The 55,870-nt window shown below is 62.5% G+C and carries 55 protein-coding genes and 1 tRNA gene (2 of these 56 running past the window's edge); 31 read left to right on the top strand and 25 right to left on the bottom strand.

The window, feature by feature from the left end:
- On the top strand, positions 1 to 466 hold the 3' portion of the coding sequence (locus ABNU55_RS05015) for an enoyl-CoA hydratase/isomerase family protein (protein WP_290753460.1). The gene continues 272 nt to the left of window position 1, outside the view; the window shows 466 of its 738 coding nt (coding positions 273–738); its start codon lies off the left edge, out of view; it ends in the stop codon at positions 464 to 466.
- 2 nt (positions 467 to 468) lie between these two features.
- Here ABNU55_RS05015 and ABNU55_RS05010 read toward each other — a convergent pair whose 3' ends face one another.
- From ABNU55_RS05010 to ABNU55_RS05000, 3 genes are all read right to left on the bottom strand, one after another.
- The gene (locus ABNU55_RS05010; protein WP_290753458.1) at positions 469 to 1,203 is read right to left on the bottom strand and encodes a DMT family transporter; all 735 of its coding nucleotides are present in this window, start codon (positions 1,201 to 1,203) and stop codon (positions 469 to 471) included.
- A gap of 204 nt (positions 1,204 to 1,407) precedes the next feature.
- Positions 1,408 to 1,770: a DUF202 domain-containing protein gene (locus tag ABNU55_RS05005; RefSeq protein WP_290753455.1), complete on the bottom strand. Its 363-nt coding sequence runs from the start codon at positions 1,768 to 1,770 to the stop codon at positions 1,408 to 1,410.
- A gap of 31 nt (positions 1,771 to 1,801) precedes the next feature.
- Positions 1,802 to 2,698 (bottom strand): tyrosine recombinase XerC, encoded by an 897-nt coding sequence (locus ABNU55_RS05000; RefSeq protein ID WP_290753452.1) that lies wholly within the window; start codon positions 2,696 to 2,698, stop codon positions 1,802 to 1,804.
- 176 nt (positions 2,699 to 2,874) lie between these two features.
- Here ABNU55_RS05000 and ABNU55_RS04995 point away from each other — a divergent pair, with 176 nt between their 5' ends.
- From ABNU55_RS04995 to ABNU55_RS04965, 7 genes are all read left to right on the top strand, one after another.
- Positions 2,875 to 5,043: a primosomal protein N' gene (locus ABNU55_RS04995; RefSeq protein WP_290753449.1), complete on the top strand. Its 2,169-nt coding sequence runs from the start codon at positions 2,875 to 2,877 to the stop codon at positions 5,041 to 5,043.
- Positions 5,044 to 5,404: 361 nt separating this feature from the next.
- Positions 5,405 to 5,965: an ATP synthase F1 subunit delta gene (gene atpH, locus ABNU55_RS04990; RefSeq protein ID WP_290753446.1), complete on the top strand. Its 561-nt coding sequence runs from the start codon at positions 5,405 to 5,407 to the stop codon at positions 5,963 to 5,965.
- A 7-nt stretch (positions 5,966 to 5,972) separates the two neighbouring features.
- Positions 5,973 to 7,508, top strand: a complete 1,536-nt coding sequence (atpA, locus tag ABNU55_RS04985) for a F0F1 ATP synthase subunit alpha (RefSeq protein WP_290753443.1) — start codon at positions 5,973 to 5,975, stop codon at positions 7,506 to 7,508.
- Positions 7,509 to 7,534: 26 nt separating this feature from the next.
- The gene (locus ABNU55_RS04980) at positions 7,535 to 8,419 is read left to right on the top strand and encodes a F0F1 ATP synthase subunit gamma (protein WP_290753441.1); all 885 of its coding nucleotides are present in this window, start codon (positions 7,535 to 7,537) and stop codon (positions 8,417 to 8,419) included.
- Positions 8,420 to 8,799: 380 nt separating this feature from the next.
- Entirely contained in the window at positions 8,800 to 10,227 is a 1,428-nt protein-coding gene (atpD, locus tag ABNU55_RS04975; RefSeq protein WP_348764262.1) for a F0F1 ATP synthase subunit beta, read from the top strand.
- A 122-nt stretch (positions 10,228 to 10,349) separates the two neighbouring features.
- Positions 10,350 to 10,757, top strand: coding sequence for a F0F1 ATP synthase subunit epsilon (locus ABNU55_RS04970; RefSeq protein WP_290753435.1), 408 nt, complete (start codon positions 10,350 to 10,352; stop codon positions 10,755 to 10,757).
- Between the two features lie 112 nt (positions 10,758 to 10,869).
- On the top strand, positions 10,870 to 11,433 hold the full coding sequence (locus ABNU55_RS04965; protein WP_290753432.1) for a hypothetical protein: 564 nt from the start codon (positions 10,870 to 10,872) through the stop codon (positions 11,431 to 11,433).
- A 10-nt stretch (positions 11,434 to 11,443) separates the two neighbouring features.
- On the opposite strand, the gene ABNU55_RS04960 is transcribed toward ABNU55_RS04965, so the two are convergent.
- From ABNU55_RS04960 to ABNU55_RS04945, 4 genes are all read right to left on the bottom strand, one after another.
- Positions 11,444 to 12,349, bottom strand: a complete 906-nt coding sequence (locus ABNU55_RS04960; RefSeq protein ID WP_290753430.1) for an SDR family oxidoreductase — start codon at positions 12,347 to 12,349, stop codon at positions 11,444 to 11,446.
- Between the two features lie 122 nt (positions 12,350 to 12,471).
- A complete protein-coding gene (locus ABNU55_RS04955; RefSeq protein ID WP_290753427.1) occupies positions 12,472 to 13,257 on the bottom strand; it encodes a thioesterase family protein in 786 nt (261 codons plus the stop codon).
- A 10-nt stretch (positions 13,258 to 13,267) separates the two neighbouring features.
- Positions 13,268 to 13,588, bottom strand: a complete 321-nt coding sequence (locus ABNU55_RS04950) for a 2Fe-2S iron-sulfur cluster-binding protein (protein WP_290753424.1) — start codon at positions 13,586 to 13,588, stop codon at positions 13,268 to 13,270.
- A 17-nt stretch (positions 13,589 to 13,605) separates the two neighbouring features.
- A complete protein-coding gene (locus ABNU55_RS04945; RefSeq protein ID WP_290753421.1) occupies positions 13,606 to 14,847 on the bottom strand; it encodes an FAD-dependent oxidoreductase in 1,242 nt (413 codons plus the stop codon).
- Positions 14,848 to 15,044: 197 nt separating this feature from the next.
- Between ABNU55_RS04945 and ABNU55_RS04940 the strand changes: the two genes are divergently transcribed.
- The 7 genes from ABNU55_RS04940 to trxA are packed head-to-tail and all read left to right on the top strand — an operon-like array spanning position 15,045 to position 25,378.
- Positions 15,045 to 16,163, top strand: a complete 1,119-nt coding sequence (locus ABNU55_RS04940; RefSeq protein WP_290753418.1) for a cystathionine gamma-lyase — start codon at positions 15,045 to 15,047, stop codon at positions 16,161 to 16,163.
- Positions 16,163 to 16,618: a tRNA (adenosine(37)-N6)-threonylcarbamoyltransferase complex ATPase subunit type 1 TsaE gene (gene tsaE / locus ABNU55_RS04935; protein ID WP_290753415.1), complete on the top strand. Its 456-nt coding sequence runs from the start codon at positions 16,163 to 16,165 to the stop codon at positions 16,616 to 16,618. Before ABNU55_RS04940 ends, tsaE begins: the two co-directional genes overlap by 1 nt.
- A complete protein-coding gene (locus ABNU55_RS04930; protein WP_290753412.1) occupies positions 16,608 to 17,705 on the top strand; it encodes a phosphotransferase in 1,098 nt (365 codons plus the stop codon). Before tsaE ends, ABNU55_RS04930 begins: the two co-directional genes overlap by 11 nt.
- Position 17,706: 1 nt before the next feature.
- Entirely contained in the window at positions 17,707 to 18,426 is a 720-nt protein-coding gene (locus tag ABNU55_RS04925; RefSeq protein WP_290753409.1) for a nucleotidyltransferase family protein, read from the top strand.
- On the top strand, positions 18,402 to 21,503 hold the full coding sequence (gene addB, locus ABNU55_RS04920; RefSeq protein WP_290753407.1) for a double-strand break repair protein AddB: 3,102 nt from the start codon (positions 18,402 to 18,404) through the stop codon (positions 21,501 to 21,503). Before ABNU55_RS04925 ends, addB begins: the two co-directional genes overlap by 25 nt.
- Positions 21,496 to 25,005, top strand: coding sequence for a double-strand break repair helicase AddA (gene addA, locus ABNU55_RS04915; protein WP_348764247.1), 3,510 nt, complete (start codon positions 21,496 to 21,498; stop codon positions 25,003 to 25,005). The genes addB and addA overlap by 8 nt, the downstream gene beginning before the upstream one ends.
- Before the next feature lie 55 nt (positions 25,006 to 25,060).
- Positions 25,061 to 25,378, top strand: a complete 318-nt coding sequence (trxA, locus tag ABNU55_RS04910) for a thioredoxin (RefSeq protein ID WP_290760537.1) — start codon at positions 25,061 to 25,063, stop codon at positions 25,376 to 25,378.
- A gap of 212 nt (positions 25,379 to 25,590) precedes the next feature.
- Here the strand turns inward: trxA and ABNU55_RS04905 are convergent, their stop codons facing one another.
- Positions 25,591 to 25,722: a hypothetical protein gene (locus ABNU55_RS04905; protein ID WP_290760540.1), complete on the bottom strand. Its 132-nt coding sequence runs from the start codon at positions 25,720 to 25,722 to the stop codon at positions 25,591 to 25,593.
- A gap of 103 nt (positions 25,723 to 25,825) precedes the next feature.
- On the opposite strand from ABNU55_RS04905, the gene ABNU55_RS04900 reads away from it, so the two are divergent.
- The 4 genes from ABNU55_RS04900 (at position 25,826) to ABNU55_RS04885 (ending at position 28,507) form a co-directional block, all read left to right on the top strand.
- Positions 25,826 to 26,617 carry an SDR family NAD(P)-dependent oxidoreductase gene (locus tag ABNU55_RS04900; protein ID WP_290753157.1) on the top strand — a complete coding sequence of 264 codons (792 nt, stop codon included), beginning with the start codon at positions 25,826 to 25,828 and terminating at the stop codon, positions 26,615 to 26,617.
- A gap of 189 nt (positions 26,618 to 26,806) precedes the next feature.
- On the top strand, positions 26,807 to 27,271 hold the full coding sequence (locus ABNU55_RS04895; protein WP_290753159.1) for a helix-turn-helix domain-containing protein: 465 nt from the start codon (positions 26,807 to 26,809) through the stop codon (positions 27,269 to 27,271).
- Positions 27,271 to 27,867, top strand: a complete 597-nt coding sequence (locus ABNU55_RS04890) for a PIN domain-containing protein (protein WP_290753162.1) — start codon at positions 27,271 to 27,273, stop codon at positions 27,865 to 27,867. Before ABNU55_RS04895 ends, ABNU55_RS04890 begins: the two co-directional genes overlap by 1 nt.
- 40 nt (positions 27,868 to 27,907) lie before the next feature.
- A complete protein-coding gene (locus tag ABNU55_RS04885; protein ID WP_290753163.1) occupies positions 27,908 to 28,507 on the top strand; it encodes a hypothetical protein in 600 nt (199 codons plus the stop codon).
- Positions 28,508 to 28,623: 116 nt separating this feature from the next.
- On the opposite strand, the gene ABNU55_RS04880 is transcribed toward ABNU55_RS04885, so the two are convergent.
- Genes ABNU55_RS04880 through ABNU55_RS04845 form a run of 8 tightly spaced genes read right to left on the bottom strand, consistent with a single transcriptional unit; the run spans position 28,624 to position 36,070 of the window.
- Positions 28,624 to 29,892 (bottom strand): folylpolyglutamate synthase/dihydrofolate synthase family protein, encoded by a 1,269-nt coding sequence (locus ABNU55_RS04880; protein WP_290753166.1) that lies wholly within the window; start codon positions 29,890 to 29,892, stop codon positions 28,624 to 28,626.
- Complete coding sequence (locus tag ABNU55_RS04875; RefSeq protein WP_290753168.1) at positions 29,889 to 30,878, bottom strand: acetyl-CoA carboxylase carboxyltransferase subunit beta; 990 nt, start codon at positions 30,876 to 30,878, stop codon at positions 29,889 to 29,891. Before ABNU55_RS04875 ends, ABNU55_RS04880 begins: the two co-directional genes overlap by 4 nt.
- 37 nt (positions 30,879 to 30,915) lie before the next feature.
- The gene (trpA, locus tag ABNU55_RS04870) at positions 30,916 to 31,737 is read right to left on the bottom strand and encodes a tryptophan synthase subunit alpha (protein WP_290753170.1); all 822 of its coding nucleotides are present in this window, start codon (positions 31,735 to 31,737) and stop codon (positions 30,916 to 30,918) included.
- On the bottom strand, positions 31,737 to 32,066 hold the full coding sequence (gene cutA / locus ABNU55_RS04865; protein WP_290753171.1) for a divalent-cation tolerance protein CutA: 330 nt from the start codon (positions 32,064 to 32,066) through the stop codon (positions 31,737 to 31,739). The genes trpA and cutA overlap by 1 nt, the downstream gene beginning before the upstream one ends.
- 1 nt (position 32,067) lies before the next feature.
- Complete coding sequence (locus ABNU55_RS04860) at positions 32,068 to 32,466, bottom strand: VOC family protein (RefSeq protein WP_290753174.1); 399 nt, start codon at positions 32,464 to 32,466, stop codon at positions 32,068 to 32,070.
- A gap of 5 nt (positions 32,467 to 32,471) precedes the next feature.
- Complete coding sequence (trpB, locus tag ABNU55_RS04855; protein WP_290753176.1) at positions 32,472 to 33,683, bottom strand: tryptophan synthase subunit beta; 1,212 nt, start codon at positions 33,681 to 33,683, stop codon at positions 32,472 to 32,474.
- Positions 33,604 to 34,359: a phosphoribosylanthranilate isomerase gene (locus tag ABNU55_RS04850; protein ID WP_290753178.1), complete on the bottom strand. Its 756-nt coding sequence runs from the start codon at positions 34,357 to 34,359 to the stop codon at positions 33,604 to 33,606. Before ABNU55_RS04850 ends, trpB begins: the two co-directional genes overlap by 80 nt.
- Positions 34,360 to 34,402: 43 nt before the next feature.
- Positions 34,403 to 36,070, bottom strand: coding sequence for an EAL domain-containing protein (locus tag ABNU55_RS04845; protein ID WP_290753181.1), 1,668 nt, complete (start codon positions 36,068 to 36,070; stop codon positions 34,403 to 34,405).
- A 181-nt stretch (positions 36,071 to 36,251) separates the two neighbouring features.
- Between ABNU55_RS04845 and ABNU55_RS04840 the strand changes: the two genes are divergently transcribed.
- The 4 genes from ABNU55_RS04840 to ABNU55_RS04825 all read left to right on the top strand — a co-directional run bounded on the left by ABNU55_RS04840 (position 36,252) and on the right by ABNU55_RS04825 (position 41,062).
- Positions 36,252 to 37,433: a CoA transferase gene (locus ABNU55_RS04840; protein WP_290753182.1), complete on the top strand. Its 1,182-nt coding sequence runs from the start codon at positions 36,252 to 36,254 to the stop codon at positions 37,431 to 37,433.
- Positions 37,434 to 37,841: 408 nt separating this feature from the next.
- Entirely contained in the window at positions 37,842 to 38,672 is an 831-nt protein-coding gene (locus ABNU55_RS04835) for a class I SAM-dependent methyltransferase (RefSeq protein ID WP_290753184.1), read from the top strand.
- Positions 38,662 to 39,504, top strand: a complete 843-nt coding sequence (locus ABNU55_RS04830; RefSeq protein WP_290753187.1) for a class I SAM-dependent methyltransferase — start codon at positions 38,662 to 38,664, stop codon at positions 39,502 to 39,504. The genes ABNU55_RS04835 and ABNU55_RS04830 overlap by 11 nt, the downstream gene beginning before the upstream one ends.
- A gap of 133 nt (positions 39,505 to 39,637) precedes the next feature.
- Positions 39,638 to 41,062, top strand: a complete 1,425-nt coding sequence (locus ABNU55_RS04825) for a PAS domain S-box protein (RefSeq protein ID WP_290753190.1) — start codon at positions 39,638 to 39,640, stop codon at positions 41,060 to 41,062.
- Here ABNU55_RS04825 and ABNU55_RS04820 read toward each other — a convergent pair.
- From ABNU55_RS04820 to ABNU55_RS04805, 4 genes are all read right to left on the bottom strand, one after another.
- Positions 41,059 to 41,661, bottom strand: coding sequence for a hypothetical protein (locus ABNU55_RS04820; protein WP_290753192.1), 603 nt, complete (start codon positions 41,659 to 41,661; stop codon positions 41,059 to 41,061). The genes ABNU55_RS04825 and ABNU55_RS04820 overlap by 4 nt on opposite strands.
- 63 nt (positions 41,662 to 41,724) lie before the next feature.
- Positions 41,725 to 43,497 (bottom strand): EAL domain-containing protein, encoded by a 1,773-nt coding sequence (locus ABNU55_RS04815; RefSeq protein WP_290753194.1) that lies wholly within the window; start codon positions 43,495 to 43,497, stop codon positions 41,725 to 41,727.
- Positions 43,498 to 43,501: 4 nt separating this feature from the next.
- Entirely contained in the window at positions 43,502 to 44,029 is a 528-nt protein-coding gene (locus ABNU55_RS04810) for a GAF domain-containing protein (protein ID WP_348764246.1), read from the bottom strand.
- Positions 44,030 to 44,203: 174 nt separating this feature from the next.
- Positions 44,204 to 44,294 (bottom strand) — tRNA-Ser (locus ABNU55_RS04805).
- A gap of 108 nt (positions 44,295 to 44,402) precedes the next feature.
- On the opposite strand from ABNU55_RS04805, the gene msrA reads away from it, so the two are divergent.
- The 4 genes from msrA to ABNU55_RS04785 are packed head-to-tail and all read left to right on the top strand — an operon-like array spanning position 44,403 to position 48,456.
- Positions 44,403 to 45,056 (top strand): peptide-methionine (S)-S-oxide reductase MsrA, encoded by a 654-nt coding sequence (gene msrA / locus ABNU55_RS04800; RefSeq protein WP_290753200.1) that lies wholly within the window; start codon positions 44,403 to 44,405, stop codon positions 45,054 to 45,056.
- 22 nt (positions 45,057 to 45,078) lie between these two features.
- On the top strand, positions 45,079 to 45,924 hold the full coding sequence (gene gluQRS, locus ABNU55_RS04795) for a tRNA glutamyl-Q(34) synthetase GluQRS (protein ID WP_290753202.1): 846 nt from the start codon (positions 45,079 to 45,081) through the stop codon (positions 45,922 to 45,924).
- Positions 45,925 to 45,936: 12 nt separating this feature from the next.
- Positions 45,937 to 46,866, top strand: a complete 930-nt coding sequence (locus tag ABNU55_RS04790; protein WP_290753204.1) for a DMT family transporter — start codon at positions 45,937 to 45,939, stop codon at positions 46,864 to 46,866.
- A gap of 18 nt (positions 46,867 to 46,884) precedes the next feature.
- Positions 46,885 to 48,456 (top strand): alkaline phosphatase, encoded by a 1,572-nt coding sequence (locus ABNU55_RS04785; protein ID WP_290753205.1) that lies wholly within the window; start codon positions 46,885 to 46,887, stop codon positions 48,454 to 48,456.
- Here the strand turns inward: ABNU55_RS04785 and ABNU55_RS04780 are convergent.
- From ABNU55_RS04780 to ykgO, 4 genes are read right to left on the bottom strand one after another with little or no spacing between them, the layout of a single operon-like run.
- Positions 48,444 to 49,400, bottom strand: coding sequence for an alpha/beta hydrolase (locus tag ABNU55_RS04780; RefSeq protein ID WP_290753208.1), 957 nt, complete (start codon positions 49,398 to 49,400; stop codon positions 48,444 to 48,446). The genes ABNU55_RS04785 and ABNU55_RS04780 overlap by 13 nt on opposite strands.
- A complete protein-coding gene (locus ABNU55_RS04775) occupies positions 49,397 to 49,927 on the bottom strand; it encodes a tetratricopeptide repeat protein (RefSeq protein ID WP_290753211.1) in 531 nt (176 codons plus the stop codon). Before ABNU55_RS04775 ends, ABNU55_RS04780 begins: the two co-directional genes overlap by 4 nt.
- A gap of 51 nt (positions 49,928 to 49,978) precedes the next feature.
- Entirely contained in the window at positions 49,979 to 50,599 is a 621-nt protein-coding gene (locus tag ABNU55_RS04770; RefSeq protein ID WP_290753214.1) for an HAD family phosphatase, read from the bottom strand.
- A 41-nt stretch (positions 50,600 to 50,640) separates the two neighbouring features.
- Complete coding sequence (ykgO, locus tag ABNU55_RS04765) at positions 50,641 to 50,766, bottom strand: type B 50S ribosomal protein L36 (protein ID WP_083910979.1); 126 nt, start codon at positions 50,764 to 50,766, stop codon at positions 50,641 to 50,643.
- Between the two features lie 110 nt (positions 50,767 to 50,876).
- Here ykgO and ABNU55_RS04760 point away from each other — a divergent pair, with 110 nt between their 5' ends.
- Positions 50,877 to 52,322, top strand: a complete 1,446-nt coding sequence (locus ABNU55_RS04760) for a lytic murein transglycosylase (protein ID WP_290753219.1) — start codon at positions 50,877 to 50,879, stop codon at positions 52,320 to 52,322.
- Positions 52,323 to 52,331: 9 nt separating this feature from the next.
- Here the strand turns inward: ABNU55_RS04760 and ABNU55_RS04755 are convergent, their stop codons facing one another.
- Positions 52,332 to 53,624, bottom strand: a complete 1,293-nt coding sequence (locus tag ABNU55_RS04755; RefSeq protein ID WP_290760575.1) for an MFS transporter — start codon at positions 53,622 to 53,624, stop codon at positions 52,332 to 52,334.
- A 134-nt stretch (positions 53,625 to 53,758) separates the two neighbouring features.
- Between ABNU55_RS04755 and ABNU55_RS04750 the strand changes: the two genes are divergently transcribed.
- The 3 genes from ABNU55_RS04750 to ABNU55_RS04740 form a co-directional block, all read left to right on the top strand.
- Positions 53,759 to 54,646 carry a motility-associated protein gene (locus ABNU55_RS04750; protein WP_290754811.1) on the top strand — a complete coding sequence of 296 codons (888 nt, stop codon included), beginning with the start codon at positions 53,759 to 53,761 and terminating at the stop codon, positions 54,644 to 54,646.
- Between the two features lie 92 nt (positions 54,647 to 54,738).
- Entirely contained in the window at positions 54,739 to 55,263 is a 525-nt protein-coding gene (locus ABNU55_RS04745; protein ID WP_290754809.1) for a hypothetical protein, read from the top strand.
- Between the two features lie 23 nt (positions 55,264 to 55,286).
- Positions 55,287 to 55,870, top strand: partial view of a sodium:proton antiporter gene (locus tag ABNU55_RS04740; protein ID WP_290754807.1) — the 5' portion only. It continues 1,342 nt past the right edge of the window; the window shows 584 of its 1,926 coding nt (coding positions 1–584); its start codon is at positions 55,287 to 55,289; its stop codon lies off the right edge, out of view.

Here is a 55,870-nt window from a genome sequence, read left to right as displayed (position 1 = left end):
GCCAAAGCCCGTCATCGCGGGCGTCCATGGCCACTGCTATACCGGCGCGCTGGAAGTCGCGCTGGCCGCCGACTTCATCCTAGCGGCCCAGTCGGCGAAGTTTGCCGACACGCACGCCAAATGGGCGCTCACCCCGATCTGGGGGATGAGCCAGCGCCTGCCGCGCCGGGTGGGGATCGCGACTGCCAAATGCCTCATGTTCACCGCAGAAACCGTGAAGTCTGACGAGGCCCTGCGTATGGGCCTCTGCGAGGCCGTCTTTGCCGATGAGAGTTTCGAAGCGGATCTCGAAGCCTTCGCCCGCAAGATCCTCGAGAACTCCCCCTTCAGTCACGCCGCCAACAAACGCCTTCTGGAAGCCACCGACGCCGACAAGATGGATGCCGGCCTTCAGTGGGAGATCATGGAAAACGAGGGCGTTGGCCCCGACATGCAGGCGCGCATCAGCGCCTTCATGAAGAAATAGGGTCAGGCAAGCAGGATCAGTGCGACGATGCTTAGTGTCAGAATACCGAGGCCTGTAAATTCTCTCGCGCTGATCGTCTCCCTGAAGAAAAACCAGGATGTTGCGACGGTAAAAATGATCTCAACCTGACCGATAGCCCGCACCAAGGCTGCATTGACCATCGCCATGGCCGTGAACCAGCAAAGCGACGCACTTACACCGGCAAGGCCGACCAGCCCCGTGATTCTCCATGCCGTGAACATTCGCTTCAGTTCTCCCGGCTCCCGAAATCTGAGCCACATGCCGATGGCGATGGCCTGAAAGACAAGCACGCAGCCAAGCGTAATACTCGCACGGACAAAGGCCGGGCCGTTGCCAAGGGTGAGCGATGCACCGCGAAAGCAGACGGCGGACAGGCCAAACAGCCCGCCAGACAACAAGCCGTAAATGATCCGCCCGTCGACCTTGAGGCGCGTCCCCTTGCTTTCTGGCGGCAGCGAGATCAGCAACACGCCGGCAAGCCCCGCCATGATGGCCGCAAGCGCATAGATATTCAGCGTCTCGCCCAGAAGGATAAGGCCAAACAGGGCTGTCTGCAGGGCTTCTGTCTTTGTGAACGCGGTTCCGACGGCAAAATTGCGGAACGAAAACAGGTGGATCATGCAGCCCGTTGCAATGATCTGCGCGAGCCCGCCTGCCACCATCAGACCAAGGAAGGCTGGCCCTGGACTCTGCAGCGAAGCGCCCCAGCGCCCCATGCCGCTAGCGCCACGATGACAGCCAGAGGGGCGGCAAAGACGAAGCGTGCCGCCGTCGCCCCCCAAACGCTCAGACTGTCGCGCAGCTTCTTCTGCAGGAGGGACCGCAGATTCTGCGCAAAGGCCGCAGCAAAGGTGATCGGGATCCAGACCGGCATGCCCGGTTGTTTCGAGATTGGCGCCGGACGTCAATCTCGCATGGCGTCAGATAAACCAGAGCAGCACGCCCAGAGCCAGCGTGCCCGCGCTGAACAGGAGCGTGATGGTCCCAAACTCGATATGCGAGAGCGGCTCAGCCGTGTGCGCGTCCATGCGCCGGGCAAGCTGGCAGGATTTACGATAGGCAAGATAGAAGACCGCTATGGCGATCAGGATGAAAACTGTTGCGCCCAGCTTGGCGACCCATGTCGGTTCGACGGCACGGAAGATCGCCTGAAACCCAAGCCCCAGCGCGGCTGATGCGACGCCCGTGCGGATCCACCCGGCAAAGGTGCGCTCATTGGCGAGGATCGTGCGGTCCTCGGCATAATCGGTGCGTTCTTCAGCCAGTTCCTGCTTGCTCGGCATGAGAAACTAACCGCCCTGCGGCCGGATGGTTTCAGCCACGCGGATGGGCGCTTGCCACAACGGCCCTCAGACGCTCGGAATCCACGCCCGTATAGACCTGGGTGGTCGAGAGGCTCGCATGTCCCAGAAGCGTCTGTATAGCGCGCAGGTCTGCGCCCGCCGACAAAAGATGGGTCGCAAAGGCATGGCGCAGCGCGTGCGGCGTCGCCGTCCCCGGCAGGCCCAGCGCGCCGCGCAGCACCTGCACGCCCCGCTGCACGATCGCCGGCTGCAGCCGCTTGCCGCGCACCCCATAAAAAAGCGGAGTCTCCACGGTCAGCCGGTAGGGGCAAAGCCGCGCATACTCATCCAGCGCGCGGCGCACCGCCGGGATCAACGGGACAAGCCGGATCTTGCCGCCCTTGCCCTGTATCCGCAGCCGTTCCGGCGCGGGCACCATGTCGCCATTGAGGCTGAGCGCCTCTGAAATCCGCAGGCCCGCCCCATAGAGCAGCGTCAGGACAGCCGCATCGCGCGCCGCCACCCATGGCTCCATGGCGTTTGCCTCGGCCGTTTCGATCATGTCACGCGCGGCCGCCACAGACACAGGACGTGGCAGACGCGACTGGCGCTTTGGTCCTTTGAGGAAGGCGATCTCCGGATTGTCGATCCCGTGATGGTCGTCCAGCCAGTGATAGAAGGTCTTTATCGCTGAAAGCACCCGCGCCACCGACGTATCCGACAGGCCCTCACGCCGGCGCTTTGCGAGAAAGGCACGGATGTCGCTCGCATGAAGGTGGCGGAACACCTTGATGGCAACCGGCTCACCCAGATGATCCTCCAGAAAGACGAAGAAGCTCCGCAGGTCATGGCCATAGGCCTCCACCGTATTGGCAGCGAGGCGCCGTTCGCGCGCGATATGGTCGAGGAAGGCACCGAGAATCTCCATGAGACGGTAGTGTCATGGCGCAGGGTTAAGGGGGTGTTTAGCAGACGCCCGCTGCCGACTGCCCGGAATCTGCTGAGGCACGACATGGGGAGCGAAGTCGAACCCTGTGAAGCAAAAGCCTCCCGCATGAATCACGCGCGTGACGCATTCGGCCGGGGGGACTAAACCCGTAGCCGATGAAGATCGCCAGCATCCTCTTCCCGCTGCCCCTGCCCGAGCCCTTCGACTATGCCATTCCCGATGGCCTGGACGTCGAAGCGGGCAGCTATGTACGCGCGCCGCTCGGCAAGATCGAACGCACGGGCGTCGTCTGGGCCGTCAAGGAAAAGGCGCCAGACGATACGCGTGACCTGAAACCCGTCCTCGACGTCTTCCCCGTGCCGCCCATGCCTGCACCGATGCGCAAATTCGTGAGCTTTGCCGCCCGCTACAATGTTGCTCATCCCGGCCACGTCCTCGCCATGGTGCTGCGCGCACGCGGCGGACTGAAACCCTCCCCCACGGCCACTGTCTATGAACCGACCGGCCACCGCTCCAACAGGATGACCGAGGCGCGCGTCAAAGTCCTCGATGCCGCGCGAGAGGCCGGGCCAACGAGCGCCGCAGAGCTTGCCCGCCAGGCGGGCGTCTCGCCCGGCGTGGTGAAGGGCCTTGTCGACATCGGCTCATTGGAGGCCCGCGAGGTCGAGACCGACCTTCCCTACCCCCAGCCGACCCGGTTTGAGGGCGGCGACCACCTCACCGGTGAGCAGAAAACCGCAGGCGATGAGCTTCGCCGCGCCATCGCCAGGGGCGGCTTCCAGCCCTTCCTGCTCGATGGCATCACAGGCTCCGGCAAGACGGAAGTCTATTTCGAGGCCATCGCCGAAGCCCTGCAAAAAGCCGGTGACGCGCAGGTCCTCGTCCTGCTGCCGGAAATCGCACTGACCCAGGCCGTGCTCGCCCGCTTCGAGGCCCGCTTTGGCGCCCCGCCCGCCCCCTGGCATTCGGGCCTCAGCGACGCCGAACGCCGGCGCACCTGGCGCGAGACGGCGCATGGCCGCGCCCGCATCGTGATCGGCGCGCGCTCTGCGCTGTTCCTGCCTTTCCGCAACCTCAAACTCATCATCGTGGATGAGGAGCACGATACGAGTTTCAAACAGGAAGACGGCGTCACCTATCATGCCCGCGACATGGGCGTGATGCGGGCAAAGCTCGAAGACGCGGCCATCATCCTCGCCTCCGCCACGCCCGCGCTGGAGACAATGGTGAACGCTGAACAGGGCCGTTATCAGCGCCTCAAACTCTCTGCCCGTCCGGGGGCGGCCCGACTGCCGGACATCGAACTCGTTGATCTGCGTCTCGACCCGCCCGAGAAAGGCAACTGGCTCTCGCCTACCCTCTCCAACGCGCTTGTCTCGACCTTCGAGGCCGGTGAGCAAAGCCTGCTTTTCCTCAACCGGCGCGGCTATGCCCCTCTCGTCATATGCAAGGCGTGCGGCGAGCGGCTGAAAAGCCCTGGCACCGAAAGCTGGCTGACAGAGCACCGCTATACCAACCGTCTCGTCTGCCACCTGACCGGCTGGTCGATGCCAAAGCCCGAAGCCTGCCCGATGTGCGGCGCAAAGGATTCGCTGATGGGCGTCGGCCCCGGCGTGGAGCGCGTGGCCGAAGAAGTCCGCGTGCTGCTGCCGCAGGCGCGGGTGGAAATTTTCTCCTCCGACACCGCCCGGTCCGGCGAAGAGACACGCGGCATTGTCGACCGCATGGCTGCAGGCGAAATCGATGTGCTGATCGGCACGCAGATCGTCGCCAAGGGCCACAATTTCCCGAACCTCACCCTGGTTGGCGTGGTCGATGCCGACAGCGGCATGAAAGGCGGAGACCTTCGCGCCGGGGAGCGGACCTATCAGCTCCTCAGCCAGGTCGCAGGCCGCGCCGGGCGCGCCGAACGGCCCGGCCGCGCCCTGATCCAGACCTATGGCCCGGAAAACCCGGCCATGATCGCCCTCGCCGCCGGGGACCGCGACGGCTTTCTTCAGATCGAGCGCGATGTGCGCGCCGAGCTGATGCTGCCGCCCTTTGGACGCATGGCCGCGCTTGTCCTGTCTGCCCCCACGCCGGACCTCATTGAAGAGGCAGGCCGCCTGACGGGGGCAGCTGCCCCGAATGGCGAAGGGGTCACCGTCTACGGCCCGGCGCCAGCGCCCATATCCCTGCTGCGCGGGCGCCACCGGATCCGTTTCCTCGTCACCAGTCCGCGCGATGTGGATCTTTCAGCCTATATGGCCGCTTGGCTGAAAGGCCTGAAACTTCCAAACCCGGTGAGAATATCGGCAGATATCGATCCCTATTCCTTTCTTTAGGATGTCTATTCCAAACATCATGGACGAAAGGCCTCTCCATCCGGCATTCCAATTCAGATACCCGTCGCCATCGCTGCGAAGCCAGCGGCACCAGCAGCGCCCGCGCCCCAGGGCGGGGGAGGCAGCAGCAGCTAATTCCGCCCGATCGCGTCTGGCGGACGCCCACCCCAAAAGCCCCGCAGACGGCGCTTTGACAGCCCATCGTGCCAATCGGTCGCAATTCAACCGCTGCAGCCACGTTGTCAGTGCCGAAACGAAGTGCTAAGCGCCCTCACAAGCATTGGGCTGGGGCATCGCCTGCCGGCCCATACTCTTATGTTTCACTTCCGGGCATCCGCCCGCCAACAGACGGAATCAGGTCTTGGCCGCATCTTCCGCCTCCCATGCCAATGAAACTGCGCGCCGCTATGCGAGCGCTCTGTTCGATCTCGCCAAGGATAAAGGTGAGCTTGCAACGGTCGACACCGACCTGAAGAGCGTTTCCGCCATGGCCGCAGACAGCGAAGACCTTCGCCGTCTTCTGGAATCGCCCGCATTTTCCCGTGAGGAAAAAGCACGCGCGCTCCAGTCGGTGGCCAAGGCCGCGAAACTTTCGACGCTGGTCTCAAACTTCCTTGCCACGATGGCCACGAATGGCCGCTCCAGCGACATTCCGGGCGCTGCGAGCCATTTCGATGAGCTTTATGCAAAGCATCGCGGCGTGAAGCGGGCGCTCGCCCGGACCGCAGAAGAAATGACCGCAGAACAGCGCCAGAAGCTTGAAGCCGTGCTGGCAAAAGCTGTAGGCAGCGACGTCGAACTTGACACAGAAGTGGTTCCAGCCCTGATCGGCGGCATTCAGCTGCGCGTCGGCTCCACTCTTGTCGATGCGAGCGTCGCCTCGAAACTTGAACGTATGAACACCGCCATGAAGGGAGCTTAGAGGCTCGATGGACATCAGCGCTGCAGAAATTTCAGGCATCCTGAAATCCCAGATCGAAAATTTTGGTGTCGAGGCTGAGGTCTCCGACGTTGGACAGGTCCTGTCCGTCGGTGACGGTATTGCCCGCGTCTATGGCCTCGACAACGTCCAGGCTGGCGAAACCGTCGAATTCGACGGCGGCGTCAAAGGCATGGCCCTCAACCTTGAATCCGACAATGTCGGCGTCGTGATCTTCGGCGACGACCGCGGCATCAAGGAAGGCGACAACGTCAAGCGCCTGAACGAGATTGTGGCCGCACCGGTCGGCAAGGGTCTTCTCGGCCGCGTCGTGAACCCGCTGGGTGAGCCGATTGACGGCAAGGGTGCCATCACCGACGTCGCAGACCGTAACCGTGTTGACGTGAAAGCGCCGGGCATCCTGCCGCGCAAGTCCGTGCACGAGCCGATGATGACCGGCCTCAAGGCCATCGACGCCATGATCCCGGTTGGCCGCGGCCAGCGCGAGCTGATCATTGGTGACCGTCAGACCGGCAAGACCGCGATCTGTATCGACACCATCCTCAACCAGAAACAGACGAACGATGCTGCCAAGGACGACAGCGAGAAGCTGTTCTGCGTCTATGTCGCCATCGGCCAGAAGCGCTCCACGGTTGCCCAGGTCGTCAAGACGCTCGAAGAGCGCGGCGCCCTCGACTACACCGTCATCGTGACCGCAACGGCGTCCGAGCCGGCTCCGCTTCAGTATCTTGCGCCGTTCACCGGCTGCACGATCGGCGAGTGGTTCCGCGACAATGGCATGCACGCCCTCATCATCTATGATGACCTCTCCAAGCAGGCCGTTGCTTACCGCCAGATGTCCCTGCTCCTTCGCCGTCCGCCGGGCCGTGAAGCCTATCCGGGCGACGTTTTCTATCTCCACTCCCGCCTGCTCGAGCGCGCAGCCAAGCTGAACGAGAACCATGGTTCTGGCTCACTGACCGCCCTGCCAATCATTGAGACCCAGGCGAACGACGTGTCGGCCTATATCCCGACAAACGTCATCTCGATTACCGACGGTCAGATCTTCCTTGAGACGGACCTCTTCAACTCCGGTATCCGTCCGGCCGTGAACGTCGGCCTCTCGGTGTCACGTGTGGGTTCTGCGGCCCAGACCAAGGCGATGAAGAAAGTTGCCGGCTCGATGAAGGGTGAGCTCGCTCAGTACCGCGAGATGGCCGCCTTTGCGAAGTTCGGCTCCGACCTCGATGCCGCCACCCAGCGCCTTCTCGGCCGCGGTGAGCGCCTGACCGAGCTTCTCAAGCAGCCGCAATTCTCGCCGCTGCAGATGGAAGAACAGGTCGTCGTGATCTATGCCGGTACCCGCGGCTATCTCGACAATGTTCCGGTCCGCGATGTCACCCGCTTCGAGAAGGAGCTTCTGGCCCACCTGCGCGGTGCCAAGAAGGACCTGCTCGCCAAGATCCGCAAGGAAAAGGCGATGACCGACGAGATCGAGAGCGAGATCAAGTCCACGCTCGAAGACTTCGCCAAGTCGTTCGCCTAAGAGTCCACGCTATCAGGAGCTGAGCGATGCCCAGCCTCAAGGATCTGAAAAACCGGATCAACAGCGTGAAATCCACGCGGAAGATCACCAAGGCCATGCAGATGGTTGCTGCGGCCAAGCTGAAGCGCGCCCAGGAAGCCGCTGCAGCCTCGCGCCCCTATGCCCAGCGCATGGCCAGCGTGGTCGCCAACCTTGCCGGCTCCATGGGTGAAGGCTCCACCGGGCCGAAACTCCTCTCCGGCACGGGCAGCGACCAGACGCATCTGGTCATCGTACTGACCTCCGAGCGCGGTCTGGCCGGTGGCTTCAACACCTATGTCGTCAAGGAAGCCCGCCGCCTCATCGCGGCGCTTACGGGCGAAGGCAAGACGGTGAAGATTTTCACGGTCGGCAAGAAGGGCCGTGAGCAGCTGAAGCGCGAATATAGCGAGCTCTTCGTCGGTCACCTCGACCTGTCCAACGTCAAGGGCAATGACTATTCCGACGCGGGCATCGGCCTCGGCAAGGAAATCACTGGCCGTTTCGATGACGGTGAGTTCGACGTGGCGACGCTGGTCTATAGCCAGTTCAAGAACGTGCTCAGCCAGGTGCCTGTCTCCCAGCAGCTCATTCCGGCCCAGGCGCCCGAGGACGCAGAGACCATCGACCTCAAGGGCGCCACCTATATCTATGAGCCTTCGCAGGAAGAGATCCTCGAAACGCTCCTGCCGCGCTACATCAACACCCAGATCATCTCCGCCATGCTGGAAAGCGGCGCAGGTGAACAGGCCGCCCGCATGACCGCGATGGACAATGCGACGCGCAATGCCGGTGAAATGATCGACGACCTGTCGATGGAATATAACCGGGCCCGTCAGGCCCAGATCACCAAGGAGCTGATCGAGATCATCTCCGGTGCGGAGGCCCTCTAAGGGACGAAACGATGAATTTCTGGGTCTACGAACACTTTTCAAACAAGCGCGCCCGGGTTCACGCGGCCGACTGCCGGTATTGCAATCACGGCCAGGGCGTCGGCGGCGACCAGAGCAATGACGACGACAAATGGCACGGCCCCTTCAAGACCTATGCTGAGGCTGAAAAGACTGCCGGGTTGCTGGGCCAGAAGGACACCCGCGACTGCGGCGTCTGCAAGCCGGCCCAGGCCCGCGAGCGGCGCGGCATCAAGGTGGCCGACGTCGCCCCGGCAATTGCCGCAGCCGCCAAAAAGGATACTGCCCCTAAGCCGGCGGCACCCAAAAAGCCAGCTTCCACAAAGACCAAAACGACATCCGCTCCCAAGGAGACGCCTTCCATGAGCAGCTCTGCATCCGCCGCAACAGGCAAGATTTCACAGGTTATCGGCGCTGTCGTCGACGTTGAGTTCGATGGCCACCTTCCAGACATCCTGAACGCGCTGGAAACCGACAATAACGGCAACCGCCTCGTCCTCGAGGTCGCCCAGCACCTCGGTGAGAACACTGTCCGCACCATCGCCATGGACTCCACCGAGGGTCTCGTGCGCGGCCACCCGGTGAAAGACCTTGGTGAGCCGATCCGCGTGCCGGTTGGTCCCGAAACGCTCGGCCGTATCATGAACGTCATCGGTGAGCCGATCGATGAGCGCGGCCCGGTCGAAACCAAGACCCGCGCCCCGATCCACGCGCCGGCCCCTGAATTCGTTGACCAGTCGACCGAGGCTGAAATCCTCGTCACCGGCATCAAGGTCATCGACCTTCTCTGCCCTTACGCAAAAGGCGGCAAGATCGGCCTCTTCGGCGGCGCAGGCGTTGGCAAGACGGTTCTCATTCAGGAACTGATCAACAACATCGCCAAGCTGTTCGGCGGCTATTCGGTGTTTGCCGGTGTCGGCGAGCGCACGCGCGAAGGTAACGACCTCTATTACGAAATGATCGAATCCAACGTGATCGATCTCGACGGCGACAGCCGCGTGACCCTGGTCTACGGCCAGATGAACGAACCTCCGGGCGCGCGTGCCCGCGTCGCGCTGACCGGCCTTACCCAGGCGGAGTATTTCCGCGACCAGGAAGGTAAGGACGTCCTCTTCTTCGTCGACAACATCTTCCGCTTCACGCAGGCAGGTTCTGAGGTGTCCGCACTTCTCGGCCGTATCCCGTCCGCTGTGGGCTACCAGCCAACGCTGGCAACCGACATGGGCCAGTTGCAGGAGCGTATTACCTCCACAAACAAGGGTTCGATCACCTCGGTCCAGGCCATCTACGTTCCGGCTGACGACCTTACCGACCCGGCGCCTGCCACCTCGTTCGCGCACCTTGACGCCACGACGGTTCTCAACCGCGCCATTTCGGAAAAGGGTATCTACCCGGCCGTCGACCCGCTCGACTCCACCTCGCGTATCCTTGACCCGATCACGGTCGGCCAGGAGCATTACGACGTCGCCCGCGGCGTGCAGGAGATCCTGCAGCGCTACAAGGAACTTCAGGACATCATCGCCATCCTCGGCATGGACGAGCTTTCTGAAGAAGACAAACTGGTCGTCGCCCGCGCCCGTAAGGTCGAGCGCTTCCTGTCGCAGCCGTTTGACGTTGCTGAAGTCTTCACCGGCAGCCCGGGTGAGCAGGTCAAGCTCGAGGACACGATCCAGGGCTTCAAGGGCCTCATCGCCGGCGACTATGACCATATGCCAGAGCAGGCTTTCTACATGGTCGGCAATATCGAACAGGCCAAGAAGAAGGCCGAAAAGATGATGGAAGACGCATAGAGCGCCTTTCAGTGGCCTCACCCTTTGACAGGCTCAGGGTGAGGCCGTTTCTGACAGGTCCGGGGCTTCGCCGGCCTCATCGCGGGCCTGCCGAAGGATGAAGATACAGGGAATTGCCAGCTATGGCCGCTAAACTTCACTTCTCTCTCGTCTCGCCCGCCAAGGAGCTTTTCTCCGGTGAGGTTGACCATGTGATCGCCCCCGGCACAGAGGGTGAGTTCGGCGTCCTCGCCAACCACGCGCCCTTCATGACGACGCTCAAGAACGGCATCGTCCGCGTTCTGGAGAATGACCAGACAAAGATGCGCCTGTTCGTTCGCGGCGGCTTTGCGGATGTCACACCAGCCGGCCTCACCATCCTTGCCGAAGAGGCCGTCGATCTTGCCTCTGTCGACTCTGCGCAGGTTAACGCCGAGCTGGAAGAAGTCCGCAACAAGCTTTCCGCCGAAGGCAAGGACGGACCGCACGAAGCCACACTGAAAGCCCAGATCGACTATCTGAGCGATCTTCGCGCCGCGCTCGCTCACTAGCGCTTCCCGATATAGAGTTTTTTCCAAGAGCCGCGCCGGACAATCCGGGGCGGCTCTTTTCTTTTCGCGCTCCTGGGTCATACTGAACCGGCTGATCGGGAGGGCATACGCCATGAAAACGAAATCCATCATCCTCATCGCCTCTGCTGGCATGATCGCCGCTGCCTGCGTGCCGCAGGAAGAACGCGACCTTTACCGGCCTGGTGCCTATGTCGAGGAGGGGATCGGCTACAAGGCCTTTGCCGACGCCGTCATCGCCCATTGCGTGCCCGCCATCCAGAATGAAGAGGCTTTCGCAGATTTCGAGATGAAGAATGCGAGCCCCCTGCGCGCCCTTGCTGACAACAAATATCCAGTCGTCTCAAGAGATGGCTTGCCGATCTGGCAGCTGGCCGAGGGCCTCGTTCAGGTACAGCTCGATCCTTATACGACGTGCGAGGCTGTCGCTGTCGGCCTGCCCATGGACACGACCATTGAGGTCACGGCAAAGACCGCCAAGGCGAACGGATTCACCGAAATCGACGCAGACAATCCCGCAGATGGAGCTTCGATCCACCGCGTGCTTGTCGCCGCTGACGGCACGAAGCTCGACCTGACCGCCCCTGTAGAGGGGCAGACGCCTGACGGGCGCACCTATACCAAGGTCGTTGCGACCGTGTCCCAAGGCGCAGATTGAGCCTGCGCGATTAATATATCGGCCGCCCATCGGTCAGGCCGATAATCTCACCGCTCACAAAGCTCGATTCCTGGCTCGCCAGATAGACAAAGGCCGGGGCGATCTCGGCTGGCTGACCCGGCCGTCCCATTGGCGTATTGCCGCCAAACTGCTCCACCTTCTCCTGCGGCTGGCCACCGGACGGCTGCAGCACGGTCCAGAACGGGCCGGGGGCGATGGCGTTCACGCGCACACCCTTGTCCATGGCGACCTGTGCAAGGCCTTCGGTAAAACCACGGATCGCATATTTGGTGGTCGCATAGTCCAGGAGCTGCGGTGAAGGGTCAAAGCCCTGTATCGACGTCACATTGATGATCGAACCGCCTGCCGGCATCACCTTGAGCGCTGCCTTGCAGAGCCAGAACATCGCATAGACATTCGTCTTCATGGTCGCGTCGAACTGTTCGCTGCTGATATCCTCGATATCGGTCTGGAAAACCTGTTTGCCGGCATTATTCACCAGGATGTCGAGGCCGCCCATCTTCTTGACGGCCTCCCCTATGAGGTCGGTACAGAACGCTTCTTCCTTGAGGTCACCGGGCATCAGATGGATCCTGCCGCCCTCGTCCTTGACCAGGGCTTCCAGCGCACGGGCATCGGGCTCTTCGGATGGCAGGTAATTCACCGTGACCTCTGCGCCCTCGCGGATGAACGCAATCGCGACCGCGCGGCCAATGCCGGAATCGCCGCCCGTTATAACGGCCTTGCGCTCTTCCAGCCGGCCGGATCCCTTATAGCTCTCTTCCCCATGATCGGGCTGCGGGTCCATTTTCGCTTCGATCCCCGGCTTGGGCTGGGGCTGGCGCGGAAAGGGCGGCTTTGGATACTGCGTCCGCGGGTCGCGCATCTCGTATTGATTCTTGATGGGCTTGCTCATGGCGCGAATGCTCCTTGCATCGTCAGGGGATGGTCTTGTGCGACCAACGCCCGCCGCCACGCGCCGGTTTCTGTGGATGTCTTGATCGAGGCTAAGCCCGCGGGCTTTCGGACCGGGAAAGGTCAGGCAAAGACCGCAATGGTCTGGCGGCCGATCATCATCGGCTGCCCGTCCGCATTCCACATCCGCATGGACTGGCTGGAATAGCCGTCCCTGGTCGCCTGCGCTTCATGATGGACGAGGAACCAGCCCTCTGTCGTCACGATGTCGTCGGTGAGAAATTCGGCCATCCAGGTCATGGAACTGATTGGCCCCGGCTCTGTCATCATCGACATCGCTGCTGGCGGCGGGGCATCCGCAATGGAAAGAAGCGTCGTCGGATTATAGAGCGCGCCCTCATCCTTGTGGCGCAGCCAGAGGGTGATGTCGCCGCGCTCGGCCCCGCTTACCGGGGGCTGACCCTCGGCCAGCCGCACATTGAAATGATTGGCGAAGTTCGGCCGGCGGCCCGAGCCGAAAAAGGACGGGTAGTCGTCGGGCCCCTTCACCTGCGGCCATTCGCGTGAGGCCTGGTCCAGCTTCGATGGGCGTTTGGCCCCGAAGGTAAAGATACAGCGCGCCATGACGCCGTCTTCGCTGACAAGGTCTGCATTCACAAAGGCAGAGGATTTGCCCTGGCGCAGCAGCGTTGGCGAGATGACAACATCACCGCCAACCGGGCCGACAAAGGCCACCTGCGCGGCGCGGATCGGCATGTCCGGCACGAGCTCCATCGCCGATTCCAGACAGAGCGCAGCCGTCAGCCCACCATAGGTGGTGCGTCCCTGCATCCAGTCTTCCGGAATGGTCGCCTCGATGCGCCCGTTCACGCCGCGCTTCAGCCCGGCAATGAGCTCGCTATAAAGCACTGCCTCAGCCTTAGTGCTGGCTTTCCGGCGTTGTCACGCGCAGGCCGTCCAGCTCATCGGAAACCTGGATCTGGCAGGAGAGGCGCGAATTGGCCTGAACGTTCTCGGCAAAATCGAGCATGGATTGCTCCATCTCTTCCGGCTGGCCAACCTTCTCCATATATGCTTCGTCGACATAGACGTGGCAGGTCGCGCAGGCACAGGCGCCGCCGCAATCTGCGTCGATGCCGGGGACCGAATTCTTGATCGCCGTCTCCATGACGGTCTCGCCATTCTTGGCCTCGATCGGGCGTTCTGTTCCGTCGTGATCGATATAGGTAATGGTCGGCATGGTGTTTCCCTGTCTCCTCAGGCGGCCTGGGCCGCGATTTCCTTCATGCTGATGGACGTATCCTTGAGCGTCTCGGACGCAACGGAGGCACCAGACATGATCAAACGTTTCGATGCAATGAATTCCGGCGGGCTGTTGATCGCATCCACGGCGATCAACAGCCCGTTTTTCAGATAGAAAGCGGCAAATTTCTTCGCCTCGATATCGCCGCGCACGACGATCTCGTCATACCCCATGGAGAGGCCGGCAATCTGCAGCTTGATGTCGTACTGGTCGGACCAGAACCACGGGCAGTCCAGCGCCGGGCGCGGCTTGCCCATGATCGCCGCCGCCGCCAGCTTGCCCTGCTCTATGGCATTGTGGACGCTTTCCAGCCGCCCGGTGCGGGCATAGTGGGCGAGCGGGCGGACCGTACAGTCCCCGGCGGCAAAGATGCGCGGATCGCTGGTGCGGGCATCCTCATCGACGATGATCCCGTTCTTGACCGGCAGGCCGGCATCTTCGGCCAGCTCCACATTCGGAACGATACCGATCCCGGCGAGCACCATGTCGGCCTCGATCTCCTCACCGGAGGCCAGCACCGCATGGGTCAGCTTGCCATCCTCGCCCTTCAGGCGGGCAAGGCGCGCGCCGCAGCGCACATCGACGCCATGCTCCATATGGAGCGCCTCATAGAAGGAGCTGATCACCGGGCTGGTGACACGGGCGAGCGCGCGCTGCTCCATTTCGAGCACCCTCACTTCCAGGCCGAGCTGGCGCGCAACGGCGGCCGCCTCGAGCCCGATATAGCCCGCCCCCACAATGACCAGCCTGTGGCCGGGGATCATCTTCGGCTGGATATGCTCGACGTCGGCCAGGCCGCGCAGGTCAAACACGTTTTCAAGATCGGCGCCTTCGACCGGCAGGGGACGCGGGCGCGACCCCGTCGCAATGATCAGCGCGTCATAATCGAGATGCCCGCCATGCTCGAGCGTGACCTGGCGACGGGCCCGGTCGATCTTTTCCACGCGCTGGGACAGCAGCGTCTCGACCTTGTTGTCCTCATACCAGGCGGCGGGTTTGAAATAGAGCCGGTCCTCGCCAAGCTCGCCCTTCATATAGGCCTTGGAGAGCGGTGGGCGCTGATAGGGAAGCGCGGCCTCGTCACCGACCAGAACAAGATCGCCCTCATAGCCGAACTGGCGCAGCGACTGAACCACCTGAGCACCAGCCTGTCCTCCGCCAATGATGACAATTTTCTGTGCGGCCGACAGGTCCATGTCAGCTCCCTCCCATTTTTGCGTTTCATGACGCAGGCGTCACGATTTTTCAAGTCACCGCAGACATTTCCCTACGGGCAGCTTGTGCATCTTTGTATTCGCAGCCCTTTTAGCCTGAACTGCAAACCAATTTGAAGAGGGCTTTTGGTCACGCTATCGCTGTTTCGACGCTGCATCTTCTCCCGGAGCCCCGATCCATGTCCTCAAAAGACCATCAGACCACGCGCCGCGTTCTCGACATGCTGCATGGGCGTGCCCGCAAACTGGCAAAGGGCGACAGCCTGACCCCGCCCATCGTCAACGCTTCCAAATACGCCCTGCCCGGCGCACCGGACCATCCCTTCGTCTATGGCCGCTATGACAATCCGGGCTGGCAGGCCGTCGAAACCGCCATCGGCGCGCTTGAAAACGCGCCTGTTATCAGCTTCCCGAGCGGCATGGCGGCCATCACCGCCGCCCTCATGGCGCTCGCAGGACCCGGCAGCCGCATCCTGATGCCGTCAGACGGCTATTACACCGTCCGTGTGCTGATCGAAGATTTCCTGCGTCAGCATGGCATCGAGGTTGTCTACGTGCCCACGCGGGAGATGGACGCGCATGACCTCTCCGGCTTTGATCTCATCTGGCTCGAAACCCCATCCAATCCCGGCCTCGATGTCTGCGACATCGCCGGTATCTGCACCCGCGCTCACCGAACCGGCGCAAAGGTCTGCGTCGACAATACCAGCGCGACACCGCTCCTGCAGGACCCGCTCGCGCTCGGCGCGGACATGGTCGTCGCGTCCGACACCAAGGCGCTGGCCGGTCATTCCGACGTCCTGTTCGGCCATGTCGCCGCGAAGGATGACGCCCTGATCGAGCGCGTGCGCCAATGGCGCAAGCTCTCCGGCGCAACGCCCGGCCCGGCCGAATCCTATCTCGCCTATCGCGGCCTGATGACGCTGGAGCTTCGCCTCGAACGCATGTGCGCCAATGCCGGCGCGCTCGCCGGTCTCTTTCACGGCCACGCCGCCGTGGAGGCGGTGCGCTATCCGGGCCTGCCGGACGACCCGTCACACGCAATCGCCTCAAAACAGATGACCCGCCCCGGCTTCATTGTCGGCGCGACCTTTGCCAGCGAGGCGACCGCCGAACGCTTCATCGATGACTGCCCCGCCATCTTCCATGCGACCAGCTTTGGCGGCATCCAGACCAGCGCCGAACGCCGCGGCCGTTGGGGCGACGACGTCCCGGCCGGCTATGTCCGCCTTTCGGCAGGTTGTGAGCCGACAGACGCCCTGCTTGAGGCGGTGAAACACACGCTGGATGCGCTCTGATGGCCGACCTGCTCGAGTTTCACCTCGCCGATGAGGCCGCCACCGCCCGGCTCGCCCAGCGTCTCGCCCCTCACCTGCAGGCCGGCGACGTGCTCGCCCTTCATGGCGGGCTCGGCGCGGGCAAGACGACCTTCGCGCGGGCGCTCATTTCGGCTCTGCGAGGCGTCACCACCGAAGTCCCAAGTCCCACCTATACGCTCGTCCAGACCTATGAGGCCGGCCCGCTCACCATCTATCATTTTGACCTCTACCGGCTGGAAGACCCCGATGAAGTCAGGGAGCTTGGCTGGGACGAGACCGCTTCGGGTCTCGCGCTCATCGAATGGCCGCTCAAGGCTGGCGATCACCTGCCCGTCTGGCGGCTTGATCTCACCCTGGAGCAAACCGCCGATGGGCGCACAGCGAGGCTGGAACCGCAGGGCGAAGACTGGCAGGCTCGGCTCCATGGGATTTGATGCTGACAGGCAGGCCGAGATCGAGGCCTTTCTCACCCGCACCGGCTGGGCCGATGCGCGTCTCGACTGGCTGAATGCCGACGCCTCGACCCGCCGCTATGGCCGCCTGACCCGCGCCGACAGCCAGACCGCCCTCCTCATGGACGCCCCTCTGGTCGAGGATGATCCGTGCACGCCCGATATGAGCGAGGAGGAACGCCTCGCCGGCGGCTGGAACAAACAGTCCCGCCTCGCCGCCTCGCGCGTCGAAGCCTATGCCGCGCTTGCGGGCTGGCTGCGCGAGCACGGCTTCAGCGCGCCGGAGATCATGGCCGGCGACCCGGATTTCGGCCTCGCCATCATCGAGGATTTCGGCTCCCAGAAAGAGTTTGCCCGCCTCATCGAAAAGGGCGCCGATGAAGTCGAACTTTACACCGCCGCGGCCAGCGCCCTTGCCGACCTTCACGCCCTCGACACCCCGCGAGAGCTTCATGCCCTCGGCCGCACCTGGCCCATCCTCGATTTCGACGCGCTGGCCCTCGATGTAAATGCCAGCCTGTTCGCCAACTGGTATCCGAAATTCGACCCGCGCATGCGCCTCACCGAAAAGGCCGAAGCCAGATGGGAGCGCGAACTTTCCGCCCTGATTGAGCGTGCCGAAGCCTTCCCGCGGGAGCTCACCCTGCGCGACTATCACGCCGAAAACCTCATCTGGCTGCCAGAGCGGGATGGCCGCGCCCGGATCGGCCTGCTCGACTTTCAGGATGCCGTGGTCGGCTGGGACGCGTGGGACATGGCCATGCTGGTCCAGGACGCCCGCAGGCCTGTCTCGCCTGCCGCGCAGGCAACCGCCATCCGCACCTATCTCGACAGGACCGGCAAGTCCGAGGCCGACTTCCTCGAACGCCTCGCCATTATCGGCACGCTCAACGCCCTGCGTATTGTCGGCATTTTCGCCCGCCTGATCGAACGTGATGGCAAGGCGCGCTACAAACTCTTCCTGCCGCGCCAGAAACAGCTTCTGGCCCGCAATCTGGAACACCCCTCCGCCGCCGGCATGGCCGCCTTCGTCGCCGAAACCGCGCCCTTCATCTTTGAGGAGGCGTAGCATGCCCCTTCCCCACACCGCCATGGTCCTTGCCGCCGGACTCGGCACACGCATGCGGCCACTGACTGAAACCACGGCCAAACCCCTCATAGAGGTCGCCGGCAAACCCTTGATGGACCGTCAGATCGAGCCGCTGATCGAGGCCGGCGTCAAACGCCTTGTCGTAAACGCGCACTGGTGCGCCGATGCGGTCGAGGCCCATGCGCGCGGCTATGGCGGCGTTGAAGTCATCTTCTCCGATGAGCGCGCCGAAGTACTCGAAACCGGCGGAGCCATCTCGAAGGCAGCCAGCCTGCTCGGCGAGGATCCTGTCTTCGTCGTCAACACCGACGCCTTCTGGGCGCCAGGCGATGGCGCGCCGCTGAAAGCGCTCGCGGGCGCCTACGACCCCGAAAAGGCCGATGAGATCCTGCTTCTGGCAGACCGTGAGCGCTGCCTTGGCTTTGGCGGCAAGGGCGACTTCCACCTCTCCGATGACGGTGTCATCACCCATCGCGGTGAAGCCCCGTCCGCCCCCTGGGCCTATGCGGGCCTCCGCATCGCGAAGCCTTCGCTCTATGCGGCCTACCCGGCTGAGCCCTTTTCGGCTTTCCGCGTCTGGTCCGGCCTGCTTGAGAAAAAGCGCATGCATGGCCTGCCGCTGGACCGTTTCTGGCTGCATGTCGGTGACCCGAAAGCCCTGAAGGACGCCGAAATGTGGCTGAGGTGCTTTGGCGCATGACCGGGCCCGGCCTGTTCGACCCCGGCGCGCCGCGCCTGCGCACCATCCCGCCCGGTGCAAATTTCCTCGCTGAGCTTGCCCGCGCGCTGGTCGCGGAAAAGGAGGTCTCCGTCCACCCGGACGCCCTGGCGGACGACCTTATCTACGTCCCCAACCGCCGGTCGGCGCGAGCGCTCGCGCTCGCCATTTACCGCGCCTCCGGCATCAAGACGCTTCTCATGCCGGAAATCCGCCCGCTCGGTGATCTGGAGACAGACGAGCCCCCGCCCGGCGTGGAATCGGCGCTCGCAGACCTGCCGCCTGCCCTCTCGGGCGCAGAACGCCTCGGCCAGCTCTCGCGCCTCGTTTCCGCCTATTATGAGAGGCAGGGCACTCCCGTGCCGCCCGCCTCCGCGCTCGCCGCCGCCGGTGAGCTGGCGCGCCTCCTTGACCAGGCAGCGCTCTCGGGCGGCATCGACTGGGACCTCCTCGACACCCTGGTTGAGGAACGCCAGCTTGCCATTCACTGGCAGCAATCGGTCGAATTCCTGAAGATCATCACCGAGGCCTGGCCCGCCAGTCTTAAGGACCAGCAGCGCATGGACCCCTATGCCCGCCGCCTCGCTGCGGCTGAGGCGACAGCGGCCAGCTGGAAAGACCGCCCGCCGAAAGGCGATGTCATCATTGCAGGCTCCACGGGCGCGGACCCGTCCGCATTTGCCCTGATGACGGCCGCGCTCCATTTGCCGCGTGCGCTTATCGTCCTTCCCGGCCTCGACCGGGATCTCACCCGTGCCTCCATGGAGCAGATCGTCAAGACGCCCAGCCACCCGCAAGCCGCTCTTGCGCGAACGCTGGACCGGCTCGGCTATCTGCCCGACGAGGTGGCCCCATGGCCCGGCCTTGCCGACACGCCAGAAGCACGCGCACGCCGTTCGCTCATCCACGAAGCGCTGGCGCCCGCCAGCGAGACGGCCGGCTGGCTGACCCGCCTTGATGAACTGGCCGGGGCGCGCTCACGCGCCGACTTCGCCCGCGACGGCTTTTCGGGCCTCACCCTGATCGACGCCGCCGATGAGCAGGATGAGGCCTGGTGCGCGGCGCTCCTGCTGCGCGAAACACTTGAGCGCGACGGTGAAACCGCCGCGCTCGTGACGCCCGATGCCGGGCTGGCGCGCCGCGTTTCCTCCCTGATGAAACACTGGGGGGTCGACCTTTCGGCGTCCGGCGGCACACCGCTCCTGCAGACCCGGGCGGGCAGCCTCGCCGCGCTCACCATGGACTGGGCAAGCGACCCGACCCATCCGGCCCTCCTGCTGGGGGTCCTCAAACACAGGCAGGTCACCCCGCTCGCCGGGCTCGACTCATTTGAACGCAACATCCTGCGCGGCCCCCGCCGCTGGGAGGGTTTCGACGGCCTGAAAGCGCATATCGACCGGCTGGACCGCGAGGCGCGTCATCAGGCAGAGATGAAGGGCCGCACGCCGCCGCGCTTCGCCGGACCCGCGCATCGTATCGTCGCGGATCTTGAGACCCGGCTGGCAAAGGCGGGGCTGAGTGCGCCAGAAGACCCTGTTACCGGACGCCAGTTCCTCGAAGCGGTGAGCGACCTCATGGCCGACCTTGGCGACGCCCCCCTGCCCTGGGCGGGTGAGGATGGCGCGTCCCTCTCCGCGACCATGCGAGACTTTGCCGACATCTGCGACAGCCTCGAGCCAGCGCCAGCGGAGATATGGGCAGAGCTGTTCAAGGCTCACTGCCAGACGATCAGCGTCCGCGAAGCTGGCGCAGACCATCCACGCCTTGCCATCTGGGGGCCTCTGGAAGCCCGTCTGCAAAGCGCTGACCGGCTGATACTCGCTGGCCTTAATGAGGATGTCTGGCCGAAACAGCCGCCGCCGGACGCCTTCCTGCCCCGAAACTTCCGCAAGACGCTCGGGCTCGCCGATCCGGATGAACGGATCGGCCTCTCCGCACATGACTTTGCCCAGATGGCGGCCGCGCCGAACGTTACCCTGATCAGCGCGCGGCGCCGCGACGATGCGCCCGCCGTTGCTTCGCGCTGGATCTGGCGTCTGACCACGCTTGCGCGCGGCGCCCTCGGGGAAGAGGACGCCCGGCGCGCACTCGATCCGGTAGAGGGCGGCGATCCGCGTCTCTGGCTGGAAGCGCTGCGCGAAGCCCCGTCCCTGCCGGACGGCTACACGTCTGAGCCGCGCCCCGCGCCCGCTCTGGAAGCACGGCCGGCCAGGCTCTCGGTCACCCGGATAGAGGACCTCATCCGCGACCCCTACAAGATCTACGCGCAACAGGTGCTCGGCCTCTATCCTCTGGACCCGGTCGACATGCCGGTCGATGCCCGTCCGCGCGGTACCGCCATCCACGCCGCGCTCGAAAAGTTTGAGGATGAGGGCGTCGAGAAGTCGGCAGAGAGCCTCATCGCCCTCATCGAACAGGAACTCCGCGAAGCTGGGGAGCTTGAAGAAGTCATCCTCGGCGCCGCTTCCGTCCGCAAGAAGGTGGCCGCGGAATATCTCGACTGGCGCGCAGGCCGGCTCCACCTCATCGCCGGGCGCGTTCACACAGAGATTTCCGGCCAGACGGGCCTTGATGTGACCGCCATGCCGGAAGGCCGCTTCACCGTGACGGCAAACGCTGACCGGGTGGAGCGCCATCAGGACGGCTCCATCGCCATTCTCGACTTCAAGACCGGCGCCCCGCCCGGCGAAAGGGAGGTGCGCGCCGGGCTTAATCCGCAAATGCCGCTTTCAGCCATCATCGCTCTCGGCGATGGCTTCGAAACAGCCAAGGGCGCGAGGCTGCGCAGCGATACCGTCTCTGCGCTCACCTATGTGCGCTTCGGATCGACCTTCGCCGTGCGCAACATCGGAGACGGTACGGGCCGTTCTACGCCTGAAAAGCCGCTCGAAGAGATCATTGAGGAGACCCGGGACGGCGTCACCCACCTCATCGCGCGCTTTGCCGACCCGTCCCACCCCTATGTCAGCATGCCGCGGCCAAAATGGGCGACCTACGGCTCTGACTATGCGCGTCTCGCCCGGCGCGATGAATGGATTTCGGAGAGCGGCGATGACTGACACCGATACGCTCGACCGCTCCTATGTCCGCGCCCAGCAGGCGCAGGCCGATGCCGCCCTGCCGGACCGCTCAGCCTGGGTGGAGGCGCATGCAGGCTCCGGCAAGACCAAGGTCCTCATCGACCGCGTCGCCCGCCTCCTACTGCGCCGCGATGGCGGACGCCCCGGCGCAGCCCCGGACACGATCCTCTGCGTCACCTATACCAAGGCCGCCGCGAACGAGATGCTGGGCCGTCTCTTCCGCACCCTCGGCAGCTGGTCGGTTGCCAATGATGAGGAGCTTCGCGCCGAACTTGCCCGCCTCGAACATCGCGATCCCGGCAGCTACGAGCCCAGCGACCTCGATGCCGCCCGCGCCCTGTTTGCGCAGGCACTTGAGACGCCGGGCGGGCTGCGGATCGAGACCATCCACGCCTTCTGCGCGCGTATCCTCCGCCGGTTTCCGCTGGAGGCCCGCGTCTCGCCCGGCTTCACCGAGATTGAAGACCGCGAGGCCGACGAGCTCTGGTCGCACGCCATGCGGGACGAGATCCTCAGCGCTGCCGACACCGACCCGGACGCCCTCGCGGCCCTGTCGGAAGCCGGCGGCGGTCTCGGCGCAGCCGCCATCCTTGCGGCCCTGCGCAGCGTCGCCACAGACCTCACCGGCCGCGACCCTGATGAGCTGAAGTCGCAGGTCAAGGACGCGCTGGACGCCCCGGATGAAAGCGCCGCCGACCTGGTCGAGAACGCGATGGGCTGCGACCTGCCCCGCGCCGACATCCAGGCCATCGTCTCGCTCCTCTCAGGCGAAACCAGCCTGAAAAAGACCGACGCCGACCTCATGGACAAGCTGGTGGACTGCCTTTCCACCTGTCCAGCAGAGGACCGGTTCGACACCTATTGCAGCCTCTTCCTGACGCAGGCTGGCGACTGGAAGAAGTCCAATCCCTACACCAAGGCCATCGGTGATCTCTGCACCGAAGCGGCCGCGCTCTACCAGATGAAGGATGGCGATGGCAGCGAGGCCTTCCGCATCCGCAATCTGCTCGAACGCCTCAAGGCCCGCCGCGCCTATGAGACCACCGCCGCCCTCATCGATATCGGCCTGCCTGTCCTCTCTGGCTACGCCAGTGGCAAACGCGCCCGCGCCGCGCTCGACTTCGATGACCTGATCGAGCGTACAAAGCGCCTGCTCACGGCCCCCGGCATCGCCGAATGGGTGCTCTACAAGCTTGATGGCGGCCTTAATCACATCCTGCTTGATGAGGCGCAGGATACCAGCCCCAGCCAGTGGGTGCTGATCAACGCTCTCGTCACCGAATTCCGCGCCGGCATGGGCGCAGAGCGCGCCGTCGATCCGCGCACCCAGTTCACCGTCGGGGACAAGAAACAGTCCATCTACTCCTTCCAGGGGGCCGATCCCGAACGCTTCCTGCAGGAGAAACAGGCCTTCATCGCCGCCGAGGAGTCCCGCCACGGCCAGGCCAATCTGCCGGATATGACCATGTCCTTCCGCTCGACGCCGGAAGTCCTCGGCTTCGTCGATGCGGTCTTCAACCAGGACAGTTTCGCAGGCGACCCTTTCTCCGACATGCCCCCCGATGAGGCCGATGAGCTTCGCCATGTCGCACGGCGCGGCAATGAGGCCGGCCGCGTCGATCTCTGGCCCATCACACCGCACACCGAGGAAGAGGAAGGCGACCCCTGGGACGCGCCGCTCGATCATATCAGCGAGAGCTCCCCCAGGAACCGGCTCGCCAAGAAGATCGCCGCCGAGATCCGCCGCATGGTGGATGAAGGCGAGCCTGTCTGGCGCAAGGGAGAACCGCAAGGCGCCCGCCCCGAAGACTTCCTCATCCTCGTGCGAAAGCGCGGCGCGCTCTTCAACGCCCTGATCCGCGCCCTCAAGGATGAACGCCTGCCCGTCGCAGGCGCCGACCGGCTCGTCCTGCTCGACCATATCGGTGTTCAGGACTGCCTCAACCTCATCCGCTTTGCCCTCTTCCCGTCCGATGACCTGACGCTGGCTGAGATCCTGCGCGGGCCCTTCTGCGGCCTGATCGACGACGACAATCACCTCTTCCCGCTCGCCCATGGCCGCAAGGGCGAGAGCCTCTGGGACCGGCTTCAGGCCGCGACCGATCCCGTCTTCGACCCGGCCCGCGCCTTCTGCGAAGACCTCCTCGCCCACCGTGACCTGCCCGCCTTCGACTTTCTCTCCCGCGCGCTGACCCTGCGGCGCGAGGACCGCCTGTCCGGCTGGGACCGGCTGATCCAGCGGCTCGGCGAACCGGCCCGCGACCCTGTCAGCGCCCTCATCGACCGCGCGCTTGGCTATGACATGGGCGAGGCCGCCAGCCTCCAGCTTTTCCTCGCAGAGATCGAGAGCGACACCAGCCAGCTCAAACGCGACCTTGCCGAGGCCAATGGCGAGATCCGCGTCATGACGGTCCACGGCGCCAAGGGGCTTCAGGCCCCCATCGTCATCCTGCCGGACACGACCGGCGCGGAAAAAGCCGACACGAACGGGCTTTTCATGCTGGATGGCGGCATCCCGGTCTATTCGAAACGGGCCTCGGAAGACCCGCCCGTCATCGCCGCGCGCCGCCTTGCCCGCCAGACCGCGCAGGCCCGCGAGTCCCGCCGCCTTCTCTATGTCGCGCTCACACGCGCCGAAGACCGGCTCATCATTGCCGGCGCCCATCACGGCGCAAAGACCGGCGCAGGCTATAGCGACACCTCCTGGTACGCCCTCTGCCGGCAGGGCATGCTCTCCCTCACCGGCGGCGCGGACGCGGAAGAGGGCGAAATCCTCACCTATGGCGAAATCCAGCCCGCCGTCGCTCCCGCCAGCACCGCGCAGGAAGGCCGCGCCCCCGCCCCGGCATGGACCCGCCAGCCTGCCCCCGGCACCGGCCCGACACCCCGTATCCGCGCCCCGAGCCGCCTCCTCACCGACACAGCGCCCGTCTCAAAACCCTTCGGCCCGGCCCGCGCCGCCGCCCTCAAGCGCGGCAAGCTGATCCACACCCTGTTGCAATACCTGCCGGAGCTCGCGCCCGATGCCCGCGAAGCTGCCGCCCGCACCTGGCTGACCCGCCATGCAGAGCTTGAAGAGAGCGCCCGCGCCGAGATCCTGTCCGTCACGCTCGGCGCCCTCAATGCGCCCGATTTCGGCCATGTCTTCGCGCCGGGCGGGCGCTCGGAAGCGGCCATTGTCGGCGAAATCGACACCGCCTCCGGCCCCACCATCATCAATGGCCGGGTCGACCGCCTCCTCGTCAGTGAGGCGCAAGTCCTCATCATCGACTACAAGACAGACCGCCCGGCTCCGGCGCGCGTGGAGGATGTCGATGCGTCATATATTGCCCAGATGGCCGCCTATGCGCACATCCTCTCGGACACCTGGCCCGGCCGCGCGGTGCGCGCAGGCCTGCTCTACACCGACGGCCCGGTCCTCTTCGAACTCCCAGCCAGCTTATTGCAGAACTCATTGAAGCGTTTAGCTGGCCGCCTTTGAAGAATCCGTACAACTCCTATCTATAAGGGCAGAGCAAGAGCAAAGGAGGCACCTCATGGCCGCCGAAACGATTACAGACGATAATTTCGAAACCGCCGTTGCCGGTGACAAGCCGGTCGTTGTCGACTTCTGGGCCGAATGGTGCGGACCGTGCAAACAGATGTCCCCCCATCTCGAAGCCGTGGCCGAGGAAATGGCCGACAAGGTGAAAGTCGCCAAGATCAATGTCGACGAAAACCCCGTTGCCGCCTCGAAATTCGGCGTGCGCGGCCTGCCGACCCTGATGATGTTCAAGGACGGCAAGGTCACCGCCACCCATCTCGGCGCGATGTCCAAACAGCGCATCGCCGAATGGATCAAGGAAAGCGCTTAAATCCGCGCTGACCTTTCAGGTTTTGAAAAACCCGCCCGGCAAACGCCGCGGCGGGCTTTTCTATTGCCGCCCCCTCCGCCCTGCCGGGCCCCTCCCCCGCACACGGGGGAGGATGGCGATACGCCAGGGGTGCCGCGTCTTCCCCCGCTAGCGGGGGAAGTGGCCCGCGCATGCGGGTCGATGGGGGGCTGCTCGCTTCTCAGAAAAGCCGCTCAGTACATGCAGGCCGAATGGCAGACCCTGCCATTCGGCCACAGCCAGCCTTTTTCGATCTTCTTTTCCGGGTCAAGGGTGTAATCCTGCGGACGCGAAGCGCCCTTGACCCGGAAAAGAAGATCGGACACCCGGCCCTCTCAAACCGAACCTTCCCCACACGTCACCCATGGACGCCGCGCGCTCACCCATTTACTTCACGGGTGAAGAAAACACCCCGAGGAGACCCCGCCCATGGAGCCGTACCAGCCGCTTTCCCGCTCGATCAAAGGCAAGACCGCCCTCATCACAGGCGCCGCCTCCGGCATGGGCCGGGCCACGGCCCACCTCTTTGCCCATGAAGGCGCGAATGTCGCCGTGACCGACCTCAATCAGGAGGCCGTCGACAAGGTGGTTGAAGAGATCAAGGCGGCCGGCTTCGACAACGTCAAAGGCTGGGCCATGGATGTCGGCGACGGCGAGGCGATCAAGCGCGTCGTCAAGGAAGCTGCAGAGCATTTCGGCGGCCTCGAAATCCTCGTCAACAATGCCGGCTTCGCCATTCCCGCCAATGTCGCCGAAGAAAGCTATGAGGACAGCTGGGGCCCCAGCATCAATGTCATGCTGACCAGCCACCAGCGCGCCATCCGCGCGGCCCTCCCCTATATGCGCAAGGCCAAATTCGGCCGCATCGTGAATGTCGCCTCCACCGAAGGCGTCGGCGCGACCCCCGGCAACTCACCCTATGTCGCGGCCAAGCACGGCGTGATCGGCCTCACCCGCGGCCTCGCCTGCGACTTGGGCCGCGAGGAAGACATGGACATCACCGTCAACTGCATCTGCCCCGGCCCCATCCGCACCGGCATCACCGCCGGCATCCCCGAAGAACACAAGACCATCTACGCCAAACGCCGCGTGCCACTGCGCCGCTACGGCATCCCGGAAGAAGTCGCCAATATGACCCTCTCGGTCGTCCTCCCGGCCGCCAGCTTCCTCAACGGCGTGCACATCCCGGTAGATGGCGGCCTGACGATCAAGAACGCCTGAGGTGCGAATTTTTACCGACTCTCCTATCCGCTGTATAATCGGGCTCATGTTCCAATTTTTGTCGGCATCAATGTATGTAAGCACCCTTAAATTTAGAGGATTTGGAAACTATTTGAGTGTCAAGGGTTTCGTTTATTGCGAATAATGGCAGATATGATAAATGCCACGCCCCTCAAATGGAGCAAGAAAATGACCACACCAGCTTACGCACTAGCGGTAGACGAGCATTTACCAACTGATGAGTCGGCTGAGGCGGCTGGCGAACTTCGCATTGTATTATCTGAACTTTTTTCGGGCGAAGTAAAATCTCCGTCGCTGACATTGCGCGGCGCAAATGGCGCTGAAAAATCTCTTCATGTGGAACCCAAGCTGTACGAATACCTGATCCGCCTTTTGGATCATTTCGAAAAAGGCGAAGGTGTGACTTTTGTGCCGCACGCCAAAATGCTTACGACGCAGCAAGCGGCCGATATTCTAAACGTATCTAGGCCCCATCTCATTAAGCTGCTGGAGCAAAAGACAATTCCGTTCGAACTTGTAGGACGGCACCGTAGAATTTTGGCTCGGCACTTATTTGAGTATCAAAAAGTGCGAGATGCAGAGCGCGCAACCGCGCTGGATGAGCTACTCAAAGATGATGGTGAACTCTACTAATGTTTGCCAATCGATTCACGGTAGTGCTGGATGCGTGCGTATTAGCACCCGCAGCCAACCGTGATTTAATTCTATGCTTGGCAGAAGCTAAATTTTTCCGTCCGAGGTGGTCAGACGAAATTCTCAGCGAAACTCACCAAGCAGCGATGGCAATCCTCGAAAGGCGGGGTTTAGAAAAAGCGAAGGCTGAACAGCGGGCTGCGGATCTTATCAGAAAAATGCGGCAAATCTTCCCTGAAGCCTACGTGGACAACGGCTACAAAGTGTTCGAACCATCCCTCTTCCTTCCCGACGAAAAGGACAGACACGTGCTGGCGGCAGCAATTCATTGCCGGGCATCTACAATAGTAACGGACAACTTGAGGGACTTTCCGGCTTCCCAACTAGCAATGCATGGAATCGAAGCTAAATCCGCCGATGACTTCATTGCAGATGAAATTGACTTGGATATCTACCGTGCCGCTGGAGTGGTGAAAAAGATGCGCGCTCGGCTCAAACGTCCCGAAATGTCCGCGTCAGATTTGCTGCTAAAAATGGAAGCTCGTGGTTTGACAGAAACCAGCCGTATGCTGAGACCATTTGAAGAACTTATCTAAAGTTTCCTACCCTAAACCGCCCCGCCCTATCCTCTCTCGCATGACCCAGCTTGCCGGTTTCATCGAGGAAGGCTTTTCCACCGTGCGCGATGCGGTCGTGGAAACCATGGACCGGCTGAGCGTGGATTTCCGGCCGGTTCTGACACAGGCCGTCGCGCGCTATGCCCGCAGGCAGATCAAACTGGTCGAGACGCTGCTGCGCCGCCTTCTGGTCCTGCTCGCCGCAGAGCTTGGCCCCCTGGCGCCGGTCAAGCCATCCACCCCGGACGTACCCACCGGCACCGGGGCTGCCGCCGGAGAGAGCAAACGCAGCCTGTTCCAGCTTGTCCCCTCGCTGAGCGCGGAGGGGCCAGGCTTTGACGATTTGCGGGCAGGCGCTCATCCGGCCGCCGGGCCGGACACCGACGCTGCACCCCTGCTGCACCGTCTGGGGCTACTCCTCCAGCATCTCGACAATCCGGTGCCGCTCGCCCGGCGCATGGCGCGGATCCTGAACCGTGTGAAAGACGCCGGTGACCCGCGCCCTTTCATGATGCCCCTTCAGGGGCTGGCGCGTGTGCCCCACCCCGTCGCCCTGCTGGCGCAGGCCCTGCCCGTGCGCGGCAATGAGGTGCTGCGCCGATGGTTCGATACGAGCTGAAAGGCAGGGAAAATCAGGCACGCATCCCACAGACCGGCCCGGTCTGTGGCCGCACGCGCAGCCTTTTTACTTCATCCTGAGTCTGTCGAAAGCCGAGGAGGAAAGGTCCAGACGCCCTAGTCCGGCAGCTCCTCATTCATCGCCAGCACCTTGCCCGCCAGATAGAGCGAGCCGCAGATCAGGATACGTTCGGCCCCCGCCTCCCGGGCCGCTTCCATCGCGGCGCGAAAGCTCTGATGGGCCTCGGCGCCAGCGCCCGCCTCGCGGGCCGCATCGGCCAGCGCCTCGGGGGTGAAACTGTTCTCATTATTGTCGATGGGGCAGGTAAAGACGCGAAGGCCGGGCCGGTTGAGGGCAGCAAAAAAGCCTGCCGCATCCTTGTTGGCCAGCATGGCCGAGACGAGCATGGTCCGCTTGGCGGGCTCTTCGCTGTCCAGCGTGTCGAGCACCGCAGAAAGCGCCCGGCCCGCATGCGGATTATGCCCGCCATCGAGCCAGACGGGCTTCTCCCCGGCGAGCGCGGTGACCGGCCCCTTGGAAAGCCTCTGCATCCGCGCCGGCCAGCGGGCACTGGCAGCGCCTTTGGCAATGGCTTCGGGGGTAATGCCCTGAATATTCGCGGCTTTCAGCGCCTTCGCCGCAAGCGCGGCATTGGCATATTGATGCTCCCCCCACAGGCCAAGCGGCGGCTGGATCAGGGCGAGGTCATCGAGGCTGAGAAAATCGATGTGATTGCCCGTGCGCGCGGCTTCAGCCTCCAGCGCGGCTTTCGCCTCCGCGCCCTGAATGGCGGACACTGCGGGGCAGCCGGGCTTCAGGATCCCGGCCTTGTCGGTCGCGATCTTCGTGATCGTGTTGCCGAGAAAGGCCTGATGATCGAGGTCGATGGGGCAGAAAACAGAGCAAGCCGCCTGCTCGATCACATTGGAGGCATCATACCGCCCCCCAAGCCCGACCTCGAGGATGAGGAGGTCCGCCGGGGTTTCATGGAAGGCAAGGAAACTGGCCGCCTGCGCGGCCTCGAAATGCGTGATCTCGCGGTGGCCCTTGAGGGCGGCTTCGACGCGCTCAAGACAGGAGACAAGATAATCATCCCCGATCAGCTGCCCGCCAAGCCGGATGCGCTCATTGAAACGGACCAGATGCGGCGATGTCGATGTGTGAACGGCAAGCCCGGCCGCTTCTGCCATGGCGCGGATAAAGGCAACGGTCGAGCCTTTGCCATTTGTGCCCGCGACATGAATGACCGGCGGAAGATCCAGATGCGGATTGCCCAGCTCTTCGAGCACGACCAAAAGCCGGTCGAGCGCGAGGATCCGGTCTTTCGGATTATAGCGTTCGAACCGTTTCAGCGCCGTTTCGACGCCAAGCTGGGCGTCGATCAAGCCTTCTTGCCCCGCGACTTGTCGGCTGCTTCGGGGGCCGGCACATCGGCAAGCGGCGCCTTGAGCGGCCCGATTGGCGTGTCGTCACCGGCCCGTTTGGGCATGAGGTGGACAAGAAGCCGGCCAAGCGTCTTCTTCAGCTCCCGCCGGTCGCTGACAATATCGACCTGGCCTTTTTCGCGCAGGAACTCAGACCGCTGGAAGCCGTCCGGCAGTTTTTCGCGGATGGTCTGCTCAATCACGCGCGGGCCGGAAAAGGCAATCATCGCGCCGGGTTCTGCAATATGAACATCGCCCAGCATCGCATAGGAGGCCGACACCCCGCCCGATGTCGGATCGGTCAGGACAACGATATAGGGGAGCCCGGCCTCGCGAACTTCATCGATCGCGAGCGTTGTGCGCGGCATCTGCATCAGGGAAAGTGTGCCTTCCTGCATGCGCGCACCGCCGGAAGCCGTGCAGACCACAAAGGCGGCCTTGCGCGCGACCGCCATCTGGGCGGCGGCGATAAAGGCTTCCCCCGCAGCCATGCCGAGCGAGCCGCCCATGAAGGCGAAGTCCTGGACGAGGATGACGGCAGGTTTGCCGTTCACCCGGCCAAAGGCCGCGGCCATGCAATCATCCTGCGCAATGGGCGGGCTGGCGTCCGGGCTTTCTTCCTTTTCGCGCCCTGCAATCTTGGCCTTCGCCGCTTTCAGGCGCGAAGGGTAAGGTTTGTCATCGCGGAACTTCAGCGGATCCTGAACGACGGGCGGCAGCTGCAAGGGCTCCCAGCGCTCCCCGTCAAAAAGAAGGCGGAAGCGGCGGCGCGGCGAAATCCTGAGATGCGCGCCAGCCGGTGTCACATACCAGCTTTCTTCAAGGTCCGAGCGATAAACGAGTTCGCCGGACTTCGGACATTTGACCCAGAGATTATCCGGCGTGTCCTTCTTTGAAGACAGGAATGTCTTCAATCCGGGTGTTCTGAAATTGGTGAGCCAGTTCATGTCAGCTCAACTCCTTCATTGGTCTGTCTCTTCCGCATCACTCAGCCGACCTGAGCGCGCCCGACAGCTCTGCAGCCAGTGTGCCAATCCGCGGAGCTATCGCATCCGGCTCACCAGCCTCAAGGGCAAGTCTTACATGATCCACGAATGCGGACCCGACCACAACCCCATCTGCAATAGCGGCCATGGCGGCGGCTTGTTCCCCGGTCCGCACGCCAAATCCGACGCAGACGGGAAGCCCGGAGACTTTCCGCGCGCGTTCCACGCCCTCGCGGATGTCTTCGGGATCTGCCGAACCAGAGCCTGTCACACCGGCGACGGCAACGTAATAAAGAAAGCCAGAGGCCCCTTCGGCGACCTTGGCGATCCGCTTGTCTGTCGTGGTCGGCGTGGCCAGCCGGATGACCGAAATCTCATGATGCGCATAGGCCTCGCGCAGCTCATGGTCTTCCTCGGGCGGCAGGTCGACAAGGATGGTGCCATCGATTCCAGCCTCGGCGGCCGCATCGGCAAAGGCCTGATAGCCCATATGAAAAACGGGATTGGCATATCCCATCAGGATGAGCGGCGTGTCCTTGTCTTCGGCGCGGAACCGCTTGGCCAGCGCCAGGACATCCGTGAGCTTCGTACCGGCCTTCAGGCTACGCTGGCCCGCCATCTGGATCGCCGGGCCATCGGCCATCGGGTCAGTGAAGGGCGCGCCAAGCTCAATGATGTCGGCGCCATTGTCGCGCAGGGCGCAGAGTGCCTTGAAGCTTGTTTCAAGATCGGGATCGCCGGCCATGATATAACTCACCAGCGCAGCGCGGCCTTCGGCGCGAACCTTGTCGAACCGGGCGGTAATTCGTGATGTCGGCATTAGCGGGAGGGCGCTTCCGTGTTGTCGTGGAGCCAGTCGGCATACTCAGCCAGCACATGAGAGCAAGGCCAGGCGACCATAGCGGGCACATCATAGGGGTGGATAGTCTTTACGAGGGCTTCGAGCGCCTGCCAGCAGGGCTCGACCGTTTTCAGCCACAGAATATGCTCGAAAGCCTGCTCGACCACACCTTTCCAGAGATAGGTGGAGCTGACCGGACCCTCGATATTGCCGCAGGCGGCGAGCCGTTTCTCAACGGCGGCATCAGCAATCTCCTGGGCGACGTCCTGCGACGGGCAGGTGATCCGGATGAGAAGCGCTTCAGTCATGTCAGCCTTCTACCGCATCATGGCAGACAATACAGACCTTGTTTCCGTCGGGGTCGCGGAAATAGGCGCCATAATAGTTGGCGTGGTATTGCGGACGAAGGCCGGGCGCGCCTTCATCTGTTGCGCCAGCCTCAAGGGCGGCGGCATGAGCCGCATCGACGGCGGGCCGGTAGGGCGCGACAAGAGCCGTCATCTGGCCATTGCCCACCGAGGGCGCTTTCCCGTCAAAGGGTTCGGCAATGACGAAGAAGGGACGTCCTCCATCGGGCGCGGTCCACATCACAAACTGTTTCGACTTTGCCGGGTCGCGCGGCGGATAGCCGAGCAGCTCCATGATCGGCGTATAGAACGCCTTCGCCCGTGCCTTGTCGCGTGTTCCGATGGTGATGTGGGAGATCAAGACCTCTATATCTCCATCCCGAGATGTTCGGCGACGGAGAAGATGTCCTTGTCGCCGCGCCCGCAGAGATTCATGATGAGGATCTGGTCCTTGTCCATCGTCTCACAGACATCGCCCAGCCGCGCGATGGCGTGGGCTGGCTCAAGTGCAGGGATAATCCCCTCAAGCCGGGTGCAGAGCTGGAAGCCCTCAAGGGCTTCCTTGTCCGTACAGGTCAGATACTCAGCCCGGCCCGTGTCGCGCAGAAAGGCGTGTTCAGGGCCGATTCCGGGATAGTCGAGACCGGCTGAAATCGAGTGGGCATCGATGATCTGGCCGTCATCGGTCTGAAGCAGATAGGTCTTGTTGCCGTGAAGGATGCCTGGCTTGCCGCCATTGAGGGCCGCGGCATGCTGGCCGGTCTCGATGCCGTGGCCGGAAGCCTCGACACCGATCAGGCGCACGCCTTCATCCTCAATGAAAGGATGGAACAGGCCAATCGCGTTCGACCCGCCACCGATACAGGCCATGACGGCATCCGGCAGACGGCCTTCGCGCTCCTGAAGCTGGCGCTTGGCTTCCTCGCCAATGACCGACTGAAAATCGCGCACCAGTTCCGGATAGGGATGCGGCCCGGCCGCGGTGCCGATGACATAGAAGGTGTCGTGCACATTCGTGACCCAGTCCCGGAGCGCTTCATTCATTGCGTCCTTGAGTGTACCCGTACCCGAGGAGACGGGGACAATTTCCGCGCCCAGCATCTTCATCCTGAACACGTTCGGCTTCTGACGCTCGACATCTGTGGCGCCCATGAAGACAACACATTTCAGGCCGAACCGCGCGCAAACTGTCGCCGTGGCGACGCCATGCTGGCCGGCGCCGGTTTCCGCGATGATGCGCTTCTTGCCCATGCGCATGGCGAGAAGGACCTGACCGAGGCAGTTATTGATCTTGTGCGCGCCGGTATGATTGAGTTCGTCGCGCTTGAAGTAGATCTTCGGTCCGCCGAAATGCTCGCTTATCCGCTCCGCATGATAGAGCGGCGACGGCCGGCCGACATAATTGCGCCAGAGATCGTCCATCTGGGCTGCAAATTCAGGATCTCTTTTTGCCTTGCGATACTCATCCTCGAGTTCGAGGATAAGCGGCATCAGCGTTTCAGCGACGTAGCGACCGCCAAATTCGCCGAAGCGGCCCTTCTCGTCCGGCCATTGGGCCCATGTGTTTGGCTTGTTCATGAGAGCCCTCATAGTCTCCTGTCTTCGCTGCTGCAATGAAGGCGCGCACGAGGGCGGCATCCTTGATGCCGCGCTGACGCTCAACGCCTGAGGAAACGTCCACACCGCTCGCGCCTGTAGCCCTGATCGCCCCGGCGACATTGTCCGGGGTAAGCCCCCCCGCCAGGAGCCAGGGCTTGGGCGCTTTCCACCCTTCAAGGATAGACCAGTCGAACGCTTCGCCATGCCCGCCGGTACGGTCTGCGCCCTCGGGCGGCCTGGCATCGATCAATAGCCGGTCGGCGGCCTTGTATCTGGCGGCAGCTTCCAGGTCTTCGCGTGTCGAGACCCCGACCGCCTTCCAGACCTCCACCGAAGAAGGCAGGCTGGACCTCAGATTCGAGACGAAATCGGGCGTCTCCTTGCCGTGCAACTGAAAGACATCCGGCATGACGGCGCCGTCCAGGCCGCGCAGGATGGCGGGCTCGGGATCAGACAGGAGAACAACAGACTGAAGACCGTTTGCGGTGGCCGCCGACATGAGATCGACAAGGCGCTGGAAGCGGTTACGGCCCTCGCCCAGAACATTGCGCGGGCTCTGTGGCACCAGCACGAAACCGGCCCAGTCTGCACCGGCTTCCGCCGCGACCTTCACCATGTCCGCATCTGAGATGCCGCATATCTTCACGCTTGCCATGCTTCAGCTCGTGGCGCCTGTACGCGCTAGCGTCAAGAGACGATCACTCGTTCGAGGCGCGCCTCTTTGGCTTCGGCAGCGCGGTATCAGCCTCATCCTGAGCCGGAGCGTGTTTGACATCCGACAGATCGAGCAGGGGAGCGCCATCTGCGTCGAAGGATAACAGCTGGCGCGAGGGGCGGCCGAAATAATAGCCTTGCCCAAGGCCGCAGCCAGCCTCTTTGAGCCACTCTGCCGTCGACTCCGTCTCAACCCCTTCGGCTGTGCAGCTGAGGCCGAGGCTGTTGCTGAGTGAAAGGACGGACCGAATGATCTTGCGGCTCTCCGGACTGTCTTCCATGCCGATTATGAACGACTTGTCGATCTTCAGCTTGCTGAAGGGTAGCTGCCTGAGATGATGGAGGCTTGAATACCCCGTGCCGAAATCATCAAGTGCCAGCCGGATACCGGCCTCGGCCATCCGGTTCAGCACAATGGCAGCCTCTTCCACATCGTGTATGACGGCATTTTCGGTAATCTCAACCTCGAGGAAACCCGCCGGCAAGCCAAACTCCGCCAGAATGGCAAGCAGATCCTCAACGATATTTTCCGTCCGCAACTGGACCGGAGATATATTCAGGGAAACAAAAAGTCCCTTCGGCCAGGTCTGTGCCTCTTCGCATACCTTGCGGAACAAGGTGAAGGTCAGCTCATTGATCAGCCCGCTATCCTCAGCGATGGGAATGAAACGGTCAGGTGGCACCATGCCCATGTCCGGATGGTCCCAGCGCGCGAGGATTTCATACCCTTCAACCGCATTGTCCGAGAAGCGGATAAGAGGCTGGTAATGGGGCTGAACCTGCCCGGTCCGGATGGCCTCACCCAGATCCGCCTCAAGGGCCAGGCGCAAGGTCGCCTTCTCGTTCATCTCCTCATCGAAATAGACATGGCGGCCTCTTCCCCGCTCTTTTGCGCTGTAAAGCGCCATATCGGCCTGTTTGAGGATCTGCGAGACACTGAGATTCGTTTGCGGATGAACGAAGGCGATCCCGGCACTTGCATCGATATTACAGACGATCCGGCCGATTTCGATACGCTCTGCAATCGTGCGAAGCAGGCGGGTCACGACACGGTCGAGTTCTTCATCACCGGACGCATCACTGAGGATGGCGGCAAACTCGTCCCCGCCGAGCCGGGCGAGGAAATCCTGTGGTTTCAGCTGGGCCTGCATCCGCTCGCTCACCTGCTGGAGCAGGCGGTCGCCGATGTCGTGACCATAAAGGTCGTTGACCGGCTTGAACCGGTCAAGATCGATCATGACGACCGCATAATCCGTTGTATCGGCGGGATCGAGGCAAGCGCCGAGCCGCTTCATGAAAGCCCGGCGATTGGCAAGCCCTGTCAGGGAATCATTGGTGGCCAGATATTCCAGATGGGATTCGGCCTCTGCGCGCCTTCTGAATTCCGCGCGCACCTGCAGATATCGCCGCAGCGACAGAAGCAGTCCGCCCACCGACAGCGTGACGAAGACAAGGGCGAACTCATCCAGCTCCCAGTCATCATGATCGCGCGTGAAAATGTAGAATTTTTCCACGATATCAAAGCGAATGCCTGCCAGAATCGTGAGGACGCAGGCAATGAGAACAGCCCAGACATCCCACGCGATCCAGCGTGTGAGATAAGACGGCCCCAGGCGGGACTCGCGCCGAGGTTCGGGGTCTTCTTGGGTCATGTAAGAAGTCTGCCGATTATGGTTAAACGAAGGATGAACAAATTCGCTTCAATCAGCTATGGCTCATCTGCGTTCTGCAGCAATGACGGGGAATTCTGGCCAATTGCCGTTGCGGTATCCCTCTGCCCCCCATTTACGACGGCGCGCGTCCTTGCTGAATAGGCGCCAGAAGGAGACGCCCATGCCCGCCACATCGCTCTTGGCCGACATTCGTATTGCCGACATGACGACGGTCATCTTTGGCCCCTATTGTACCCAGACCCTTGCCGACATGGGCGCCGACGTCGTCAAGCTCGAGCCCGAGAGCGGCGACACCTTCCGGAATGTCGGGCGCCCGGCCAATAACCGCGGCATGGGCCCCTGCCACATGACGATCAATCGGGGCAAGCGCTCGGTGGTCTGGGACATGAAGTCCGATGAGGGGAAAGCGGCGATCCGCAAGCTGATCGGACAAAGCGACGTCTTCATCCACAATATACGCCCGGACGCGGTCGCGCGGCTGGGCCTCACCTTCGAGGAGGTCAAGGCGATCCGGCCCGACATCGTCTATGTCCATTGTCTCGGCTTTGGCACAGAAGGCCCCTATGCGGGCCGCCCGGCTTATGACGACCTCATCCAGTCACTCGCCGGGGCCTGCAACCTCCTGCCCAATGTCGACGGAAATGAAGCGCCGCGCTTCCTGCCGACCGCTTTTGCCGACAAGGTCTCAGGCCTGCATGCCATGTATGCAACGCTGGCCGCGCTCCACCACCGGGACCGGACAGGCGAAGCGGTTCATGTCGAAGTGCCCATGTTCGAATGCATTTCGAGCTTCCTTCTGGAAGAGCATTTCTACGAAGCCGCCTTTGATCCGCCTGTCGGCCCCTATTACTATCAGCGCCAGATCGACCCCTCGCGTCAGCCGGTCCGCACGAAGAATGGCTGGATCACGATCGCACCCTATGTGGATCACCGCTGGGTGACGCTGTTTGAGACCATCGGCCAGCCGCAGGAGCTGGAGGATGAGCGGATCAACGACTATCGCGGCCGGTTCTTCAACCACGACTATCTCATGTCCCGCGTCCAGGCTCATTTCGTGAACTTCACGACCGAGGAGCTGCTCGACATGCTGGGCGAGGCGGATGTGCCTGCCGCGCGTGTGAACGATATCTCGGACCTGCGAAGCGACCCCCATCTGGAAGCGGTGAACTTCTTTACCCGCCGCGAACATCCAAGCGAGGGCGGCTATTGGGAGGTCAAACCGCCTGTGAGATTTGTCGGCCAGCCAGAGCGCGAAATCCGGCCGGCGCCGCGCCTTGGTGAGCATAGCGAGGATGTGCTGCGCGAGCTTGGCCTGGCACCTGCGGACGGGAAAAACGCTTAAACCCGCCAGAATCGGCCTGCACAAGACTTGTGCAAAAGTGCATTGATACAAAAGTTTCTCACTTGCCGCAGCGCATCCGATACGGGCACGGCTGGCTCGGCGCACGCCCCTGTCGAAAGGCGCAATATATCAACGTATAAAGTAATTTGCGGCGGCGCCAATTATGCTGCACAGCGGAGCATCTCGCCGCGATTTGTCGTGGCGAAGTCAAATAATTAGCCCCAAATACTTTGACGAACCGGTCTATTTCTGAAAGGTCAGGTCCGGGGAATGCGGTCGCACGGATCGGCATTCGACCCATACAGGACTTGTCGATCGGGGCTCACTGCGAAATCCGCAGCACGGGGACAGACCACCCAGAACGCCCCTGATCGCGCAATTGAAACAGACAGGCTCGAAGGAGAGGACATGGAACCCAACTCCGGTCAGGAGACCGTCATGAAGACCAAGCAGGACTATGGTGACGATCCGCTCGCTGTCCGCGAGACGGACACCTATCAGGATGAATATATCGAAGGCTTTGTCGACAAGTGGGACTCGCTCATCGACTGGGACTCACGTGCAGAAGGCGAAGGCCAGTTCTTTGTCGACATCCTGCGCGGCCGCGGCAAGCAGACCGTTCTGGATGTCGCCACCGGCACCGGCTTTCATTCCTGCCGTCTGATGGAGGAAGGCTTCGACGTCACCAGTGTCGATGGCAGCGCCGAAATGCTGATGAAGGCGTTCCAGAATGCCGGCAAGCGCGGCCAGGTCCTGAAGACCTGTCAGGCCGACTGGCGCTGGCTGAACAAGGACATCAAGGGCAAGTTCGACGCGATCATCTGCCTCGGCAATTCCTTCACACACATCCATGACGAGATGGACCGCCGCAAGGCGCTGGCGGAATTCTATGCCGCGCTGAAGCATGACGGGATTCTCATCCTCGACCAGCGCAATTACGACCTGCTGTTGAGCGAGGACTCCGCCTCGAAACCGAAGCACAAATACTATTATTGCGGCAAGGACATCGTGGCCGAGCCGGAATACATTGATGAGGGGCTTGCCCGCTTCCGTTACAGCTTCCCGGACGGATCGACCTATAATCTCAACATGTTCCCGCTGCGCCGGCGCTATGTGCAGAAGCTTCTGAAGGAAGCCGGGTTCGAGAAGATCCGCACCTATGGCGATTTCCAGTCGGACTTCGACGAGAATGATCCGGACTTCTTCATTCATGTTGCGGAGAAGCGCGATGAAGGCTGAATCCAGAGCTGAAGATGTCGCAGTTGCCGAAGATTACTACGACAGCGATGATGCGGACCGCTTCTATTTCACCATTTGGGGCGGCGAGGACATCCATGTCGGCCTCTATGAGACGCCCGGCGAAGCCATCGCGCCTGCCAGCCGCCGGACGGTGAAGCGCATGGCGAGCCTGATGGAGGCGGCGGGCCCGGATCCCCGCGTCATCGACCTTGGTGCCGGCTATGGGGGCGCTGCCCGCTATCTCGTCACCGAAGCCGGGGCGCGCGAATGCGTCTGCGTCAACATTTCCGAGACCCAGAACAAGCTCAACCGTGAGAAGAACGAGGCGGCCGGTCTCGCTGACAGGATCGACGTGCTGCACGGCTCGTTCGACGATGTGCCAGCCAAGGATGAGAGCTTTGATGTCGTCTGGAGCCAGGACAGCTTCCTGCATGGGGCGGACCGCAAACAGATCATCGCTGAATGCGCGCGGATCCTGAAGCCTGGCGGGCGGCTGATCTTCACCGACATCCTGCAGACGCCGGATGCGCCCGCTGACAAGCTCCAGCCCATCTATGACAGGATTCACCTCTCCAGCCTGGGCTCAATCGAGTTTTACGACAGGGTTGCCGGAGAGCTCGGCCTTCAGCCGGGTCCGCGTGAGGAAATGGCACCGATGCTGCCGCTTCACTATGGCCGCGTGCGTGAGGAGCTCACCTCCCGGCGCGCAGAGCTGAAAGGCATTGTCTCCGACGATTATGCCGACCGGATGATCAACGGCCTCGGCGCTTGGGTCGAAGGGGGCAAGGCCGGATGGCTCTCCTGGGGCATTCTCTGCTACGACAAGCCCTGATTGGGCTGTATGAACGGTTCCAACGCAGCCGCCCCGAACATGCGGGGCGGCTGTTTTTCTATCTGCATGCTGTTGGAACCCTGGCGCGAGTCTTGCGTTCGCGAGCGTGGGGTCAAGAACAGAGTAGGGCAGGATGGGGCAGGACCGCACATCAACTGATCATGATATCGAGCTTGAACGGCTCGCTTCCATCGTGGCCTCCTCCGAAGATGCCATTATCAGCAAATCCCTGGACGGCATTATCCGGACCTGGAATGCAGGCGCCACGCGCATCTTCGGCTATACCGCCGAAGAAATCATCGGTGAGCCCGTCTTCAGACTGATCCCGCCAGAGCTTCATGAGCAGGAACGGGAAATCCTCGCCAGACTGCGCGATGGGGAGAGCATCAAGCATTTCGATACGGTGCGAGTCGCAAAGGATGGCCGGCTGGTGGATATCTCCCTGACAGTGTCTCCGCTCCGAAACCAGGCGGGCGAAGTTGTCGGCGCCTCCAAGATCGGCCGCGACATCACGGAACGCAAACGTGCCGAGGCGATGCAGAAACTGCTCGTGGATGAGCTGAACCACCGCGTGAAGAACACACTCGCCATCGTCCAGTCGGTCGCCAGCCAGTCGCTCGCCTTTGCCGATAGTCCGGAAGATTTCCTCGCCTCTTTTGGCGGGCGCCTCCAGACCTTGTCCAAAGCTCATGACCTTCTGGTGCGCGAACGCATGCAGGGCATCAGCCTGCGCGATCTCGTGGCCTCGCAAATCGGCTCTGACGCTGAACTCGACAGCTCCATTACGCTTTCCGGGCCGGACGTGACCTTGCGCGGCACGCTGGTAACCCATCTTGCGCTGATCCTGCACGAGTTGACGACAAATGCGCGTAAGTTCGGGGCGCTTTCCCTTGATCAGGCGCGCCTTTCGGTCAGCTGGGAGCGCGCGCCGAACGCCGCAGACCGGCTGGTGCTGGTCTGGTCCGAAAGCGGTGTCCCATCAGTAAGCGAACCGCAGACGCCCGGCTTCGGCACCCAGCTCATCAAAAAGACGCTGGCAGCGAGCGGCGGAACGTCCACGATCAGCTACCGGCCGGACGGTCTTGAGGCCCGCATTGAGTTCAACGTGCAGGACCGGGATGATATCGGCACGGCGCCCTCTGAAGGCCCGCAACCTGCCAGCGACAAGCCAGCTGTCGCGGTGACCAGTTTTGACGGGCTGAAAGCGCTGCTGGTGGAAGACGAAGCCATCGTCGCCATGGATCTGGAGTTCAAGTTCGAACAGCTCGGCTTCGATGTCGTAGGCACGGCTGCCAGTGTCAGCGAAGCTCTCGATATACTGTCGAAAACCGAGCCCGATCTCGTCCTGCTCGACGCGAACCTGCATGGCGAGCGGGTGGACAAGGTGGCCGCCGCCCTCGCCGAGCGGGCGATACCCTTTGCCTTTGCGACGGGCTATGGACGGGACACGCTGCCCGATGGATTCCGCGAGATGGATATGCTTTCCAAGCCCTATAGCGACGCGCGTCTGGTCAATGTTCTCTCGCGCCTTGCCGGGCGGGCCGTGGCCCCGCGCTAGTTGATGACCGTGCTTTCCTGCACGATCCGCCGGCGGGCCGGGCCCCAGCGGAATTGTTCGGTGTGCCGCACAAGGCCGGACGCCTTGAGGTCGCCGTCCTCAAGGTGAAGACGAAACCCGCGGCGCGCAGCCACGGCCTTGCGGCTGGCTCCATGGATGCCGATCACGATGATATAGAAATCGATCTCACCGTGCTTGCGCAGTACATCTGAGGGCAGACCTGTCTCTGCCGCTTCCACCCGTTCCAGAAGCTCCCTGAAGAGGCCAAGGTCCAGGCTTTGGCCATCGGCCAGCGGACGCTGAAAGGAGGTTTCGTGGTTGTCCGCCGTCGGTTCGGTAATGTCCGCGCGGTAGCTTTCTCCATCCACCATAACTGTGCCCGCGATATTCTGGATGTGAAAACGCCCTTCACTCATATTGGACATGAAACAGGTGGGCTGGTCATTCGGACTGACCGAACAGGAGATGATCAGGCTGGACCGGCGCTGGCGCATGAAGCTGTTCAGCAGGAGCTGCAGATAGGTGATCCAGACCAGCACCATGATGACATTGGCTATGGCGCTGATCGCGGCGGCGTTCTGGCTGATGAAGTTGAACATGTCCCCGCGAACGCAGACTGCTGAACATTGTTTCAAAAGCGTCCGGGAAGAAGGGCGATGCGCCTAGACCGGGCTTTTGAGGGATTCGCCGCTTCCCTCGGCCGCAGGGGCCTGCGTCGCAAACCACTCGTCTAGGGCCGCCCGGCTCTGGGGCTTGCAGAAAAGATATCCCTGGAGCTCCGGACAGCCCGCTCCTTCGATAAAGGCGCTCTGGGCATTGGTTTCGACCCCTTCGGCAACCGTTGTCAGCTCAAGCGCCCGGCCAAGCTGGACCAGGGAAATGACAAGATCGAGCACCTTGTCGTCTTTCTCGATCCCCCAGACGAGGGATTTGTCGATCTTCAGCTTGTCGAGCGGCATGTCGAGCAGGGCCCGCAAATTCGAATAGCCGGTTCCGTAATCATCAAGGGCGATTTCTACGCCAGCATCGCGAAGCTTGCCGAGATTGCGGCGCGCGGAACTCACATCCTCGACAATCGAGGATTCCAGAATCTCGAGACATATATGGTCCGGGCTGATTCCGGCCTCTTTCAGCCGGCGCAGGAAATCGGCCGCATAGCCCGGAGAGACCACGTCCATCGGCGAGGCATTCAGCGAGACAAAGTCGATCTGCCCGTTCTCAAGCCAGGCCCGTGTATCGTGCATGGCCTGCGAGAAGATCGCACGGTCCAGCTTGCCGATGACGCCGATATCGGTAGCCGTCGAAATGAATTCGTCGGGGCTGACCAGCCCCAGATCCTCATTGCGCCACCGCGCCAGAACTTCAACACCCACCGCGCGGCGGGTCGTGCTGGAGACAATCGGCTGATAGACCGGCACAATATCGCCGTTGCGAATAGCCTCAGGAAGCTTTTCCTCAATCTGGATACGGCGCTGATAGGCGACCAAGGTGGCGCTATCGAAGATTTTCGCCGAGAACTGGTCGCTGCGCTTGGCTGAGAACAAGGCCATATCCGCCCGGCTGAGAAGCTCAGAGCCCGTGCTGGCATCAGCAGGATAAATACACACGCCGGCCGAGCCAGAGATTTGCAGCTCTCTGTCCCCAGCAAAAATCGGCCGGAAAATAATTTGCCGCAGACGCTCCAGTCGCTCGTTCCGAGCCTCATCTGTCTGATCTATTTTCTCTGTGATGATCGCAAACTCATCGCCGCCGATGCGGCCGACGCTGATGACGCTGGGAATTTCCTTCAGCCTCCGGCCAATCACCTTCAAGACCTCATCGCCTGCGGCATGGCCAAAACGGTCATTGATGCGTTTGAAATTATCGAGGTCCAGCAGCGCGAGCGCGAAGGGCCTGCCGGTCTGATCCGCGACGGCGATCTGGCGGGCGAGGTCAGCCTCCAGGCCGTGGCGATTGCGCAGACCCGTCGCCGCATCTGTATAGGCCACCTCGATCGCAAGGTTCTTCTCTCTCAGCGCTTCTTCCAGACGGCGCTTCAGCGCCGTCATCTGCGGTTCGAAACCGCCCAGATCCACAGCCGGGACCTTTTTGTCCAGCTCACCTGATGAGGTGGCGATATAGTCGATGATGATGCCCAGCAGACCCGTCGTGCCGTCCGGCAGCTTGAACGGGACCTTTTTGGTGATCGCGAAACGGTTTTCCCCGATCTCTTCTTCATTGAGGCTTTCCTCACCCGCGAAGACACGTGCGTCCTCACGCCAGAAGACCTGCACTTGCTCTTCACCGAACAGGTCCCTGTCGTCCTTGCCGAGGAAATCATCCCCGATCAGCTCGCGGAACGCGGCGTTTCCATAGACCCAGCGGTGCTGACTGTCCTTTATGAAGACGGCGTAGGGAACCGTATCCAGAATCTCTGAAAGGTCTAATTGGGCCATCACGTTACTCGGGCGCAAGCGCCTGAACCGGTTCGAGACCGGCCATTCTCGCCTTCAGCTTGATCTGCCTTTTAGCCAGATGTGCCATGCGCTTCAGCTCACGCTGTTCGACGGCGCTGAACGTTCTTGGCTCTGTATCGATCACGCAGAGCGTGCCGAGATCATAACCATTTACGTTGATCGGAGCACCGGCATAGAAGCGGATGAAAGGAGGGCCGGTTACGAGCGGATTGGCTTGGAAACGCGGGTCTTTCTGTGCATCCTCAACAATGAACATGTCACGCATGGCCACGGCATGCGCGCAGAAGGAATGCTCGCGGTCGGTTTCGCAGACGTCCAGACCGACGCGCGACTTGAACCACTGGCGTTTTTCATCCACGAGCGAAACAAGTGCGATCGGCGTCTGGAAATGCCGCGCGGCGGCGCGCGTGATTGCATCAAATGCATCGTCTGAAGCAGAATCGAGGATCTTCATCCTGCGAAGGCAATGAAGACGCGCAGCTTCCCGCACGTTTTCCAGGCTCGGTTGCATCAGGTCGTCCTCAGTCAAGCCGCGAAACTTAACCCGAGAAAAGTAAAGCAATATTTTAGCAGATACCTGAAATAGGAAACGCGCTGCATGTCTGCTGAGAAAAGGGGCAATGGTGCGCAAGGCCGGGCAGCCCGGCCGACAGACCTAGATACTGGGTTTTCTGGAACAGGAAAATGGCGGTGAGACAGGGATTCGAACCCTGGAGACGGGGTTACCGCCTACACGCGTTCCAGGCGTGCGCCTTCAACCACTCGGCCACCTCACCGTAAGGGCGCGTCTATAGAGGATGGAAGCGGTAGGTCGCAAGCCCGTGATTGTTTCCTGGCTGCTGAAACCCCATATTGGCCGCAGAGAGACCGAAAGGACGACGACCATGTTCTTTAGCCGCAAACCTGCAGCGCTGCCCGAAAAGGGCGAGGCCCTGCCCGGGCGCGACCAGCCCATCCCCACATCCACCACCCATTTCGTGAACGGCAACGATATGAGCGCGCCTGTTCCCGAAGGGTTTGAGGAAATCGTCTTCGGCATGGGCTGTTTCTGGGGCGTGGAGCGCATCTTCTGGCAGATGGACGGCGTCTGGGTCACGCAGGCCGGTTACGCTGGCGGCGAGACACCCAACCCGACCTATGAGGAAACCTGCTCCGGACAGACCGGCCACACCGAAGTTGTGCGCGTCGTATATGACCCTTCCAAAGTGACGGCGACCGACCTCATCCGCACATTCTGGGAAAATCATGATCCGACCCAGGGCATGCGCCAGGGCAATGATGTCGGCACGCAGTACCGCTCTGCCATCTTCACCACGACCGAAGAGCAGGAAAAGATTGCCGCCGCAACGCGTGACACCTTCCAGAAAGCGCTGAATGAAAGCGGCCGCGGACCGATCGCCACCGAGATTCGCCCGCTGGACGAGTTCTACCACGCCGAGGACTATCACCAGCAATATCTCGCCAAGAATCCCAATGGCTATTGCGGTATTGGCGGTACGGGCGTCTCCTGCCCCATGCCCACAGGTGTCAGTGCTTGAGGTGATCTGCTAAGCGGGCCGGGTGAGCGATTACCTGACCCGTTTTGCCCCGTCCCCGACGGGGCGGCTGCATCTTGGCCATGCCGCGTCTGCCTTTCATGTCTGGCAAGCGGCAGACCGCGCGGGCGGGCAGGTTCTGCTGCGCATCGAGGATATCGACCAGACACGGTGCCGGCCGGAATATACCGATGGTATTTTCGAGGACCTGAGCTGGCTCGGTTTTACGTGGCCCGGCACACCGCGCATCCAGTCAGAACATTTTGCCGACTATAAGAAAGTCGTCGAGCGGCTGACAGAACTTGGCCTGACCTATCGCTGCTTCCGCACGCGCCGGGAAATGGCCGAAGAGACAGAAGCTGCCGGATTGCCCGCAGACACACCCTTTACCGGGCGTCCGCTTCCTGCAGAGCTTGAGGCCGAACGCCTTGCCGGCGAGGCGCCTTTCGCGTGGCGATTATCACTGGAGAAATGCCGGGATTATCTTGGCCCGGCCTATCATCGCATGAGCTATGAGACGCTCGGCCTGGATGGCGCGCGTTCAGTTGAAAAGGCCCGCCCCGAACTCCACGGCGATATCAATCTCACCCGCAAGGACGCGCCCACCGCCTATCATGTCGCCTGCACGCATGATGACGCGCTGCAGGGCATCACCCATGTCATTCGCGGCACCGATCTTGAGGATGCTGCCCACATCCATGTCCTGCTGCAGGCGCTGATGGGCTGGCCGACACCGGTCTATACCCACCATCCCCTGATCAAGGGGCCGGACGGCAAGAAGCTCGCCAAACGGTTTGCATCAAAAAGCCTTGCGAGCCTGCGGGAAGACGGGCTAACGCCCGAAGATGTGAAACGGCTCGCGGGCGTTTGAGGACAAGTCATCATGAGCGATACCGCAGCAGCCCGTAGCTGGCTTGGCCCTCTTTTGCTCCTGCTTGGCGGCCTGTGTATCGGTCTGGCACCGATCGGCCTGCGCTTTGGTCTCGACACGCTGGGCCCCCAGGCCATTGCTTTCTGGCGTTATACGTTTGCCATCCCCATGCTGTTCGTCCTGCTGGTCGGGATTGAACGGCGGCTGCCGAAGCGGATCGACCCCTATGTGATCCTGGCCGGCACGCTGTTTGCCATCGATATCGCGCTCTGGCACTGGGCGCTTACGCTCACCACCGTCGCCAACGCGACTTTCATCGTGAATATGGGCAATGTCTGTGTCGGCTTTATCGCCTGGATGGTGCTGAAAGAGCGGCCAAAACCGATCTGGTTCATCGCCGTTGTGGTCGCCATCATCGGGGCGGCAGCCCTGTCGCAGGGCGGAGGCTCTGAGGGTCAGGCCGATATTCGCGGGGATCTCATGGCGGTCGGCGCGGCCATCATGGTGGCAGGCTACATGCTCTTTTCAAAGCTCGCGCGTAACCGGCTGGGCGCAATGGATGTCATCTTCTGGCTGACAGTTGTCGAGTCAGCCGTTGCCTTCCTTATCGTGCTCATCGCGCGCGAACGCGTCTTCCCCGAGACGCTCGAAGGTTTCAGGGTGCCGCTTTTCCTTGCGCTTGCCGCGCAGGTCGGTGGACAGGGCCTTATCATCGCAGGGCTCGGCCGCACGCCGGCTGCGATTGCAGGCATTATCGTACTGATCCAGCCGGTCTTCGCCGCCGCACTTTCCTGGCAGCTTTTTGGCGAGACGCTCACCGGCATACAGGGCGCGGGCGGGGTCCTCATCCTGTTCGGGATCTGGCTCTCGCAGGGCGGGGTAAAACGCCGGCGCCGCAAATTGTCAAAACCGTCACAGGCCGAAGCTACAACCCGCCCTTGAGCAAAGGAGACCATCGCCATGAACAGACCGCTTGCCCGCAACCTACGCCCGATCTTCCTCGGCATGACCAGCATGGTTGTGCTGGCTGCCTGCACGACCGCCAGCACCGTCGATGAAGCCAGCGCGCCAGCCACGGAAACTGCCGCGCCCGTGCGCGCCGGCGTGGTGCCGCAGCAGGCCAGCGACTCCTATTACGTGACGGCGTCGGGGGCGGTGAAGACCCGCGCGGGCGCCGATTTCGTGCCGCAGGCCAAGAATGTGATCCTGTTTGTCGGCGACGGCATGGGCGTTTCCACCGTCACGGCGGGGCGCATCTATGCCGGTCAGCAAAAGGGCCTGGATGGCGAGAGCTACCGCCTCGCCATGGAGAGCCTGCCCTATTCGGCCTTCTCCAAGACCTACAGCCATGATGCACAGGTTCCAGACAGCGCCGCCACGGCGACGGCACTGGTCACAGGCGTCAAGACATTGTCACGCACGCTCGGCCTGCGCTCTGGCATCGCTTATGGCAACTGCGCCTCGGTTGAGGGGCAGAGCACCGATTCCCTGTTTGAAATCGCCGAAAACGCCGGGCTTGCGACTGGCATTGTCTCCACCGCCCGCATCACCCATGCCACGCCTGCCTCCACCTATGCCGAAAGCGCAGACCGCAACTGGGAAGACGACGCGCAGGTCGGCGGCACAGATTGCAAGGACATTGCCCGCCAGCTGGTCGAATGGGAGGCCGGCGACGGCTTCGAGATTGTCCTTGGCGGCGGGCGCGGCGCCTTCTTTCCGTCTTCCATGACGGACCCGGAAAGCGGCGAGCCAGCCGGTCAGCGGCGCGATGAAGCCGATCTCACCAAAGCCTGGACCGATCTGCCGGGCCACGTCTACATCACCGACAAGGCAGGCTTTGACGGGGTAGACTTTGCCAGCGACACCCGGGTCCTCGGCCTCTTCGAGCCCTCGCACATGCAATATGATCTCGACCGCGAAGAGGATGTGGCCGGGGAACCTTCACTGGCAGAACTGACGGAAGCGGCGATCACGCGCCTGTCGCAGAATGAGGACGGCTATGTCCTTATGGTCGAGGGCGGGCGCATCGATCACGCCCACCATGCCGTCAATGCGGCCCGTGCGCTGGGTGATACGGCCGCGCTGGATGAAGCGGTACAGACCGCTGTCGACATGACCGACCCGGACGACACGCTGATCATCGTGACCGCCGACCATTCGCATACGATGACGATTGCCGGCTATCCGGTCCGGGGCAATCCCATCCTCGGCAAGGTCGCCTATGGACCGGGCGGTCTCGCCCGCGCCGATGACGGCAAGCCGTACACCACTCTCGGCTATGCAAATGGCCAGACGGCCTGCAAGCCCGGCGAAGAGGACTGTGCGCGCGAAGACCTCACCAATGTCGACACGACCGACAAGGACTTTCACCAGCAGACACTGGTCCTCTACGGATCTGAAACCCATGCTGGCGAGGACGTTCCGGTCTTTGCCCGCGGGCCGGGTGCAGAACTCGTCCGCGGCACGATCGAGCAGAACGAGATCTTTCACGTGATGGGGCTCGCAAGCGGTCTCGTCGATTATGAGGACTGATCGGCCCCGTCAGCCAGACGCCTGATCGTATCGGCCACATCGCCGCCATGCGCATGGTGGGGCATGTGGCCGGTATCGGGCAGTTTGACGAGGTCGAAATCGGTGACCTGTGTCTTGATCTTCCCGGCATGGAGTTTGGGATCGATCACCGTGTCCTTTGCGCCTGAATACAGCACCACCGGCATATCCAGCTCTGGATAGCGGCTTTGCTGGGCGGCAAGTTCGCCACGCAAGGCGTTCATCTGGTCGGCATTGGCCCGGAAGTTGGGCGGCCGGAAGAGAAGTCCGATGGCTGCCTCGGCATAATAATCCTCAGGCGCCTCGCGCGGATCGAACACGCCATCCACGCCGCTTTTCACCATGGAAGGGCCCACCAGTGGCACGAGCTGGGAGAAGACGGGGCCGATAATGGGCGGGCCTGCAACCTTGTTGTACCAGGCTTCGCCGCCCCCGCCCCAGTCATGGGTCACCGGCGCCAGAAGCACGACGCCGCTCACCATGTCCGGAAAATCGAGCGCCAGCCTGAGCGCCACGGCGCCGCCATAGGAATGACCGACGACCACAGCTTTTTCGCCGGGCGCAAAGGCCCGCAGCACACCCGCCATCTGGGCCGCCTGCACGCCCAGTTCCTCATCGTCTTCCGGCCGGGTGGAATAGCCATGGCCCGGCCTGTCCGCCATCAGGACGCGGAAATTCTCTTCAAGACGCGGCGCAAGGGTGAATGTGTATTCGCGGGCATTCGCCGACGCGCCATGGATCATCAGGACGGGCGGGCCGGTCTCACCTGCTGTGATGACATGGACCTTTGCCCCGTTCACCTCGACGAACTCGCCGACGGGCGGATATTTCTCTTCCACATTACTGGTATAGATCGCGCTGTGTACGCACGCCCCGACACCGCCAAGCGCCAGCAGGAGGAGCAGGCCGAGCAGGAAGATCTTCAAAGCCCCTGACCGTTCTGCGCACGCGTCAGCCGGGATTCGGCCGCGCGCGCCGCCTCAAGTTGCGGATGGATCTTCAGGGCCTCGCGATACGCCTCAAGCGCTTCTTCCTTCGCGCCCAGTTCTTCGAGGATACGCCCCAGTCCCGTCCACGCCCCGAAATGGCGCGGCTCAAGCCGCAGCGCCTCATTCACGTCGCGCAGGGCTTCGGGCATATTCTCTTCCATCAGAAAGACCGATGCCCGCCGGTTATAGGCTTCGGCATAGTCCGGCTGGATGGCGATCACCCGGTCATAGAGTTCATGTGCAAGCTCAAGCTCGCCGGCCGACTGGGCCGCGACGGCGCGCTCCATGACGAGGTCGGCAGCCGCCGATCCGCTTTCCAGCCATGCCGCCCAGATGTCGAGCGCCGTGCTGTGTGCCGCTTCCTCGCTGGGGGCATTCTTCAGCTCCTCGAACATCTCGTCGCTCGGCCCATAGGCGGGGCCGCTGACAGAGATAAGTCCTGCGATGAAAAGCGCTTTCAGCATGCCCTTGAGTATGAGTGTCGCTGCGGTCTCGGCAAGGCCCGATTGCGGCGATCAGGTGGCAGGCTGCAATATGCCTTCCTCGACAAGCGCTGCTTCCAGCGCCTGAGCGGTCGTGAACCGGTGTGCCCGGAAGCCGAAATCGCGCGCGGCGTCGACATTTTTCTGGCTGTCATCGATAAAAAAGACAGAGGCCCTGTCGGGCCGGCCCATCCGCTCATGCGCAACGTCATAGATCGCGCGGTCCGGCTTGATCAGTCCCTCGGCACCTGAGATGACCGCGTCCCGGAAGATTTTGAGCATGGCGAACCGCTCGCGCGTTTCGGGCCAGACCTCATGCGACATGTTGGAGAGGGCGTAAAGCGGGTAGCCCGCCTCTTCCAGACGCCCCATCAGCGGCAGGACGCCGGGCACATAGCCGTCGAACATCTCGAACCATCGGCCATGCCAGGCATCGATCTCATCTGCATAATGCGGGAAGTCCTGCTTCAGCAGGCGGGCACCCTCCGCGAAGGTGCGGCCCCGGTCATGTTCGACATGCCAGGCCATATTACAGACGTCGCGGCAGAAGGCTTCAGCCTCTGCCGCGCTCGGAAAGATCTTCCGGTAAAGACGAACCGGCGACCATTCGAGAATGACATTCCCGAGGTCGAACAGGATGATGCGGTCAGACACAGGCAGAAATCCTCCACCCGGCTGATGCGTTCATCTTCTGCTTAGCCCTGCTTTGCTTTAAAGCGGGGGTCGGTTTTATTGATGACGTATGTCCGGCCCTTGCGGCGCACGACCTTGCAATCGCGGTGGCGCGTTCTCAAGGATTTCAGTGAAGACTTAACTTTCATGGGAGTGCCCCGGCGATCTTTGAAAACTCGTAAGGGGCGCCAGATACAGAATGGACTATACAGAGTCAACGCCGCACACGCACCGCGACGGTAAAAGGAAGATTCGCCATATGACGCTTAGACCCAAGGTCCTCAATCGCCTAGCACTGGCCACTACACTTGCCGGCCTGCTTGGCGCCTGTGCGGCCACCCCTGAGCCCGCCCCGCAGGCAGGCCCGGCGCCGACACCGCCCTCCCAGAAGACATATCCGGTGCAGCCACCGGAGGGACAGGCCCAGCAGCCGGTCAGTACGCCCGTCACGGTTCCGGCCGCGAACACTGGCCCCGCCGCCGTGCCGGGCGACCCGGCCGGCTCCCCGGATGCCACCGCCTTTTCAGGGCCCACCGGCCCCTTCGATCCCACCGGCAATGCCGAGATGGACGCCTGGCGCGAGGACTTTGCCATGCGCGCCCGCGCCGAAGGCCACAATCCGGCTCTCGTCTATGCACTCCTGAAGGATATCCGCCCGCTGGACATCTATCTCGGCCCGGACAATCAGTCGGAAGTTGCAAACCAGGCTGAGTTCGCAAAGGCGATCTGGGACTACCTGTCCACCGCCGTCACGGATGCGCGCTTCGAGACCGGCCAGCGCAAGCTGGCTGAGCTCGGCCCTGTCTTTGACCGCATCGAACAGACCTATGGCGTCAACCGCGAAGTGCTGGGCGCCATCTGGGGCATGGAGACGAATTTCGGGGGCTATATGGGCGATTTCAGCGCCGCGAACACGCTGGCGAACATGGCCGTGGAAGGGCGCCGCCGCAGCTTCGCCGAAAGTCAGATCACGGCCCTCTTCGAGATTGTCGAAAACGGCTATGCCCGCGTCGATCAGCTTGGCTCCGGCTGGGCGGGGGCGATGGGCCATACCCAGTTCATGCCGACCACCTATCTGACCTATGCGCAGGACTATGATGGCGACGGCCTCGCCAATGTCTGGACCTCGGCGCCCGATGCGCTGGCCTCGGCGGCCAATTATCTCTCTGCCTCCGGTTATCGTTTCGATCAGCCATGGGGCACCGAAGTGATCGCGCCGCAGGGCTTTGACTGGTCGATGGCCGATGGCAATGACCGGCGCCTCTCCACCTGGAAGGCGCAGGGCCTCACCCCCATCCGCGGCGGCAGTTTCGGCGCCTCCGACAGCGACTATGCCCAGCTCTGGCTGCCTGCGGGCGCGACCGGGCCGAAATACCTCCTCTTCCGCAATTTCGAGGTCTTCAAGACCTATAACCGGTCCAACAGCTATGCCTTCGCCGTCGGTCTCCTCGCCGACGGGCTGGGCGGACAATATGGGCCGGTCGCCGCGTGGCCGCGCGATATGGAGCGGCTGACAATTGAGGAAGTGAAGCAGCTTCAGTCCGCGCTCAACCAGCTTGGCTATGATGCCGGCGGCGTCGACGGCATAGTCGGGTCCGGCACACGCGGGGCCTTGCAGCGTTTCCAGCAGGCCAATGGACTGGTGGCCGACGGCTATCCCTCCAAACCCGCGCTCAATGCGGTGCTGGCCCAGCTCAGAAGCTAGGCCGCCCGCCTAGTCGTAGATTTCCGGCTGATCGTCATCGTCCTGATAGACCTGATTGGCCGGAAAGACGCGGCGGGCGAAAACCGCCATGACAAGAAGCACGACACCCGCGCCGATGAAAGGCGCGCTCTGATGGACATGTTCATAGGTCCACGGGCCAAAGAAGGGACTGACGATAAAGCCCATCCCATTGGCAGAGATGACAAGGCCGGCCACATTGCCCTGAAGGCTGGAGCCCACCGCAAGAGAGGCACCGCTTGAAAAGCCCGGCCGTGCAAGACCCTGCCCCAGTCCGACAAAGAACTGCGCCAGAACCAGGACGGCAAATTCACTTGTCGGCACGATCATGAATGCTCCGACCGACAGCGTCAGGGCGCCGGTCACCATCAGGGTCCGGTTGGTCATCTTGAGACGGGGAATGATGACGAGCTGCGCGATCAGTGTGCCGGCCGCGCCCACTGTATAGGCCGGACCGGTAAACTGCATCGCCTCAGCCCCGTCGACGCCGATCTTGTCCATGATCGCAAAGGCAAAGGTCTGCGTCAGCGTGCCCGTTACCACTGACAGGCCAATCGCAAAGATGAGATAGGGGTAGACGCGCGGATCGCGCCACAGCCCGTCGCCTTCCTTCTTGCCGCTGGTCTTGAGGCCCGCTTCCTTTCGCGGCGCCGTCTGCTCCGGCAGCCTTGTATAGATCAGGAAGGAAAGAACGGCGGCTGCCGCGCTGATCATGAAGACCGGCGTCAGCAGACCGAACACGGCGCCCGCCGCTGCCGCGAAGGCAGGTCCGGCCACGGCACCGAAGCTGAAGCCCGATGTCAGGGAGGCGATCTCCTCGGTTCGTTTGTCCCGGCTCGTCCGGTCGGCGATATAGGCCTGCGCGGCCGGATTGGTCCCCGACCCGAAGAGGCCGAACAGGGTGCGTGAGAAGAGAAGGCAGATAAAGATGACGACCGAGCCTTCCAGATAACCGGCCATTGCGAGCGCCGCGCTGGTACCGAAAAGCAGCATCGAGATGGAAAACCCAAGCATGCCGAGCGCGGCAACAGGGCGCCTGCCCCAGTCGTTGCTTTTGCGGCCCCAGAAGGAAGATGTGATCGTCCAGAGCGCTGCAGAGAGCGAGAAGATCGCCCCCGCCATCCAGTCGGGCAGGCCCAAATCTCGCGCGAGCGGCGGCAGGATGGCGCTCACCAGCATTGTGTTCCCCGCGCCCACAGCCAGCAGGGCAAAGAAGAGCAGCCGGAACGCGCCCCTGCGGTCCGGCCGGTCGCGTCCGAGCTGCGGTGCGGGTTGATCGGTCATGCCTTCTCTTCGGGCCGGCTGCGACAAATTACAAGCGCGCCCTTGCGTCAGCTCAACGCCGGAAATGGACGGAAACCATATCTAAAGCCTGACCTGCTAGACCTCTTGGCTGACCCTTCTTCCGGAGCCATGTCATGTTCCAACTGTTCGGCCTTCTCATGGTCGTTGTCCTTATCGCGGGCGCGCTGGTTTTTACCGGCAGCCCGGCCCTGTTCAGCGCCCTTCCCTTCGAACTCGCTCTCATCGGCGGGGCCGGGCTCGGCACGCTTGTCATTGGCAATTCGCCGCGCGTGGCCGGCGATGCGCTGGCCGGAATCGCGAAAGCCATGCGCGGAGCAAAATGGACCCGCGCCGACTATGCTGACCTGCTCAGCGGCCTCAATGATCTCCTGCGCCGCGCCCGCCGTGGCGGCATGCTGGCCATCGAAGCCGACATAGAGAGCCCGGAAACCTCAGACCTCTTTACCAGCCGCCCGCGTCTTCTTGCCGACAGCACGGCGACCGCGATGATCACTGACAGCCTGCGGCTGCATGCCCTCAATCCCGGAGGCAAGTCGCCCGTCGGCGCGCACCTCGACGATGCCGTCGCCAGTGCCGCGCAGACCCGCCACCGCGCTGTGGGTGCCCTCAACTCGCTGGCGGACGCCCTGCCCGCGCTGGGTATCGTTGCAGCGGTGCTCGGCATCATCAAGACGATGAGCCTGATCGACCAGTCGCCGGATGTTCTTGGCCCGATGATCGCTACAGCGCTTCTCGGCACATTTCTCGGCGTCTTCCTCGCCTATGGGCTTGTCGGGCCGCTGGCGGCGCGTTTCGGTCAGGTGGTCGATGAAGAAATACTGTACCTTGAGACAATCCGCACAGTGATCACGGCCTGGCATGAGGGGGTTGCGCCCTCGACAGCGGTGGAACTCGCGCGGGCCGGGCTGCCCGTGCATCTGCGGCCAGCCGTGGAAGATGTCGATCCGCCCTCATCAAATGTCGCGGCCTTTCCGGCGGCGCGCCCGGGCCGGGTGGCCTGAGAAACCTAAAAGTAAATTCACCCGCCGACTCGCATTCGGGCCTCCGGGCCCCTAGTTTGCTGCGAGCGCAAGAGGCAGCCGGAGTCCCTCGCATGTCCCGTTTCGAGGAATTGAAAGCGATCGCAAAGGTCTATCAGGACCTTGCCGCCGAGAATTATGCGCGCGTCCGCCAGCTGGCAGAACAGGTGCGGTCCGGCTTTTGCGACTATCTCGACGCGTCTGACGGGATCTGCGTGCAGCTCGTTCCGCCGCAGGGTGAATTCCAGCCCAAGCCTTATGGTGATCAGGCTTTTTCTGTCCCGCCGCGCGGCTTTCGTCCGCTTGGGCCCATTGCATTCGGCCTGGCCGTCCGGGTCACAGGCGGCACTGACTGGATCAGAATCACGACCCAGTGCCAGAAGATCGGCAACCGGTTTGTGCTGGACATTCAGGGCGGGGAGTCGTTTACCCTGAACCTGCCCCTAACCGATGAGGACTCGACCCGTCTGTTCGACTATCTCTTCAACCATCTGAAGACCTGGTTTCAGTCCAGGATCGACCATTATGAAGCGGGCGACTATGGCACCCGGGAGATCGGCTTCGATTTCTCGCGCGAAGACCAGACCGCCGCGGCCTGAAACCCACGGACCCCTGAAAACATATGCCGGATCTGAATCTCATCCTTGCCGGAACAGGCTCTGAAAGCCTGATCTTTGCCTGCGCGCTCATCGGCGCGCTGGGTCTTGGCGCGCAATGGCTTGCCTGGCGCCTTCAGGCGCCCGCCATCGTGCTCATGGCGCTAGCCGGCCTTGCAGCCGGTCCCATCTGGCAGCTCATCTTTGGCGATCCGCTGCTGAACCCGTCGGGCACGTTCGGCGACCTTCTCCGCCCGATCGTATCCCTTTCCGTCGCCGTCATCCTGTTCGAGGGTGGCCTCATCCTGAAATTCGAGAACCTTCGTGATGCGGGCGCGGCCGTCCGCCGCGTGGTGTTCTTCGGTGGCCCGCTCGCCTGGATTCTGGGCTCGCTCGCCGCGCACTATGCCGCCGGCCTCGACTGGGCGAGTGCCATCGTCTTTGCCGGCGTCATGGTCGTGACCGGCCCGACCGTCATCATGCCGCTGATGCGCCAGTCCAAGCTTTCTGGCCGTCCGGCGCAGTTCCTGAAATGGGAAGGCATCGTCAACGATCCGATCGGCGCCCTCTTTGCTGTGGCCGCCTATGAAATCATCCGCGTGGCCAGCCA

The organism is uncultured Henriciella sp. (genome assembly GCF_964005855.1).
GTDB lineage: Bacteria > Pseudomonadota > Alphaproteobacteria > Caulobacterales > Hyphomonadaceae > Henriciella.
This window is presented reverse-complemented; position numbering and strand designations above follow the sequence as displayed.

Excerpts from the sequence above, each read along its gene's own strand:
- ABNU55_RS05010 (WP_290753458.1), bottom strand. The coding sequence starts at position 1,203 with ATGGGGCGCTGGGGCGCTTCGCTGCAGAGTCCAGGGCCAGCCTTCCTT.
- ABNU55_RS05005 (WP_290753455.1), bottom strand. The coding sequence starts at position 1,770 with ATGCCGAGCAAGCAGGAACTGGCTGAAGAACGCACCGATTATGCCGAG.
- ABNU55_RS05000 (WP_290753452.1), bottom strand. The coding sequence starts at position 2,698 with ATGGAGATTCTCGGTGCCTTCCTCGACCATATCGCGCGCGAACGGCGC.
- ABNU55_RS04995 (WP_290753449.1), top strand. The coding sequence starts at position 2,875 with ATGAAGATCGCCAGCATCCTCTTCCCGCTGCCCCTGCCCGAGCCCTTC.
- atpA (WP_290753443.1), top strand. The coding sequence starts at position 5,973 with ATGGACATCAGCGCTGCAGAAATTTCAGGCATCCTGAAATCCCAGATC.
- ABNU55_RS04980 (WP_290753441.1), top strand. The coding sequence starts at position 7,535 with ATGCCCAGCCTCAAGGATCTGAAAAACCGGATCAACAGCGTGAAATCC.
- atpD (WP_348764262.1), top strand. The coding sequence starts at position 8,800 with ATGAGCAGCTCTGCATCCGCCGCAACAGGCAAGATTTCACAGGTTATC.
- ABNU55_RS04970 (WP_290753435.1), top strand. The coding sequence starts at position 10,350 with ATGGCCGCTAAACTTCACTTCTCTCTCGTCTCGCCCGCCAAGGAGCTT.
- ABNU55_RS04965 (WP_290753432.1), top strand. The coding sequence starts at position 10,870 with ATGAAAACGAAATCCATCATCCTCATCGCCTCTGCTGGCATGATCGCC.
- ABNU55_RS04960 (WP_290753430.1), bottom strand. The coding sequence starts at position 12,349 with ATGAGCAAGCCCATCAAGAATCAATACGAGATGCGCGACCCGCGGACG.
- ABNU55_RS04950 (WP_290753424.1), bottom strand. The coding sequence starts at position 13,588 with ATGCCGACCATTACCTATATCGATCACGACGGAACAGAACGCCCGATC.
- ABNU55_RS04945 (WP_290753421.1), bottom strand. The coding sequence starts at position 14,847 with ATGGACCTGTCGGCCGCACAGAAAATTGTCATCATTGGCGGAGGACAG.
- ABNU55_RS04940 (WP_290753418.1), top strand. The coding sequence starts at position 15,045 with ATGTCCTCAAAAGACCATCAGACCACGCGCCGCGTTCTCGACATGCTG.
- tsaE (WP_290753415.1), top strand. The coding sequence starts at position 16,163 with ATGGCCGACCTGCTCGAGTTTCACCTCGCCGATGAGGCCGCCACCGCC.
- ABNU55_RS04930 (WP_290753412.1), top strand. The coding sequence starts at position 16,608 with ATGGGATTTGATGCTGACAGGCAGGCCGAGATCGAGGCCTTTCTCACC.
- ABNU55_RS04925 (WP_290753409.1), top strand. The coding sequence starts at position 17,707 with ATGCCCCTTCCCCACACCGCCATGGTCCTTGCCGCCGGACTCGGCACA.
- addA (WP_348764247.1), top strand. The coding sequence starts at position 21,496 with ATGACTGACACCGATACGCTCGACCGCTCCTATGTCCGCGCCCAGCAG.
- trxA (WP_290760537.1), top strand. The coding sequence starts at position 25,061 with ATGGCCGCCGAAACGATTACAGACGATAATTTCGAAACCGCCGTTGCC.
- ABNU55_RS04900 (WP_290753157.1), top strand. The coding sequence starts at position 25,826 with ATGGAGCCGTACCAGCCGCTTTCCCGCTCGATCAAAGGCAAGACCGCC.
- ABNU55_RS04895 (WP_290753159.1), top strand. The coding sequence starts at position 26,807 with ATGACCACACCAGCTTACGCACTAGCGGTAGACGAGCATTTACCAACT.
- ABNU55_RS04890 (WP_290753162.1), top strand. The coding sequence starts at position 27,271 with ATGTTTGCCAATCGATTCACGGTAGTGCTGGATGCGTGCGTATTAGCA.
- ABNU55_RS04885 (WP_290753163.1), top strand. The coding sequence starts at position 27,908 with ATGACCCAGCTTGCCGGTTTCATCGAGGAAGGCTTTTCCACCGTGCGC.
- ABNU55_RS04875 (WP_290753168.1), bottom strand. The coding sequence starts at position 30,878 with ATGAACTGGCTCACCAATTTCAGAACACCCGGATTGAAGACATTCCTG.
- trpA (WP_290753170.1), bottom strand. The coding sequence starts at position 31,737 with ATGCCGACATCACGAATTACCGCCCGGTTCGACAAGGTTCGCGCCGAA.
- cutA (WP_290753171.1), bottom strand. The coding sequence starts at position 32,066 with ATGACTGAAGCGCTTCTCATCCGGATCACCTGCCCGTCGCAGGACGTC.
- trpB (WP_290753176.1), bottom strand. The coding sequence starts at position 33,683 with ATGAACAAGCCAAACACATGGGCCCAATGGCCGGACGAGAAGGGCCGC.
- ABNU55_RS04850 (WP_290753178.1), bottom strand. The coding sequence starts at position 34,359 with ATGGCAAGCGTGAAGATATGCGGCATCTCAGATGCGGACATGGTGAAG.
- ABNU55_RS04845 (WP_290753181.1), bottom strand. The coding sequence starts at position 36,070 with ATGACCCAAGAAGACCCCGAACCTCGGCGCGAGTCCCGCCTGGGGCCG.
- ABNU55_RS04840 (WP_290753182.1), top strand. The coding sequence starts at position 36,252 with ATGCCCGCCACATCGCTCTTGGCCGACATTCGTATTGCCGACATGACG.
- ABNU55_RS04835 (WP_290753184.1), top strand. The coding sequence starts at position 37,842 with ATGGAACCCAACTCCGGTCAGGAGACCGTCATGAAGACCAAGCAGGAC.
- ABNU55_RS04830 (WP_290753187.1), top strand. The coding sequence starts at position 38,662 with ATGAAGGCTGAATCCAGAGCTGAAGATGTCGCAGTTGCCGAAGATTAC.
- ABNU55_RS04825 (WP_290753190.1), top strand. The coding sequence starts at position 39,638 with ATGGGGCAGGACCGCACATCAACTGATCATGATATCGAGCTTGAACGG.
- ABNU55_RS04820 (WP_290753192.1), bottom strand. The coding sequence starts at position 41,661 with ATGTTCAACTTCATCAGCCAGAACGCCGCCGCGATCAGCGCCATAGCC.
- ABNU55_RS04815 (WP_290753194.1), bottom strand. The coding sequence starts at position 43,497 with ATGGCCCAATTAGACCTTTCAGAGATTCTGGATACGGTTCCCTACGCC.
- ABNU55_RS04810 (WP_348764246.1), bottom strand. The coding sequence starts at position 44,029 with ATGCAACCGAGCCTGGAAAACGTGCGGGAAGCTGCGCGTCTTCATTGC.
- msrA (WP_290753200.1), top strand. The coding sequence starts at position 44,403 with ATGTTCTTTAGCCGCAAACCTGCAGCGCTGCCCGAAAAGGGCGAGGCC.
- ABNU55_RS04790 (WP_290753204.1), top strand. The coding sequence starts at position 45,937 with ATGAGCGATACCGCAGCAGCCCGTAGCTGGCTTGGCCCTCTTTTGCTC.
- ABNU55_RS04785 (WP_290753205.1), top strand. The coding sequence starts at position 46,885 with ATGAACAGACCGCTTGCCCGCAACCTACGCCCGATCTTCCTCGGCATG.
- ABNU55_RS04775 (WP_290753211.1), bottom strand. The coding sequence starts at position 49,927 with ATGCTGAAAGCGCTTTTCATCGCAGGACTTATCTCTGTCAGCGGCCCC.
- ykgO (WP_083910979.1), bottom strand. The coding sequence starts at position 50,766 with ATGAAAGTTAAGTCTTCACTGAAATCCTTGAGAACGCGCCACCGCGAT.
- ABNU55_RS04760 (WP_290753219.1), top strand. The coding sequence starts at position 50,877 with ATGACGCTTAGACCCAAGGTCCTCAATCGCCTAGCACTGGCCACTACA.
- ABNU55_RS04755 (WP_290760575.1), bottom strand. The coding sequence starts at position 53,624 with ATGACCGATCAACCCGCACCGCAGCTCGGACGCGACCGGCCGGACCGC.
- ABNU55_RS04750 (WP_290754811.1), top strand. The coding sequence starts at position 53,759 with ATGTTCCAACTGTTCGGCCTTCTCATGGTCGTTGTCCTTATCGCGGGC.
- ABNU55_RS04745 (WP_290754809.1), top strand. The coding sequence starts at position 54,739 with ATGTCCCGTTTCGAGGAATTGAAAGCGATCGCAAAGGTCTATCAGGAC.